We start from the raw sequence: 55,286 nt of genomic DNA, 5'->3' as shown, positions 1-55,286 counted from the left end.
GCGGCCGCCCTGCCGGAGGCGGACGCCGGAACGCGGAAACGGAGCGCGGCGTTTCCGGCCGCGGAGGGCCTGTGGAGCGTCCGCCACCGTTCGCGAAACGGCGGCGCGTGGCTGCGCGCGTGGTTTCACGGCGGCCGCCTCGACAGCCGTCCGGGAATGCCGGACATCACGCTGCGCGGTTCCGGCCTTGCAGCCGGATTCGACCGGCGCCTCGGGCGAGGTACGGACGCCGGGATCGCTCTTGCCGCCGGGCGCATGAAGATGCGCGGCCGCGGCGCGCTGAACGGCACCGACAGCGACAGTTCCAGCCTGGGCGCGTCGCTGTACGCCGTGCGCCATGCCGGGACCTTTACGATCGTCGCCGACGCCGGGCTCGACTGGCAGAACGCCGGCGTGACGGCCGCGGCGGCGGGATCGGTCGGCATCAGCGCAGTCTGAGCGGCTCGTTCGCCCTGCGCTGGGATATGTAATTTCGGCTCAGCGTATTGAACCGGTCTAGCAGCTGTATCGAGGTTGAAATGTTCCACGTGGAACATCGCTTTTTTTTTCAAAAAACGGGCCCGCGCCGAGGACTCCGCTCCGTGTGTCGGACCGGCCTGTCAAGGCGACGCTCAGCGGTCTGCGCCGAGCTCCGACAGCAGCCATTCTTTGAGCACGACCGCTTGGTTGCGGTTGGTGTCCTTGGCGCCGAACAACAGCGTCACGTCCCCTTCCTTCAGGCGCTCGCGGCAGAGTTCCGCGAATGCCGCCGCGGCAGAATTGCCCGCCAGCTCGGTCAGATAGTCGGCGCGGAACTTGGCGAAGCGCGCCGGATCGTGGGCGAACCACGTCCGCAGCGCCGCGCTGGGGGCCACCTCCTTGTTCCACAGATCGAGGGCGGCCTTTTCTTTGGAAAGACCGCGCGGCCACAGCCGGTCCACAAGCGCGCGGAAGCCGTCGTCCGCTTCCGCCGGAAGATACACTCGCTTTGTTTTCAGCGCATGAAGCATCGTACATCCCCTCCTCATCGATCGCCGATGCTTCATTATGAATCTCTTGAGGCTTTTATTCAAGAGACCATCCCGTTACGCACAAGGAGTTAGGCTCATGAAGATCACCACGCTCTGCTACATGGAACGCGGCGGCCGCTGGCTGATGCTGCACCGGACCGTCAAGGAGAACGACGAAAACCGCGACAAGTGGATCGGCGTCGGCGGCAAGCTGGAGGAGGGGGAGAGCCCGGAAGACTGCCTGCGCCGCGAGGTGCGCGAAGAGACCGGCTACGAGCCGACGGAATTCCGCTTCCGCGGTCTGGTCACGTTTGTGTCCGACCGCTGGGGCACGGAGTACATGTGCCTCTACACGGTATCCGGCTTTACGGGAAAACCGCACGACTGCGACGAAGGCGCGCTCGAGTGGGTGCCGAAAGAGCGGGTCGAATCGCTTAACCTCTGGGAAGGCGACAGAATATTTTTGCGCCTGCTCGCAGAGGACGCGCCGTTTTTCTCGCTCAAGCTGCGATACGAGGGCGAACGCCTGGCCGAATGGGCGCTGGACGGCGTTCCGCAACCGCTTGCGTAGGGAGAAAGATCATGGATAAAAAGTTCGCCATCTTCGACATGGACGGCACGCTCGTCGATTCCATGGGCTATTGGCAGCGCATGGAGCGCGAGTACCTGGCCGGGCGCGGCGCGCCGTCCGGGCCGGAGCTCGAAGCCCTGATCGCCCGCCTCAAGCCGATGACGCTGTACGACGCGGCGCGGGCCTTTATCGCCGAGCTGGGATTTTCCGGCACGCCCGAGCATGTCGTCGCCGAGATGAACGGCGTGATGCGCCGCCATTACGAGCGCGACGTTTCGCTCAAGCCGGGCGCGGCGGAGTACCTGCGGCGGCTCAACCGCCGCGGCGCGGCGCTTTGCACCGCTTCGGCCACCAGCGTGCCGCTCGTGAAATTATGCCTGCGCCGCCTCGGCGTCGACCGCGAATTCCGCTTCATGCTCAGCTGCGAAGAAGTCGGCGCCAGCAAAAACCGCCCCGACGTGTACTTCGAGGCGGCCCGCCGCCTCGGTTCCGCTCCGGCGGAAACGGCCGTGTTCGAGGATTCGCTTTCCGCGCTGACGACGGCGAAAAACGCCGGCTTTTACGCCGTCGCCGTCTACGATGCCGCCAGCGCGTCCGACTGGCCGGCGCTGCGGGCTTTGGCCGACGAGTGCGTCGTCGACTGGAGCAAAGCGGCCGCTGGACAGCGCGGCTCCGATCCCATATGAAATGCTGAGGCGAGGCGAACGTTGGCGGTTCGCCTCGCCTCAACCTTTGCGACTGTGGTTCCGCAGAGCGTAAAAGATCTGCCTCCGCAGCCCCCTTCCCCGCCGGGTCGACTTATACTGCAGTATTGAATGGCAAGGGCGTTCTTCACCATGATTTCCTTTCTTGTGCTCTCTGCCCCTGAAAGGAATAAAAAACGTAAAAGATAATGATTCCTGTTATTGACAAATGAAAAATTCGCCGCTATAGTACGACCAGATTCAAAAAAGAGACGTTTTCGTCTCGAACCATAAAAATCCAGGGAGGAATTTTTCATGAACAAGAATCTCGTCAGCAAGATCAACGGCTACATCGCGAACATCGGCGTGTCTTTCGTCAAGATGCACAATCTGCATTGGAACATCGTCGGCTCCCAGTTCAAAGCCGTCCACGAGTATCTCGAATCCGTCTACGACGACTACGCGGACATTCTCGACGAAGCGGCGGAACTGCTGCGCATGAACGGCGAGCTGCCCGCGGCGAGCCTGAAGCAGTATCTCGAACTGGCCAGCGTCAAGGAGATCGAGTCCAAGGAGATCTCGACCGGCGACGCGCTCGGCATTCTCCTCGCCGACATGAAGCTGCTCAGGGACCAGGCCGCGGACATCCGCAAGGCCGCCGAGGCCGAGGACGCGTTCGACGCCGCGAACATGATGGAAGACCACATCAAAGAGTTCGGCAAAAAGATCTGGTTTGTCGAATCGATGACAAAGTAACAAGAAGGGGACAGGATGCCCGAGGAGAAAAAAACACGCCATTCGCAGCAACGGGACATGATTTACGATTATCTGCGCTCTACTCGCGAGCATCCTTCGGCGGAGACCATCTACACGGCGCTCAAGGCGAAAATGCCCAATCTCAGCCTCGGCACCGTCTACCGCAATCTCAAGTTGCTCGAAGAAAACGGGAGAATCCGACGGGTCCCCGCGCTGCAGAACGCGGAACGTTACGACTGCATCTGCTGCGATCACGCCCATTTCGTCTGCACCAAATGCGGCAAAGTCAGGGACCTTGAACCGATCGACGCCCGCGAGGCCGCCGGCGCGTTCACGCTGGAAAAAGGCGACGTGCCCATGAGCGTCTCGCTGACGATCAGCGGCATCTGCGCCGAATGCAGAAAAAACACTTTGGCTCAAACAGGCAAGGGATGAAACGCTTCGACCCCAAAACGAACGAATTAAAAAATCAGCCCGCAGTTCCCCAAGAGGGACTGCGGGCTGATTTTTACACATGCTGCGGCGTTTTGAGCCCGACTGACCGGGATTCTCACGCCTCTCTCATCGCTGCATCGCTCGTTATCGTTATTTACTCTTTTACCCATTCCCTTTTATCGACGTTCCTTCTGCCGCCGGGCCGTATATACAGCAAGTAAAGGACGCTCAAAGGTGAGTGGATGAACTCCCTCGGGGCACTGAACAAACCTTGTCAACGATCCTATTGGAAATCGGTATTGTCCGTTTGTCGCTGGGACGGCTCTGTCTATGGGGACGGCGTAATCTCCTATGCCGGCTTTCGACGTGCTGTACTTTTTTCATCAGAGAATATATGCTTGACATATTAGTATGCTTATTGTATATTAACATAGATTAAATTTAAATATTTAATATTAATTTAACTGCTGAGTCGATATTAATTGAATTGGATAATATTGTTAAATCTTATATCGCGAACAGCAGGGGGCGATGCCACATCAAATTTTAGCGCGATGCCGGAAGCGTCATTTTCATAAAGAGATATTCCGATTTTTCTAGAAAGGTTTGGTGATTCTCATGACATCTTTAATCCAGCCTACTGATACGATTTATATCTGGGCAGTGCTGTTGTGCGTAGTTCTCGGAGTTAATTGGCTTGATCAACGTTTCAAGAGCATCAACAAACTGGGGACCATATTTCTTTATGTGATAGCGGGAGTTATTTTAGCGAACATGCATATTCTTCCCTTCTCTTCTCCCGTTTACAAATCATTCTCGGGAATCCTGGTGCCTCTTGCTATACCTATGCTGCTTTTTAAATCCAATCTTCGCAAAATCTATGAGGAAAGCGGAAAAGTTTTCATTGCTTTCAATCTCACCGCCATCTCTTCCATCGCCGCAGCTTTTATCTACGGCCCCGTGCTCCGCAGCTGGGGGATGCAGGAGATCCCCGGCTTTACGGCCATGTATGCTGCGGGAGCCATCGGCGGCACAGTCAACATTATCGCCATGGGAGGGACGTTCGGAGTCAGCGAGGAGTTGATCAGCGCGACGACGATGCTCGCCAACTTCACTCTCGGCATCGTTCTGTTCGTATTATCTTTCACGGCCGGCACCCGCACCTATAGACGCTGGTTTAAACATCCTCACATCGATGAACGCGAGGCAGCAATCCTCGCCGATCCGGAGGCGGCGACGAAACCGTTCTCCGCCGTGTTCTGGAAAGACAAAGGCATCTCTTTACTCGACGTCCTCAAAACCTTTACGACGGCGTTTGTCATTCTCGCCGTGAGCCGCCTGATCGCCAACGCGGTTGTTGCCATGAAACCGCCTTTTGTCATCAAGCAGCTTTTCGGCAGCATCTGGCTTGTCATGACCACGCTGTCTGTTCTGGGAGCCACTTTTATGCCGAAGTGGTTTTCCTCGCTGAAATTCGGCGAAGAATTCGGATTGATTCTCATGTCTTTGTGGTTCGTCACGGTAGGAACGGCAGCCAACGTCTACAAGCTGGGGCAGTACGGCCTCTTCGTGCTGTTTGCCTTTGCGGTCACTCTGGCATGCCACCTGGTGCTATCTTTCCTTCTCGGGAAGATATTCAACATCAATTTGGAAGACATCTGCTGCTCTATCGCGGCGAATATCGGCGGGCCATCGACGACCGCGTCGCTCGCGATCAGCCAGGGCTGGAGCAATATTATCGCGCCAGCCATTCTATGCGCCCTTTACGGGTATGTTATCGGTAACTATCTGGGCGTGTTTATCGGCAATTGCTTCATGTAAATTGAGCGTCCAGGATTGTTAAAAAAGCAGATCGGGCCGCGCAGACCGCTTTGTGGATTCCCTTCGCCGCGCTCGTGCGCTCTGTCTTTTAATTAAAGAACAGCATACGCTTGGACGTCGTATGTCTGTCCTACGGCGTTCTTTGCGGGAGGGTCTTTTCACGTCGGACGCCAAAACTTTATAAGCAGAAACGGAAAGACGGGAAGCGGTCGGTGGAGCTAAGCCACCGACCGCTTCCCGTCTGCCAGAGACAGCGACGCGATTCTTCAACGACCGAAAAGGGAAATAACGGAAGCGCTCAGACCAGCGTTCTTCACAGCCTGACAGCCCTGCTCGGTAGTCAGAACCGTAGCGCCCTGCCCGACGACAAGTCCCCTGTACATCACGATTTTTCCAGCGACAATCGTCATCAACACGTCATGGCAGAGCTCGTCGATTACAGTAATATCCGCGTCAGCTCCCTCGCCAAGGTGTCCTTTGCCGCTCAAGCCGAGCATTTTAGCGGTGTTGAAAGATGTCTTCGCGACAAATTCCTTGAGAGAAAGCTCTCCCCATTTTACCAGCGCGAGCCCCTGCGGCACGATTTCGTTGCGAGGGATGCCGCCGCCGTCGCTACTGAAGGCGTTTACTACGAAACTTCCATCTCTTTTTCGTCCGGCGGCGATCAAATAGCGGCTTGAACCGGGATTCACCCTGAAACTGACCGTTCCCGCCTTGTCGGCCGCCAGCCAGTTTTCCACGCCGTCCTGGCCGGATACGAGGACGTTGATCCCCGATCTCTCGAGAACAAAATTGGCCCAGCCGTCTTGAATCGCTTTGCGCAGCCCGTCTTCCGTAGGGGCGTAGCTCGCGAGTTCCAGACACCGCCGCGTTACCAGGCTCTCGGGAACTCCGTCCGTACACTTCGCGCTCGTGCCGTTGTAGGGGGACAGATAGGACTCGGCAAAAACGTTCGGGTATTCCTGCAGGCGCCGAAGCGCGGCGACGGCCTCGTTTTCCGGAATGTCGAACTGACCGCGGCAGTAACTGTTGATATGGGCCAGATGCATTCGATTTTTGCCGGCCAGCGCCAAAGCTTCTTCCATGCCCTTCAGGTTGGAGCCGTTCTCGAGAGTACCCGCGTGGAAGGCGACGTATGCGCCGCTGTCGTTGGCTGTTTCGATCGCTCGCCGGGTCGCTTCTGGAGAAAGCGGATAGTGTCCCCCCAGGAGCTTGTAACCGATAGCTCCGCTTGTCAGGGAGTCCTGTAAAAAACGCTGTAGTTCGGACGCAGACGGGTCGCTGTCCTCAACGGTGTATCCGGGGCGGATAGAATTCAAGCAGCAAATATTGAGCCCCGCGCCGTATTTTCTCGCAAGCGCCAGAGTCGTATCCACCGGGCCGGCAAGATCGAACGCCGTCGTTACTCCGGCGAGAGCCAGCATCTTATGCGCCGCCCGGCCGCCCAGCCACGCGGAAGCGTGCATGTGGGGATCGATAACGCCGGGCACGACCAAAGCCCCCTGTAGATCGAACAGTTCCGATGCGAGGTCGGAACGAATCTCCGTTTTCACCTCTTCAACTTTTCCCCCGAGGATCCCTATGTCCATCACTGCTTCGATGTCGTTCTTGAAATCGACCAGATGACAGTTTTTTAAAAGAACGTCGAATTTCATTTTTTATTTTCTCCTGCAATGAGAGTTGAGGCTGCGTTGAGGATCTGTTGGGATACGGCCCCTCGATTTATCGCGATACGAAAACATGAGCAATATTTTCTACTTACTTTTTCAGATTTCGCCAGAAAAAACGTTACACTTGAGGCTCCGCCTTGTGACCGGCGCGGAGGATGCTGCGCTGCATCCAGTTTCCTTTCCAGTGGTAGAGCAGAAAGAAGACGGACGTCAGCGCCCAGCTGACCGGGTAGCCGATGAAAACGGTACGGACGCTGCGGCTGAACGGCACCGCGAACCAGATCCAGAGCAGACGGAAGCCGCAGATCCCCAGCGCCGTCATCGCCATGGGCACGAAGGAATCTCCGGTGCCGCGCATGCCGCTGGCCAGCGCGCCGATAGGGACAAAGGTAAAGTACCAGGGGGCGATGAGCCAGATGATCTCCATGCCGATGGAGATCACGGCGGGATCGTCGGTGAAAATCCCGTAAAGCGACGCGCCCCAAGTCACGAAAGCCGCGCCGAAAAACAGCGAGAGCGCCGTCCCCAGCGCCGCGCTCACGCCGATGCTGCGCAGGACGCGGTCATATTTGCGGGCGCCGAAATTCTGTCCGGAAAACGTCGACACGGCCACGCCGAGCGCGTTGATGATCAGCCAGTAGACGCGGTCGACCTTGCCGCAGACCGTCCACGCCGCCACGGTATCGACGCCGAAGCTGTTGACCGTAGACTGGATGACGATATTGGAAAGCGAATACATCGTCGATTGGAGCCCTGAAGGCAAGCCGATGCGGACCACGCTGCCGAGGATCACGCGGTCGGGGCGGAAGAGCCCGCGCAGGCGAAGCCGGAAAGCTCCCGATTCATGCGCCAGAAAGATCCACACGCCCGCGGCGCTGGCCAGCTGCGACAGGACCGTGGCGCAGGCCGCGCCCGCCACGCCCCAGCCCCAAAAGACGACGAAGACGACGTCGCCCGCGATGTTGACGGCCGTCGCCAGCACGAGCAGGTAGAAGGGACGCTTGGAATCGCCCTTGGCGCGCAGTACGGCGGCTCCCATGTTGTAGACGAACGTGAACAGGATCCCGCCGAAGTAGATCCGCAGATAATTCACGGCGTGGGGCAGCACTTCCGGCGGCGTGTCCATCGCCGTCAGCGCCGGCCCCGCCAGAAAAACGCCGAACAGCGACATCGCCGTCCCCGCCGCGATCGACAGCGCCATGGACGTGTGCACGGCCCGCGAAGCGCCGACGGGATCGTTGGCGCCGAAAAACTGCGCGATCACCACCGTGGCCCCCGAGCAGAGACCGATGAAGAACCCCAGCAGCAAATTGACCAGATAGCCGGAAGGGCCGCCGACGGCCGCCAGCGCCTCCTTGCCGAGGAAGCGGCCGACGATGATGGCGTCGACGGTGTTGTAGAGCTGCTGAAAGAACGTTCCCAGCAGGATCGGGAAGAAAAAAATCAGCAGCTGCTTCCAGATCACGCCCTCGATGATTTGTCTGTTTTCCCCGTCCATTTCGTCTCACCGCTCCGCTCAAAGCCGCGCCGCCGAATTGATAGTACTCATCTCTGACTCAAGCGACGAATGTTCTCCAAGCCCCCGAGAGAGATCCGCATCGCACGCTGCGCGGACGGCGCCGCTCGCTTTGTGAATCTCCCTCGCAGCGCCCTTATTCGGCTTTTAATTTAAGAAATAGTATCAGCCGTGCGACGTAGCCCCCCATCAACGTTCGTTGCGGAAGTTCAGGCTTTCGTCCCCTCCGCTTGGGCGGCCAGCCAGCCGGCGCGGAAGCTTTTGTAGTCGGCCAGGTTGTCCGCCAGCAGCTGGGGCGTGTCGAGCCCGTAAGGGCAGCGGCTCTTGCAGGCGTCGCAGTGCAGGCACTCTTCGATGCGCATCATCATGGCGTTAGTCTTTTCGGACATCAGCGGCGGCACCGGCGCCCGACGCAGGAGCAGGCTCATGCGCGCAGCCGTCTGGATTTCGATGCCGGCGGCGCAGGGCTGACAATAGCCGCAGCCGTGGCAGAAATTGCCGGACAGCTCGCGACGCTCTTTTTCGATTTCCGCCGCCCAGTCCTCGGAGCGCGGCGGATTTTTTTCCAGTTCCAGAAACTGATCGAGCTCGCTCTCGCGCTGTACGCCCCAGATGGGCACCACGAACGGATATTTCTTCATGAACACGAAAGCCGCTTCGGCGTGCGCGATCAGGCCGCCGGCCATCCCTTTCATGGCGATGAAGCCCATGCCGCGTTCGTGCGCCAGACAGGCCAGGTCGACGTCTTCCTGCGGCGCGATGCAGGTGAGCGGGAACTGGAGCGTGTCGTACCGTCCCGACAGCACGGCGGTGCGGCCCCGCTCGCGGCCGTGGTTGGTGATGCCGATGAAGCGCACGTAGCCGCGTTTTTTCGCCTCCACGCAGGCGGCGTAGGTGCCGTTCGGATCGTCGGGATCGGGCAGCGTCGCCGGATTGTGCAGCTGAATAAGGTCGATGTAATCGGTCTTCATGCGCTTCAGGCTGAGCTGGATATGTTCCAGCACGGTCTTATAATCTTTGCCGCCGCTCTTGGTGGAGATGACGATTTTACCGCGCACGTCCGCCAGGGCGGCGCCGATCTTCTCTTCGCTGTCGCTGTAAGCGTTGGCGGTGTCGAAATAGTTGATGCCGTGATCGTATGCCTTGCGCAGCAGATAAGCTGCGTCCTTCAGCGGGATGCGTTGAATCGGCAGCGCCCCGAATCCGCAGGCGCTGACCATCAGCCCGGTTCTCCCCAGTCTGATCTTGTCCATGGCATGACCCCCCCTCCTCATGTTGAACGGATGACCGTGAGCCTACTATATCACGCTGCGCTGCAAAATCAAAACAGGTGCCGCAGTTTTCGCAAGGGAACGAAGATCCCCAAAAAGCGGTCTCCGGCGCCGGCATTTCTTGTCCTGAATGTTGGTCAAAAGGCGCGCAGAAGCCGAAGATTCGTCGTTTTTTCTGGTATAATAAATTGGTTCTGGTTTCGTAAATCTGCCCGCGCGGCGTTGGAAGGGGGCGCGGCATGTTCATTCCCATCGAAGGCGAGGACTGTATTTTTCTCGAGAACGTGGTTGCGCTGGTCCACGACGAAGGGCGCACCACGGTTTATTATGGCGACGGACATACCAGCGTGACGGGCTTCCGCCCGGAGACGCTGAGGCGGCGCTATCGGGAATTGATGAGGGGGGCGCGGCATGCGGAGCTTCCCCGTTCACAGGAGGTCAATGATTGATGAGCACTCAGTACACAGCCGAAGACATACAAATTCTGGAAGGGCTCGATCCCGTCCGCAAACGGCCGGGCATGTACATCGGCGATACGACGACGAGGGGACTCCACCACTGTGTGTACGAGGTGGTCGACAATTCGGTCGACGAGGCGCTGGCCGGCTTCTGCTCGGAAATCACGGTGACGCTTCACGCCGACCAGAGCGTCAGCGTGTCCGACGACGGCCGCGGCATTCCCGTGGATCCGCATCCCTCCAACGGACGTCCCGCCCTCGAAGTGGTGCTGACGGTGCTGCACGCGGGCGGCAAGTTCGACAATCACAACTACAAGATCTCCGGCGGCCTGCACGGCGTCGGCGTCTCGGTCGTGAACGCGCTTTCGGAATGGCTGGAGGTCACAGTCTACCGCGACGGCAGGGAATGGCACGAGCGCTTCGAGCGCGGCGTTCCCGTTTCCGGTCTGACCGGCGGCACGCCGACGACGAAGCGCGGCACGACGGTGACGTTCAAGCCCGACGCGGAAATTTTCGACGAGGTCGCCTTTTCGTCCGAGACGCTGGGCAATCGCTTCCGCGAGATGGCCTTCCTGATCCCCGGGCTCAAGTTCGTCTTCGTCGACGAAGCCGGAGGCAAGACCTGGACATATCATTACGAAGGCGGCGTCTCGGAGTTCGTCGCCTACATCAACAAGGGCAAACAGACGCTGACGCCCAAGCCGATCGTCATCCGCGGCGAAAGGGACGGCGTGGCGGTAGAAGTCGGTTTTCAGTATACCGACGAGTACATCGAGCGGCTTTACTCTTTTGCCAACCTGATCAACACCATCGAAGGCGGCACTCACGTGGCAGGCCTGCGCAGCGCTCTGACCCGCGGCATCAACGAAGGGGCCCGCCGCGCCGGCGTGCTCAAGGAGAAGGACGAGAACCTCTCCGGCGATGACCTGCGCGAAGGACTGACCTGCGTGCTCTCCGTCAAACTGGGCAATCCCCAGTTCGAAGGGCAGACCAAGACCAAGCTGGGCAACGGCAACGTCAAGGGCATCGTCGACTCGCTCCTGTACGACGGCATCTTGCAGGCGCTTGAAGAAGAGCCGTCGGTGATCAAGCCGATCGTCGAGAAGGCCATCAAGGCCCGCCAGGCCCGCGAAGCCGCCAAGAAAGCCCGCGAGCTCGTGCGCAAATCGGCGCTGAGCGGCCTTTCGCTGCCGGGCAAGCTGGCCGACTGTTCCAGCCGCACCGCCGAGAACTGCGAAGTCTACATCGTCGAGGGCGACTCGGCCGGCGGCAGCGCCAAACAGGGACGCGACCGCAAGTTCCAGGCCATCCTGCCCCTGCGCGGCAAGATCCTCAACGTCGAGAAGGCGCGCATGGACAAGATGCTCGGCAGCAAGGAAATCCGCGTCATCATCCAGGCGCTGGGCTGCGGCATCGGCGAGGACTTCGACATCGGCAAGCTGCGCTACAACAAGATCATCATCATGACCGACGCCGACGTCGACGGCGCCCACATCAGCACGCTGCTGCTGACGTTCTTCTTCCGCCACATGCGCGAGCTGATCGAAAAAGGCCATATCTATCTGGCCGTGCCGCCGCTCTACCGCGTGCAGGTCGGCAAGAAAGTGGACTATCTTTACAGCGACAAAGAGCTGCGCAAAGTCATGGACGGCCTTGCGGCCGACGGCAAAAAAGCCGCCGTGCAGCGCTACAAGGGCCTGGGCGAGATGAATCCCGGCCAGCTCTGGGAGACGACGATGGATCCGGCCACGCGCCTGCTCAAGCAGATCGAGCTGGACGACCTGGCCGGCGCCGACGAGTACTTCGACATTCTCATGGGCGATCGCGTCGAACCTCGCCGCCAGTTTATCGAACAGCACGCCCATGAAGTGCGCAATCTGGACGTGTGATTTCCGCCGGCAAAAAAGCTTCAGCCGAACGCAAACGTTCGGCTGAAGCTTTTTTGTTTTTTCGATTCATGTTTTCTTTTTTGCGAAGCAGCCCCACATCAGCGCGCCGAACAGCACGCCGCCGACGACGTTGCCCAACGTCACGGGCAGAAGGTTGTCGGCGAGGAAATTTTTCCACGTCAATCCGCTCAGATCAAGGCCGGCATCCGCCGCTTTCTGCGCGTACAGCGGCACGTTCTTTGCGAACAGAGCGGCGGGGACGTAGAACATATTCGCCACGCTGTGTTCGAAGCCGCACATGACGAAAAACGCCACGGGAAAGTATGCGCCTGCGGCGCGCCCGCACAGGTCTTTGCCGGAAAAAGCCGACAGCACGGCCGCACAGACAAGGACATTGCACAGCGCTCCCAACAGCACGGCCGGGGCAAAAGCCAGCGCGCACTTCGCGGCCGCGAGCTTCATCGTGAAGAGGGCCAGCCCGCCGTCGGAGAAGTGCAGCTGCCCTGCATAAACGCACGCGGCCGCGGTCAGCGCCGCGCCGGCGAAATTCCCGACGTAGGCGCAGCCCCAGTTGCGCAGCATGCCGCCGACTGTCGCCGTGCCGTCGAGCACGGCGATGGAGATGAGGCAGTTGCCTGTGAACAGCTCTGTGCCCAGCAGGATCACCATGATCAAGCCAAAAGGGAAGACCAGTCCCGACAGCAGGCGAACCGATGCGGCGGCGCCGGCGTTGTGCGAAATCACGTTCGTCGCCGCCGCCGCTGTGGCGATGCAGAATCCCGCCAGCATGCTCAGCAGCAAGATTTTCCATGCGGGCAGACGCGTTTTCGCGGCTCCCGCCGCGGCATAATTGGCGACGACTTCCGCCGGGGAAAACAGGTTCATCGTTCCGCCTCGGGCACCGCCGCGCGGCCTTCGAGGATATGTCTCATATCACAGCACGCTCCGTTTCTCTTCCTAGATACTCGTTATCGATTAGAAATCTTCCGTGACGATTGTCATACTTGTCGCGCCCTGAAGCGAGCTTCACACTGCGACGAGCCCTTCCGGACGGCGCGGTGAAAATCCGGACGCGCCCTTTGCGAACGCCTCTGTTTTTCAGTCCCCTCCGCACCGCCGGCGGACGGTCATTTAACTCTCGACGAAGCCGACGACTTCGCCGATGTAGATCGTGTGGGGCGCTTCTTCGGCGTAATAGGCTTTGGCCGCGTCGGCGGGGATGTTTGCCAGCTCCATGTCGTGACGGTAGATTTTTTTGCAGATCAGCGTCAGTTCGGCCTGGGCGAAGGTGACGCCGTGTTCGACCGCCTGCGGCGTCAGACGGGTCAGCGCCACCTTGTCGCCGTCGCGCCCCGATTTGGAGCCGAGGATCATCAGGTCGCGGCGGTATTCTTTGGGATAGAAGCCGACGGTGAAATGATCGTTTTCGTCCATGAAGCCGTGGGTGTAGCGGACGGGCTTGACGAAAACCGTGACGACGTTTTTGTTCCACAGCGTGCCCAGCTGCCCCCAGCCGATGGTCATGACGTTGTAATTGCCGATCGAGCCGGCCGCCAGCAGCGCCCAGTCCTTGTTGAAAAGTTCGAAAACGTTCGCGTTCAATTCGTCGATGTTTTTCACGATCATGACCTCCCATGAATGACGCCGGGCAAAATTGCCCCGGCGCGGAATCCGCTTTTTCGAGCGCGGCGCGCAGAGCGATTGAATCGTGTTTTCGCAACGATTTACGCTATGCTCGATGAAAAATGTTCCACGTGGAACATTTTCGAAGGCGTCCGTTTTGCCGGCGCGCTACGCCTCGCGGGCGACGACACGGCGGATCAGTTGCATGTCGAGATGCTCGCGCAGGGTCTGCGCCAGCGCGTCGTACTGCCGTTCCTTGTGAGCCTTCCAGTCGAACGGTCGCGCCTCAAGCGTCACGCCCTTGCGCTGCGCCAGCGCGCCGAGTACGGCGCGGCGGCAGGCTTCGCTGTCGAAAAATCCGTGCAGGTAGCAGCCGTACACGCTGCCGCTCTGGCAGCCGTCGAGCGCGCCGTCTTCGATCCGGATCAGCGGCTCCGCGCCGTCGCCGCGGGTCGTCGCGCCGCAGTGGATCTCGTAGCCTTCCAGTTCGGCCCCGCTCAGCGCGGCGAAAACGCCTTTTACGGAGCCCGCGCGGGCCGTCGTGCGGGTGCGGCGCTTTTCGGGCCGAAAACGGGTGACGACCGGCAGCAGCCCCATGCCGGCGATCGAGCCGCCGCCTTCCACGCCCTCTTCGTCGACGATCTCGCGCCCCAGCATCTGGTAGCCGCCGCAGATGCCGATCACGGGAGTGCCGGAGGCGGCCAGCTTCTTCACGGCCGCTTCCAGCCCGCAGGCGCGCAGCCATTTCATGTCGCCGATGGTGTTCTTTGTGCCGGGGATAATGACGAGGTCGGGCGCGCCGAGGGCGCGAACGTTCTCCACGTAGCGCACGCCCACGCCGTCGGCCGCGTCAAGCGCCGAAAAGTCGGAAAAATTGGAGAGGCGCGGCAGGCGGATCACGGCGACGTCGAGCGGAGATACGGCGCGGCGCTGGCCGAGCCGGTCGCTGAGGCTGTCTTCGTCGTCGATGTCGAGCGGCGTCCACGGCACCACGCCCGCCACGGGCCGCCCCGTCAGCTCTTCCAACTGCTTCAGACCGGGCAGAAGCAGCTTCAGGTCGCCGCGGAACTTGTTGACGACGGTGGCCCGGACGAGGGCGCGCTCGTCCGGCTCCAGCAGCGCCAGCGTGCCCACCAGCTGGGCGAAGACGCCGCCGCGGTCGATGTCGCCCACCAGCAGTACGGGGATGCCGAGCCGCTTCGCCAGACCCATGTTGACGAAGTCGTCGGCTTTCAGGTTGATCTCCGCGGGGCTGCCGGCCCCCTCCACGACGATCAGATCGTACCCGGCGTCCAGCTTTCGGTAAGCGTCGAGCACGTCGGGCCAAAGCCTGTGCTTCATGGCGTAATAGCCTTCGGCCGTGTAGTTGCCGTAGACCTCGCCGTTGACGATCACCTGCGAGCCCTCGTCGCTGGTCGGTTTGAGCAGCACCGGATTCATCGCGTAACTGGGTTCGAGCCCGCAGGCCTCGGCCTGCACGGCCTGGGCGCGGCCGATCTCCAGCCCCTCGCGGGTGATGAACGAGTTGAGCGCCATATTCTGCGACTTGAACGGCGCGACGCGCAGCCCGTCCTGACGAAAAACGCGGCACAGCCCGGCGACGAGCAGACTCTTGCCCGCGCCCGACATGGTCCCCTGGATCATGAGCGACTTGGCCATTTGAGAAAATCCCCTCTTTAAAATAAAACGCACGCTGCGGATAAAAATTCCGGCAACTCGCCGCTCCTGCGTACGGCTGTCGTTGAAATTATAGCAGATTGGCGCGGGCAGGGTTGGCGCTGCGTTTTCGGAGAGTCCCGGCAAAAGGCCGGAGCCCCTACGGAAGGATGGTCGCGGAGGCAGCTGCAATATGAAGAAACAACGTTCAGCGGCCGCGTTTTTTGTGGCGGCGGCCGCGGGGGCAAAAAAAACGAGCGCCCCGCAAGCGACAAAACGCTTTTCGCCGCGCTCAGCGCGGCGGCAGAACTGGAGAGCGCCGCGCGTTCTCCGGGGAAGGGGCGGCGAATGACCTGCCGACTTTGCCCGAAGAGCCGCCGGACGGCGAAAATTCGTCGGGCGACCTTGACGGCGGGGAACGATGAGCGAAGAATCCGCTTGCGACGCCATTCTGACAGGTACTGGCCAGTCTCCGTGCGGTCAGCTCGCCGTCAAGACGTCGCGATACGCGCTCTCGTGAATCACGCGTTTTTGCACGAATCGTTGAATGGCAAAAACGCGAGATTTCGTGAGCTTTCCTGTTTGTGTACAGTGTCTCTCTTTTTCTGCAAGCGCTTACTACGGCTCTCCTCGTGCCTTTTCGGACCGGCAAGGAGCAAACGGCAAATTTGCTTTCCACCCCGATTTTTGCGATTGAATCGTCCCTATCCTTTCCTATTCAAGGCTATCGCGTCCTATCGCATTTGGATCTATTCGATTTTCATATATAATGTAATCATGCGCATGAGGAATTCCATGAGGGATTTCCACACTCCACTCGAGAAGGAAAAAGTGAATGTAGACAAAAATTTTGTCCCGCGTTCGTGTCTGAATTCGAAATGAGGTTGATTTATCATGACTCAGACTTCCACGTTGACCAGTATGAGTCAGGGCTCCATCGCCCGTCTGCTCTTCCGGTTTTCTGTACCTGCTACGCTTGGCCTCGTGGCCAACGCTTTTTACAACATCGTCGACCGTCTCTTCATCGGCCGTTTTGCCGGCGCCGACGGTCTTGGCGCCGTCGGACTGACGTTTCCGCTGACGGTTTTTGTGATCGCCGTCGGCTCGCTCGTCGGCGTCGGCGCGGCATCGCAGATGTCACGCCTGCTTGGCGAAGGACGGCGCCGGGATGCCGAAACGGTCCTCGGCAATGCCGCGGCGATCATGACGCTGTTCGCCGCGCTTTTCACGACCGCGGGGCTGTTTGGGCTCGACGGGCTGGTGAAAGCTTTCGGCGCCTCGCCCCATCTGGCGCCGCAGACTCGCATTTACACGGAAATTTTGTTCTGGGGAATGCCCTTCAACCTGTTGGGGTTCTCTCTGAATTACCTGATCCGCGCCGAGGGGCACCCCCGTTACGCCATGTGGACGCTGTGCGTCGGCGCGGGCATGAACGTGTTCCTGGACTGGCTCTTCATTGCGCGCATGCGCATGGGCATTGCCGGCGCGGCGCTGGGGACGTCGCTGGCCCAGATTGCCTCGTTCGTCTGGGTGGCGCTGTTTTATCTCAAGGGCGCGGGATCGCTGCGGATCAGCGCCGCGTCGCTGAAACCCAATGGGGACATCGTCAGGGAGATGCTCCTTGTGGGCGCCTCTCCCTTTTTAATGGAGCTCTTTTACACGGTCAGCATGATGCTCTTCAACAACGTCGTCAACGATCTCGGCGGCGATCTGGCCATTTCGGCCGTGGGCATTTTCTTTTGCTTGGACAACCTGATCTATCTGCCCGTGTTCGGCGTCGGCGAAGGGCTTCAGCCCATTGTCGGCTACAACTACGGCGCCCAGCGGTCGGACCGCGTCAAACGCACGATTTTATGCGCGCTTGCCGTCAGCTCCGTCTATTTCGCGATTTCGTTCATCGGCGCCGAGTCTCTTACGCGCGCCATGGTCACGCTCTTCGCGGCCGACGACGAGGCTTTGATCCGCCTCACGGTGCGGGCCATGCGCATCGGCTATCTTGGCATGCCTTTTGCGGCGGCAGGTATCGTCGCCTCGAACGCGTTTCTCGCCGTGGGACGTTCGGGCGTGAGTCTGTTCCTCAACTTCTGCCGCCAGGGGTTCCTTTTCCTGCCGGCGCTGTTGGTTCTGCCGCAGCTGATAGGACTTGACGGCGCGTGGAGCTGTTTCATCGTCGTCGATGTCGGAGGCGGGCTGATCGGCGCCATTCTGCTGTGGTATTTCTGGGAGAGCTTCAACGGCGGCGATCGCGACCTTCTCGGCACTCAGCTCGAAATCGCGTTCAATAAGTAGCGCGGAGGGGAGCTGCGGCTCTCGCATGTAGAAAACGCAGTTCATACAAACAAAGGGCGTGACGTTCGTTCGAGCGTCACGCCTTTTTTCGTCGGGAGTGCCTGCGCGGACCGGGAATCGTTTCTGCCGATTCCCGCGCCTTGATCCCGCTTTTCAATGATGCCTTTTTATTGGAAATCAGTACGATATTCTGCGCAGGAAACGCTGCAACGGCATCGGGACGCCGCCGCGCATACAAAAAAGCCGCCTCCCTCAGCGGGAAACGGCTTTTCTTTGGGACGGAACAAAAGAACTATTCGGTCTCGGGCTCGATCGCCTTCCAGACGATCGCGGCGACGACCGCGCCGGCCAGAGGCGCGGCGATGAAGACCCAGAGGTCTGCCATGGCGGCTCCCTTGGCGAAGAAGGCGGGGCCGAAGCTGCGGGCGGGATTGACGCTGGTGCCCGTGAAGTGGATGCCGAAAATGTGGATCAGAATCAGCGTCAGGCCGATGGCGAGGCCGGCGAACTTGTTGTGGCCGGACTTGGAGGTGACGCCGAGAATCGTCAGCACGAACGTGGCGGTGAGCACGCCCTCGACGGCGAAGCTCTTCACCACGTCGCCGCCATACAGCGCGTTGGCGCCGAAGCCGCTGTCCCAGCCGCAGAGGTAGCCGAGCAGAGCCGCGCCGGCCGTGGCGCCGGCGAACTGGGCGATCACGTAGCCGATAAAGTCGCCGAAGCTCATGCCGCCGGTCAGCAGCACGCCCAGCGAGACGGCGGGATTGACGTGGCAGCCGGAAACGTTGCCGATGGAATAGGCCATGGCGACGATCGCCAGGCCGAACGCCAGCGCCGTGCCCAGATAGGCGGCGTTGACCTGCGCGCCGTTGCAGCCCAGCACGACGGCCGTGCCGCAGCCGAAGAGCACGAGCACAAAGGTGCCGACAAATTCAGCGAGATACTTCTTCATTCTTTTTGACTTCCTTTCAACATAGAAGAAATTTACAGCGCCCGTATTATATCCGAGTTTTTCGGTCTCGGCAAATCCGCATAAGTTTTTCTATTTATGTAATCGGGAAACGCGAAGGGTTTTTCAAAGCGCCGTCCGGCGCCGGACGGGCTTGTCCAAAACGTCTCCGCCGAGCTTGGCCGCGGCGGCCGTCAGGCAGGCGAAGAGCCGTTCGCGGTCGCGGGGCAGCCGTCCGCGCCTCGCGGGCAGCGCGGTTGGATCTCCGCAAGGTCTTTGCGCGCCTGCGCCGGAGCGCGCCGTGAAACGGCGTGCGGAATGTTCCACGTGGAACATTGACGACGGGCATATACCGCGCGCTCTTCTTCGCGTCGGAAAGGAACCGGAGTTACTTGACGTTCTTCTTCCAGTCGTCGAGGCCCCATTTGTCGCGCAGAGCCTGGAACTCGCCGTTCTGCTTCATCTCTTCCAGCGCCTTGTCCACGGCGGCCAGCAGTTCCGGATCGTCCTTGGCGGCGCCGAAGGCCGAGCCTTTCGATTCCGTGGCCACGTTGGTCACGGCACAGACGGCGATCTTGCCGGCGAAATCTTTGGCCTGACAGTACTTGTAGCCCACGGGGCCGTCCAGCAGCGCGGCGTCGGCGCGGCCGAAAAGCACCTCGCGCAGACAGTCGTCGCTTTTCTGGTAGTTCTTGACGACGGCGTTCGGGATCGTGTGCGCGTAAGCGTCCTGGATCGTGCCCAGCTGCGTGGCGATGGTCATGCCGGCAAAGTCCGCCGCCGCGGCCTTTTCGTGCCCGGGCAGGACGAAAAACGCCGAGTCGGAATGATTGGTCACGCCGGTGAAGGCGATCTTCTTCCGGCGCGCGGGCGTGGCCGACATACAGGCGGCGATCAGGTCGATCTTGTGCGTCATCACCGCGGGCAGCAGGCCGTCGAAAGCCATGTCCACCCATTCGATCTTCTTGCCCAGCTTTGTGCCGATGCTTTCGATCAGGTCGATGTCGTAGCCCTGCAGCGAACCGTCGGGCGCGCGGAACTCGAACGGCGGAAACGTGCTCTCCGTGCCCACCGTCAGCGTTTCCTTCGTCATCGCGCCGGGCGTCGACCAGGCCGCCGCGGCAAAAAACAAAGAGGCCGCCAGTCCGATCGCGCCGATGTGCCGTTTTTTCATGATAAACCCCTCCTGAATAAACTTATTTGTTGTTAAATGAGATGACAATAAACTTATGTTCGATACCGTGAATGATACTTCGGTTCATTATATTTGTCAAGAATGCAATTAAATGAATAACAGTTTCGTTTCTTGCTCCACTTTTGTCCTGAAACTGCTAAAATAAAGACGCACGCAATTTCGATTCCCGAAGGAGGAATGCCGAATGACACTTTCCGAGCTTTATGTGGGCTGCCGCACGTACCGCCGCTTCGAACAGCGGCCGCTGCCGGACGGGCTGCTTCGCGCCATGCTGGAAAACGCCCGCATCGCCAGCACGGGGGCCAACGCCCAAACGCTGCGCTTCGTCGCGGTGCAGAGCGCCGCGCTGGTGGCCAAAATGCAGCCGCTCGTCAAATGGGCGGCCTATCTGCCCAAAGAGATCGGTACGCCGGCCGAGGGCGAACAGCCTGTGGCTTTTGTCGTCATCGTCAAAAAGGCTGGTTCGGGCGCGTTCGCCGACGTGGATGTGGGCATCGCCGCCAACACGATCGCCACGACGGCGTGGGAGGCGGGCGTCGGCAGCTGTCTGATGGGCTCCATTAACCGCGCCGAAATCGCCGCGCTGCTCGGCGTGCCCGCGGAGGATACCGTATTTCTCGTCGTCGCGCTGGGCTATCCGGCGCACAAAAGCACGCTTGTTCCCGTCGGCGCCGACGGCAGCGTCAAATACTTCGTGGACGAAAAACGCGACTACTTCGTGCCCAAACGCGCCTTTGACGACGTAGCGAAAATCGTTTAAGGCTATTTCTTGATAGAAAGCACTGATATAGTTTGCGGGGCGCTGCGGGGGAAGTTCAGTCGCTTAGGACTACCTCGACCGCAGCGCCCTTGCGTTCGTCTCTTTAATTAAGAAATAGTATAAGGCCGGCGTGCCTGTTTTCGGTTGGCGGCGCCGGAAATGTCTCCCGAAGAACACGAAAGAGCCTCGTAAAGCCCGGAGCACGGCTTTACAAGGCTCTTTTTGCGCGCTTTCCGTCGGGGGCGCTTATCGCACCGGAATGACCCGGTTCACGGCAAGGCGGCTCATCTCGCGTCCCTGCGCGTCGAGTTCGACGTAATGGAGCGCGTCGTACTTGAAGCCCCACTCGTCGGCATAGTAGCCGTCGGCGTGGCGGACGAGCAGGCGGTCCTCCTCGCCGACGAACGTGCAGATGTTTCCGCCTCGGTCGCTCATCACGGAGACGATGGGGCGGGACAAACGGTTGAACTGGTCGAGCGTGAAGGACACGCCGTGTTCGGACATGATCACGATCATGAAAATCGCTCCTTTCGGCCGGCGGGGTTCGTCAGGGAGCTTTCGCGCCGCCCCGTGCGGTTTCGACGGTATCGGCGCAGTCTTCCAGGATTTGGCGGTCGGCGGCGGAGGGGCGCCCTTCGGCGACGCGGCGGAGGAATTCCGAGGCCAGATCGTGCGGCAGGGACCAGAGGTCTTCCGGCGTTTTCAGGCGCATCCCTTCTCGCTCGTTCCACAGCACGGTGACGTGCGAACCGTCGGAAAAAGTTTTGCAGAAAGCCATCTCGTTGCTCACGGGACATCGCTCCTTTAGAATACTGATTTTCGATGAGAAAGCATCATTGGAAATGTCGCCCTGGCGCGGCCGAAAAGCATGCGGCACGCGATTTCATGCGGTTTTCGGCGCGCCTTCGGCGCTCTAAAGGGCGAAGAACCCGCGCTTTTTTGACGAAAACAAGTCCGAGATAACGGGCCACGGCGGCGGGGTGATCGCAGGGAGACGGTTTCCGCGCCGGCGGACGGGAGCCTTTTGCCTGCGCAAAGAAAGTTATTTTTTCATTCTCATTATAGGGATGCCGTCTTATAATTGTCAATCATTTTACGGTGAAACGGGGGGTTTTTATGAACGAGAAGGCGGTCATCTGCCGCGCTTTGCGAGCGGCTTTCCCTTTTACGATCCCGATTTTTGCGGGGTTCTGGTTCCTCGGCCTGACCTACGGCGTTTACATGAACGTGTCGGGGTTCAGCTTCTGGTATCCGCTGCTGATGGCGATGACGATCTTCGGCGGCTCGCTGGAATTCGTCGCCGTTTCCATGCTGACGGCACCTTTCGCGCCGTTGCAGGCGCTGGCGATGGCGCTGATCATCCAGGCGCGGCATCTTTTCTACGGTCTGGCCATGCTGGAGAAGTTCAAAGGCCTAAGCTGGAAGAAGCCGCTGCTGATCTTCCTCATGTGCGACGAGTCCTTCTCCATCAACTGCGCCGCTGCGGTTCCGGCGGGCGTCGATCGCGGCTGGTTCATGCTCTTTGTATCGCTGCTGAATTACGCCTACTGGGTGAGCGGCTCGGCGCTCGGCGGCGCGCTCGGCTCGTTGGTACGCTTCAACAGCGAAGGGCTGGAATTCGTGATGACGGCCATGTTTATCGTCATCTTCGTAGAGCAATGGCTCAAGGAAAAAAGCCACCTGACGGCGCTGATCGGCTTGGGCGCGTCGATTGTGTGCCTGTTCTGCTGCGGCCCGGATTCCTTTATGATTCCATCGATGCTCGTCATTTTTGCCCTGCTGGCGCTCTGGCGTCGTCCCATCGTCCGCCGAGGAGGCTATGAAGAATGACTCTGTCGCAGCAAATCATCACCGTCGCTATGTGCGCTCTCGGCACGATGATTACGCGTTTTCTGCCGTTCGTGAGCTTCTCTGCGTCGCGTCCAACGCCGCCGTTTGTGCGTTATCTGGGCAAGGCTCTGCCCGGCGCCGTGTTCGGTCTGCTCGTTGTCTACTGCCTGAAGAACGTCAGTCTGCTCGGCGGCACTCACGGCCTGCCGGAGCTGATCTCGATCGCCGTCACCGTGCGGCTGCACTTGTGGAAGCGGCAGATGCTCCTCTCCATCGCCGCCGGCACGATCTGCTACATGCTGCTCGTGCAGCTGGCGTTCTAGCGGGGCGAAAACGGGGCTGGGAGCGGAATTTTTTACTGCCGTTGCCGATCTGCAGCGGCACATTCCTGAAATATATCCTGTTTTATGCTAAAATGTTCTGGTAAAATCTCTGCACGGCGGAGCGCGGTTTTCCGAAGAAAGCCGCGTCGAATTTTTTTCGCGAACAGCGCGAAGCGATCAGGGGGAAGACATCATGGGCGGCTTTTTTGCGGCGGCGCTGAGGGAAGACTGCGTTTTCGATCTGTTTTTCGGCACGGACTACCATTCCCATCTGGGAACGCGGCGCGCCGGTCTGGCGGTTTACGGCAAAAAGGGGTTCGACCGCGCCATCCACAACATCGAAAACTCCCCCTTCCGCACCAAGTTCGAGAAAGAGGCCAACGCCATGCAGGGCACCATGGGCATCGGCTGCATCTCCGACTACGATCCTCAGCCGCTGGTGGTGCGTTCGCATCACGGCACCTACGCGATCACGACCGTCGGCAGGGTCAACAACAAAGACCATCTGCTCGACGTGATCATGAAGAACACCGGCATTCATTTCTTCGAAATGACCTCCGGCGACATCAACTCCACCGAGCTCGTCGCCGCCCTCATCAACCAGAAGGACAGCCTCGTCGAGGGCATCCGCTCCGCGCAGGAGATGATCGACGGCTCCATGACCCTGCTCGTGCTGACCGCCGACGGCGTTTACTGCGCCCGCGACCGCTTCGGCCGCACGCCGCTGACCATCGGCCTGAAGGACGAGGGTTTCTGCGCCTCCTTCGAGCCCTTCGCTTATCTCAACCTCGGCTATCGCGACTACAAGGAGCTCGGCCCCGGCGAGATCGACCTGATGACTCCCGAAGGCGTGACCACCCTCGTGCCGCCGGGAGAAAAAATGCGCATCTGCACCTTCCTGTGGGTCTACTACGGTTATCCGTCCTCGCACTACGAGGGCGTCTCCGTCGAGCAGATGCGCTACAACTGCGGCCGCATGCTGGCCCGGCGCGACGGCATGAGCCGCGAGCGGATCGACACGGTGGCCGGCGTGCCCGACTCCGGCATCGCTCACGCCATCGGCTACGCCAACGAATCCGGCGTGCCCTTCTCGCGCCCGCTGATCAAGTACACGCCGACCTGGCCGCGCAGCTTCATGCCCACCGTTCAGTCCAAGCGCGACATGATCGCCAAGATGAAGCTGATCCCCGTTCATGAACTGATCGAAAAGCAGCGCATGCTCCTCATCGACGACTCCATTGTGCGCGGCACGCAGCTGCGCAAGACCACCGAGTTCCTGTTCCGCACCGGCGCGCGCGAAGTTCACGCCCGCCCCGCCTGCCCGCCGATCATGTTCGGCTGCAAGTACATCAACTTCTCGCGCTCCAATTCCGACATGGAGCTGATCGCCCGCCGCATCGTCAGCAAACTCGAAGGGCACGAACCCGAGCGCGCCGTCCTCGAAGAGTACTGCGATCCCGAGTCGGAGCGCTACGCCGCCATGCTGGAAGGCATCCGCCGCCAGATGGGATTTTCCTCGCTCAAGTTCAACCGCCTCGACGACATGCTCGCCGCCGTCGGCGTCGAAGCCTGCAAACTCTGCACGTACTGCTGGAACGGAAGAGAATGAAAGACAAAACGGAGCCGGCCCGCTTTCCATTGAGGGAAAGCGGGCCGGCTCCGTTTTGCCATACCGAATGGACGCGGATAGCGGAAACATGACGTCCGTTTGCGGGCATGTCCGTTCGGGAAAAAAGACGCGCTTGCAGAAAGATCGTCCCATCGTGCCGGCGTCGGAAGGAAAGCGAACATTTTCTTGATTGTCAAGAGATCGTCTCGTTTTTTCGCGCTCGACTTATTGTACAGGATACTGTACAATATTTTGTACGGAAACCAGTGTGCAAATAAATATGAAAGGGGCGTTTGACATGCTAGCCGCAAATTATTCGACCATGCGGACAAAATTCAAAGAATACTGCGACGCCGCGGTCAACAACGACGAAGTCGTCGTGATTACCCGCAAAAACGAAGAAAACGTCGTACTGCTGAGCCTCGACAGCTATAACCGGCTCATGAAGAGTCTCCGCAACGCCGAATACGTCGCCAAGCTCGACCGCGCGTTCAAACAGCTGGAAGCCGGCGGCGGCCAGGAACATGAACTCACCGAAACGGACTAGCCGGCATGAATAAGCGCTGGTCGGACATAGCATGGGACGAATATCTTGAATGGCAATCCGTAGACAAGAAAGCCGTCAAGAAAATCAACGCGCTGATCAAGGACATCGAACGGAACGGAGTATCCAAGGGCATCGGCAAGCCTGAACTGCTGCGCTACATCAACGGCTGGAGCCGCGAGATCGACAAAAAGAACCGCCTCGTGTACCGAATCGACGAACACGAATTTTTGTTTATCGCCTCGTGCAAGGGGCATTACGAAGAGTAATACTAATTCTTGATAGTAAAGTATTAACATAGTTTTCTGGGCGCTGCGGGGGAGTTCAGTCGCTCAGGACTCCCTCGACCGCTGCCTCGACGACATGCCCGCCGCCGTCGGCGTCGAAGCCTGCAAGCTCTGCACGTACTGCTGGAACGGCAAAGAATGAACGCGCGCCCACGCGGCGAAATTCTTTCGCGAAAAAGGGCCTGCCTCCCGACTCGTGCCCAACGAGACGGGAGGCAGGCTCTTATCGACAGAGGCGCCGTGCGATCGAGAAACGGCATTACGAACCGCTCTCGACGCTGATGGCGACCTTTTCTTTTTCTTCCGCGCGGCGGCGCTGCCATAAACCGTCCGCCACGGGCGCCCAGAGGCGGGCGTATTCGTCGCACTTGGCGCACAGGTGTTCCGCCGATTCGGGCGACTGCAGATCCGTGGAACGGGCTCCCGTCGCCGAGACCATGGCGCGGAGTTTCTGCGGATTTTCCAGCATCGGACAGGGCAGCAGCATGTTCTCGTTGAACGGCTGTCCTTTGTGGTAGGCCATCAGCAGCGGCGACTGCAGCGCTTCCAGCAGCGTCTTCTCGCGGATGTTGGAGTCGGAATAATGAACGAACACGCACGGGTCGATGTCGCCGTTGGCGTTGATGTGCAGGTAGCGGCGTCCGCCGGCGATGCAGCCGCCCACGTACTCGGCGTCGTTCTGGAAGTCGATCGGGAACAGCGGCTTGGTGCGGCGGTAGCGGCGGATGCGCTCGTAGATCCCCCGGCGCTGCTCGGCCGTCGGCAGCAGCTCCGGCACGGCGTCGTTGCCGACCGGCATGTAATGGAAATACCAGACGAAGAAGGCGCCCATGGCGATCAGGCTGTCGTAAAACGCTTCCGAGGTGACCGATTCGTAGTTGGCGCGCGTGTAACAGGTGGAGATCCCGTAGAACAGCTTCTTGCGGCGCAGAAGATCGACCGCCCGCATCGCCTTTTGGTAGACGCCACGGCCGCGCCGGCCGTCGGTCGCTTCTTCGCCGCCTTCCAGCGAGATGGCGGGGACGAAATTCTTCACGCGCCGCATCTCGTCGGCGAAAGCCTCGTCGATCAGCGTGGCGTTGGTGAAGCAGAGGAACACGCAGTCCGGGTGCCGTTCGCAGAGGCGGACGAGGTCGTCCCTGCGCACCAGCGGTTCGCCGCCCGTGTAGATATACATGTAAACGCCCAGTTCCTTGCCCTGCCGGATGACGCTATCGATCTCGTCGAGGCTCAAGTTCAGGCTGTTGCCGTATTCTGCCGCCCAACAGCCCGTGCAGTGAAGGTTGCAGGCCGACGTCGGATCCATCAGGATCGCCCAGGGAATATTGCAGCCGTACTTTCGGCGGCATCGTTCCTGAACAGGCCATCCGCTCAGGTTGGCGTTGACGAAGAAATTCACCGCCAGCGTCTTCAGAACGTCGGCATCCACGTCCGTCAGGAGCCGGCGGACGAGCGGATAATAAGGATCCCGCGGATTGGCGATCGCCTCTCTGACCGCCTGACGCTGCGGCGCGAACTCGCCGCGGTCGAACCGGTCGGCCCAGTCGATCAGCTTTCTGAGATTTTTCTCGGGCTCCCTGAACACGTACTTGAGAGCCTGTTCGATGCCCAACTTCTTGATCGTCGTCGAAAAATCCATCAAAAACGCCCCTTTCGTTCCTTTTCGAAATGCCGTGAATCTTGCGGGAATGCCGCTGTCCCCTCGGCCGGGAACGGGCGCGGCGCCTTCCGGAAAAGAGAAAAGCACCCGTTCCCGCGAAGCGTGACGAACTTCGCCGGTGCGGATGCTCCCGATCATGCAGACAAAACCGTTTTCTTGAAGAGGCCTCGACCGGCGCCCTCGAACGAGCCCCTCGGGCCGACGCTTCGATTGTGCCCGAACGGGAGCGTTTGAGCGTTCCCAAACACGCGGAGTCATTTTCTATAAAATAATTATATCATAAGTGAGTATATTCGTGGCCGGGAAACGGCGAGCCGAATAATAAAAGTATAAAATCGCAGCGAAGGTATCGCATGACGACAGACGAACGCACAAGAAATTGAAGAATCTTATTGCTTATAAAAAAATATCTGTTAGAATGGTCACACAATAAACATCTTTTTATAAAAACTTTATGTGCATAAACGAAGGAGAGTGACGTCAATGAGAGAAACACGAGAATTTATGGACATCGCAGCCCCGAGCATCGGACGCGAGGGGGGCGATTTATGCAATGAAAAGCATCCGTCGTCCGCTCTGAAAAACGCCGCGCTGGCGGCCGTGGCGCTGGGATTGATGCTGATGCGCCCCGTACCGGTGATGGCGGCACCGCCGTCTTCCGAGACCCGAACGGCCTACGTGGACAAGGCGTCGTGGGAGCGGGTGGTCCTGGCGAACGGCAGGTGGTACAAAGCCAACGCCGACGGTACGCCCGATACGGCGCAGGAGATAGACGCCGGGAATATCACCATCGGCATGGTTGACGTCCCCATCCAAAGCGGGCTGCCCGTCGGGATGCTGCCCGATCTGCACTATTTTTCGGTCAACGCGGACGACAGCGCGTCGCCGCCGGGCACCAACTGGAACAACGACGGTGCCAAAGGCGAGAAAGCTCTGGCGATCGGCCCCAACGCCCTTGCCAGAGCTAAAAGATCCATCGCCCTCGGATTGGGCGCGGAGACGGGAAGCGCCACACTCTCTTTACCCCAGCAGTATGCTGATGATTCCATCGCCATCGGGACTGAGGCAAAAGCAAAAGGATTCGAATCAATCGCCATCGGGAAAAATACGCTTAGCGAAGGTTACGCCATAGTGATCGGAAGCGAAGCGAAAACTGACACCACAGATCCCAAAGATTCGGTCATCATTGGACATCAAGCTGTTGCGAAGTCAGGAAACACCGTGGTTATTGGTGGGCAAGCCCACTCAGAGGGCAACAACGGTATTGCTATCGGTACTCAAAGCTCTGTTGAAAAACATGCAGGCGTTGCTATCGGCGGCGTAGGTTCTTTATTGCAACCCGTTGCTGTTCCCTCAGGAACTCCCTTGATGGGAGCCGTGACGTTAGAACAAAATAGCGTAGCGCTTGGCTCGCAGGCAAGGGCCGCCGGCGACAGCGCGATTGCCATCGGTCTAGTCAGCCACGCGGCGAAAGAAAAAGCTCTAGCAATCGGGGAACTCAGCTATGCGGGAAGTCATGCCAACGCCACTGGAGCCAGCTCAAGGGCGTTGGGAACTTCAAGTATCGCTGTAGGTACTCGCACATTGGCAACCGGCCCGGCCGGAATCGCTCTGGGAGCTAACGCTGTCAGCCTGGTGACACCCTATTTGAAGAACGGGGCGATTGAAAGTTATGACGGAGGTGTTTCGGTAGGACGAATTTCTTTCAGTGCGGGGAATGGCGCGGCGCTGGGACGCAGCGCTACTGCGAACGGCTATGGCAGCACCGCTTTGGGTGCGTATTCGAAGATCGCCGATCCGGAGATCACCGACGCATTTGTGCAGAACAAGCTTGACACGGACGCCGACTTCAAGAACAAGATCGAGACCACATACGCGTCAGAACTGGGAAAATTCGTAGACGGCGTTGGAGACGAGCAGGATCGGAAAAAAGCAATGCTTCTGGGCTTGGCCCGCGAGTATCTTTATCAGGAAAAAGCGCAGATGGAAGGCACCGCGGTAGGCTTCTATACAAACGTATCCGCTCAGCGCGGCGTAGCCCTCGGAGCGCGAAGCGTCGCCGACCGTGCCGGCTTCACGGAGTCTAAGATCGCTCCCTTCAGCGGAGTCGATTTAAAAGGGAAAACCTATGGCGCCGTCTCGGTGGGCGGCAATGGTAAGCTGCGGCAGATCATCAACGTCGGCGACGGCACGGAAGCCACTGACGCGGTGAACCTGCGTCAGCTGCAGGCGGTCGCTGACATGGCTGCCGGCGCGGCCAACGCTGACATGTACTTTCACGTCAACCCCGGCGCGGGAGTCGCTCCCGTCGGCACCAACAAAGGCCCCATGACGGCCACGGCGGGCGCCGGAGGCGCCAACTCGCTGGCAGCCGGTATCAACGCCAAGACGGGCAAGGATGCTGAAAAATCCGTGGCGATCGGCTATGGTTCCTATGCGAAGGAAACCGGCGCCGTTTCGATCGGCAGCGGCGCGGGCGGCGAATATGGAGCTGGTATTTCCATCGGCGACGGCAGCGTTTCCCAGCGTTCCACCTCGCTTGCCATCGGAACCGGCGCGAAAACGGGGCACGGCAACGGGCCTACCGCCGGTGGCGGCGACATCGCCGTCGGCGATCAGTCTTTTGTTGAAAATTACGTCAACCAGAGCGGCGGCATCGCGATCGGGCAGAAGAGCCACGTCGAAAATATGTACGGTTCGCGGGAAAGCCTCTTTGCCTTCGGACAGACCGACTACAGCGGCGGAACGCCGGCCGATCCGTCGAAAGTCGCCACGGGCATCGCGATAGGCCAGAACTCCTACGCCCGCACCGGCAGCCTGATGGTCGGTACCCACAATTATCGGGGGCTGCTGGGAGACGTGACAGTCGACAGCGCAGATACCAAAACCTTTAATCTGGACATCAACTCGACTACCCTCGGCACGAACAGCTATAACGAGGGAGCTTTCTCCACCGTGACCGGCGCGTATTCGATCGCGTCCGGAAGCTACAGCACGGGCAGGGCGAAGAATTTCGGCGCCAACATCTACGGCGCTTTGAACAGCATTGAATCGGAGACGGCTGCCAGTCCTCTTTCCGGCGTCGCCAACAGCGTCGTCGGCACGGCGAACCGGACGTTCAACTCCAACGGCTCGCTGATTTTCGGCGCCGGCAACGAGATCAAAAACTCCGTCGCGGTTATCACAGGTATGCCGGCCAGCGGCGGAGATTCCGCCAAGGCGCTGGCCGACAGCCTGCGCGCTGCGGTAAAATCTTCGGAAGGCGGCGGCGCGGTCCTTGCCGTCGGAGGCGGCAATACGGCGGATTACGCGCAGGCCTCCCAGCTGATGGGCGTGAACAACACGCTGACCGGCACGAGCAACGCTATCAGCAGGTACAACCTGCTCGACGGCTACAAGAACACCGGCGAAAACGTCAGCCACATTACCGTGATCGGTTCGGGGAACACCGTCAAAAACGGCGAGTTCAACATCGTGCTGGGCGACAGGCGCGGCATGTACGGCAAGAGCCACAACGTCGTCATCGGCTCCGCGGACGGCGCGACGGAGACGACCGCGTCGGACGCCGTCATCATTGGGTATAACGCCAACGCTTCCGTCGACGGCGGCGTGGCCCTCGGCAGCGGCTCAGAGGCCTCTGTCGACAAAGGCGTCGTCGGCTACGATCCCACCCCTGGGGCAGACCACGCCAACGATACGACCGGCGTCTGGAAATCCACCGCCGCAGCCGTTTCCGTCGGCGCGGTGACAATCACGGGAGGAACGCCGGTCACCCGCCAGATCACCGGCGTCGCGGCCGGCGTCAACGACACCGACGCCGTCAACGTCGCCCAGCTCAAAGCCCTGCTCGGCGCCGGCGGCGGCTCCTGGAATCTCGATACCAAGCCCGGCACGCAGCCGGCAGTCGCCGTCAATCCCAACGACACGGTAACGTTCACCAGCGGCGACAACATCACCATCACCCGCACCGACAAAAACGTCACGATCGCCACGAAAGCCGACGTGAACTTCAACAGCGTCACGGCAAACACCTTTACGGCCGGCGACACCTCGATCACCGACAACGGCCTCGTCATTGAAAACGGCCCCTCGGTCACCAAGGCCGGCATCGACGCCGGAAACAAAAAGATCGCCAACGTCGCCAAGGGCGAAGTCAGCCAGACCAGCGCCGACGCCGTCAACGGCTCCCAGCTCTGGGGCGCCTCGTCGAGCGTATCCAACCACTTCGGCGGCGGCTCCACGGTCAACGTCGACGGCACGGTCTCCGCACCCACCTACATCATCCGCGGCGGCACCTACCACAACGTCGGCGACGCCCTCAGCGCCGTAGACACACAGTTCAACAACATCTACAACAGATTCGGCGACGTCTACAACCAGATGGGCGAACTGAGAGGCGAAATCAAGACCACCGGAGCGCTCGGCTCCGCGCTTGCCGGCCTGAAACCCATGCAGTACGACCCCGTCGAACCCAGCCAGATCATGGCCGGCTTCGGAGCGTACAGAGGCGAGTACGCGCTGGCCCTCGGCTTCGCGCACTACCTGAAAGAAGACTTCATGGTCCACGCCGGAGTGTCCGTCACCCACCACGGCGATTCGATGGCCAACGCCGGACTGACCTGGAAGATCGGCAGGAAAGAAGACAAGGATCAGATCCCCGAACGCTACCGCAAGGGCCCGATCAGCAGCGTCTACGTGATGCAGAAGGAGAACGCCGAGCTGCAGGCCCAGGTGGCCTCGCTCAAGCACAAGCTCGCCGAGAGCCAGGCCGACCAGGCGCGCGAGATCGCCGAACTGAAGTCGGATATGGAAAACATGAGACGCCTGCTGCGCGCCTCCGGCAAGCTCAAGTAACGCCGGTTTTCGACGGGACGGAAAACGGCGAAGAAACGCGAAGGGCCCCCGATCGCACGATCTACGATCGGGGGCTCTTCGCGTTTCTTCGCCGCGCTTTCGGGGAAAACGCAGCGTTACTTTTTGCTCTCTTTCTCCGTTTCGTCCTGCATGGACTCGTCGGAGATGTCCAGATCGATCACTTCTTCGTCGATATCCACGCCGTGGCCACTGTCCACGGAATCTTCGTCGTCGCTTTTTTCCGGCGCCGCGTAGAAGCCCAGGCCTTCGGCGGCCTGATCGAGCACGGTCTTGCGGATCTCGGCCAGCATCTCGGGGTTCTTGTCGAGGAACTCGGCCAGACGGTCCTTGCCCTGGGCGAGCGTCTCGCCCTTGTAGGTGAGCCACGAGCCCTTGCGCTTGACCACGTTGGCGTCGATGGCCATGTCGACGATGGACATGGTCAGGGGGATGCCCTTGCCGTAGATCAGCGAGCAGTGGGCGCTGCGGAACGGCGGCGCCTGCTTGTTCTTGACCACCTTGATGTAGAGCTCGTGGCCGATCACGTCGTCGCCCTTGGAGATCTGCTTGCCACGGCGCACTTCGACGCGCACCGAGGTGTAGAACTTGAGAGCGCGGCCGCCCGTCGTCGTTTCCGTGGGGCCCTTGGAGTAGCCCGTGGGGATCGTGGCGCGCAGCTGGTTGATGAACACGACGACGCAGTTGCTGCGGGCGATCGAGGCGGTGAGGCGGCGCAGTCCGTAGGACATCAGGCGCGCTTGCAGCCCCACCTGGCTCTCGCCGATCGTGCCGTCGATCTCCGCCTGCGGCGTCAGCGCCGCCACCGAGTCGACGACGACGATGTCCACAGCGCCGCTGCGCACCAGCGTCTCGAGGATGAAAAGCGCCTGCTCGCCGCTGTCCGGCTGCGACAGGTAGAGCGATTCGATCTGCACGCCCAACGCCGCCGCGAGACGCGGATCGAGCGCGTGTTCGGCGTCGATGAAGGCCGCCACGCCGCCGGCCTTCTGCGCTTCGGCGATGGCGTGCAGCGCCAGCGTGGTCTTGCCGCTGCCCTCCGGTCCGAAAATCTCGACGATGCGGCCGCGGGGAAGGCCGCCGATGCCGAGCGCCACGTCCAGCGGCAGGATGCCCGTGGGGATCACTTCCACGTTCGCCGTGTTGCGCTCGCCGAGGCGCATGATCGAACCGTCGCCGAACTTGCTGCGGATGTCGTCGAGCGCCTGCTCGAGAATGTCCTCGCGCGTCAGTTTTTTGCCCTTTTTTGTTTCAGCCAAGGGAAACTCCTCCAGTCTCTGTGGTTTTATCGGAATCTACGCTCCGTCCACCGCCGTTCCCAAGCGGCAGACCGTCAACGGTTCGTAGCGCGGCCCTGCGGGCGTCAGGCGGCTGCGCATGAAGATCGCGCGGTCGGCCGTCCAGCCGCGCCCGGTGAGCTTCCACGGGCGCAGGGCGTCCAGCGCCGCCGGGTCGAACCCGCGCGAGGCGTCCATACGGGCCAGTGTCAAGTGAGGCGAGAACTTCCGGCCGTCGGGCGGCAGCCCCTCGTCGCGGCAGGCGCCTTCGATCAGGGCGTTCAGCCGTTCGAGCGCCGCCGTGTCGCCGCCCAAACCTGCCCAAAGCACCCGCGGCGGCCGGCCGAACGTGCCTGTTTTCCGCAAAGTCAGCGTCGGCGGAGCGGCCCGACGTTCCGACAGCAGATCTTTCACGCGCTCGCCAAGAGCCTGCGCCGCGGCTTGCGGAATCTCGCCGCAGAAACGCAGCGTCACGTGCAGATCGCCCTCCGCCACCCAGCGGACGCCCGAAACCGCGGCGCGGTTTGCGGCGATCTCTTTTTTCAGCTCGGGCGCAAGCGGCAGGCAAAAGAAACAGCGCACGCGCTCCATCACTCCGCCTCCGCCAGCGCCTCGACCAGCATCGAGAGGGCGTGAGCCGCCGTCTGCGCTCGCACTGCGGCGCGGCCGCCGGCGAAACGGCGCACGTGGGCTTCGACTCCGCGAGGGCCGCATAAGCCGAACCATACCGTGCCGACGGGTTTTTCCGCGCTGCCGCCGTCGGGGCCGGCCACGCCGGTCACCGACACGGCCCAGTCGGCGCCGAGCGCTTTCGCCGCGCCCTGCGCCATGAAACGCGCGCATTCGCCGCTGACGGCGCCGACCGTGTTCAGAATTTCCTTCGGCACGCCCAGCAGCTTCGTTTTCACCGCGTTGGCGTAGCTGACGACGCCGCCGAGAAAGTACTCGCTGCTGCCCGGGACCGCCGTGATCGCGCCGGCGATCAGACCGCCCGTGCAGGATTCCGCCGTGCCGACGGTGACGCGCCGCGCCAGCGCCAGTTCTTTGAGTTTCAGCGCCAGCGCCGTGATGTTTTCTTCCTGCGTCATCACTCACGGACCTCCTTCGAAAATCGCCGCGTTCCCTAAAAAGGCCACCAGCCCTCGATGAAGACCTTTCTCAGGCCCCAGAGCGCCAGATTGGCCAGAACGCCGCCGGCCGCGTCGTCGAGCATGATGCCCACCCCGCCGGGAACCTTTTCGCAGGCGTTGACGGGCCACGGCTTGAGGATGTCGAAGAAACGGAACAGCAGGAAGCTGGGGATGAGGAAATTCGCCGCGCCGCTGCCCTGCCCGACCACGGCCACGTGACCGATCGTGGCGATCAGCTGGCCGACCACCTCGTCGATGATCACTTCGCCGGGATCAGCGCGGCCGCAGGCTTTTTCGTACGCCCCCGCCGCCCAGACGCCGACCGCCGCCAGCGCGACGATCGCCGCCAGGCGGGCCGGCTCGGGCAGAAAAACCGCCAGCACGCAGGCCGCGGCGCTGCCGGCCGTGCCCGGCGCTTTCCTAACGATTTTCCCCAATCCGCCGACGGTGGCGATCAGCCCCGCCGGCGTCATCACAGGATCGTTATTCATGAATCGCCACTCCCGACAAGTCATATTCCGATGAAGCGGTGATCTTCACCGCGATCACATCGCCCGGACGGGCGTCTTCGGCTCCCGTCGCCGTGACGACGCCGTCGATCTCGGGCGCGTCGCGGAACGAACGTCCGGCGCATTCGCCCGTTTCGCCGTCGATCTCGTCGATCAGCACGTTCAGCGTCTTGCCGACGAAACGCGCCTGCCGCGTCAGCGAGACCTGCTGCTGCAGTTCCATCAGTTCGTTGTAGCGCGCCGTCTTTTCCGCCTCGGGGATCTGATCGGGAAACGCCGCCGCCGGCGTGCCGTCCTCGGGCGAATAGGCGAACGCGCCAAGGCGGTCGAAGCCGATCTCCTCGACGAAGTCGAGCAGCTTGTCGAACTGCGCCCGCGTCTCGCCGGGGAATCCCACCATCAGCGTGGTGCGGAAGGCGAAATCGGGATCGATCTCGCGCCCCCTTTTGAACAGCTCGCGGATATGGCGCTCCACCGGCGGGCGGTTCATGCGCCGCAGCACGTCGTCGTCGACGTGCTGGATAGGGACGTCGAGCCACGGCAAAATCACGGGGCTGGCGGCGACGCGCTCGAGAAAGGCCGCGTCGACCAGCGAAGGATGCAGATAAAACAGCCGCAGCCAGACGCCGCGAGGCAGTTCCTTCTCCAGCTCGTCGAGCAGGCGCGGCAGCGAAGGCCGGCCGAACAGGTCGGAACCGTAAATGCTCAGTTCCTGGCCGACCAGGCACAGTTCCTTCGCGCCTTCATCGACGAGACGGCGCGCCTCGCCGACGACCCTTTCCACGGGCACGCTGCGCAAACGGCCGCGGATGCCGGGAATGGCGCAGTAGGAACAATGGCTGTTGCAGCCTTCGCTGATTTTCAGATAGCGCGTCCAGGGAGTGCCCGACAGATCGGCGCGCAGGCAGCCCGATTCCGCCGCGGCCGGCACGTCGCGCCCCATCTCGCGGAGCAGGGCGCCCCAGTCTTCCGATCTGGCCCAGAAGTCCACTGTCGGGAACTCGGCTTTCAGTTCGTCGCCGTAGCGGTTCAGCATACAGCCGACGACGGCGATCCGGCTGATAACGCCTTCTTTTTTCAGACGTTCCAGATCGAGGATGACCTGAATGCCCTCTTCCACGGCCGCCTGCAGAAAGCCGCAGGTGTTGACCAGCGCAACGTCGGCGTCTTCGGCGCGGCCGACGAGATGGAATCCCGCCGCCTCGAGGATGCCGCCGAGGTGTTCGCTGTCGACGGCGTTTTTCGGGCAGCCGAGGCTGACGATGTAAAGGTTCTTCACAGGGTTATTTTCTCACTTTCAGGCTGGAGCCGTCGGGGCGGTATTCGAGGCGCTGCACGCCGGCACCGGGAGAACTGAAATCCGTCCCGTTCGTGGAGACCTGCACGTTCTGCCCGGCGCCGAAACGGACGGACAGCGTCCTGTCCAGCGGAAAGGTCTGCTCAAAGCCTTCGCGCACCGTGGTCACAAGCAGATCTTTGTCTCCCTCTCTGACGCGCAGCCAGCAGTCGCCGCTGGCGCGGATCGTCAGCGCCGGTTTGACGGCGGCTTCGCCCGTTTCCTCCGGCATGACGGCCGGTCTCTCCGCAGAGGCGAGGGCTTTTTCGGCGTCCGACTCCGCGCCGGCATTCTCTGTCTGTCGGCGAGCCTGCATTTCGCGCTGCACCGCCGCTTCCTCGGCCTTTTGCATTTCGTCGTGACGCGCCTGTTCTGCTTCGCGGCTCTTCATCTCGTCATAGGCCTGTTCCCGCTGCAGCTTGGAGACTTCGCCGCGGAGGCGGTCCCAATTGAACCACAGCCCACCGAGAGCCCCAACGGTAAGCAGAACCAACAGGAGCACGCCGTTGCGGCGCGCCGAGCTGTGCCGGAAACCGCGGGCCGGCAGCCCCATGTTCGCGGCGCCGGCCCGCGCCGACGAAGGCGGCATCATGGAATGCCGCCTCCCCGCGCTCTCTGATCGGGCGGTGAATTCCGACGCGCCCTGGGGCGGCCCGAAAGTGTCGATCGTCAACTGCTGGCGGTATTCGTTCCACAGTTCGGGAGCGCCAAGCAGCGTCGTGCAGGTGCGCACGAAACCGCGGGCGTACACCAGCGCTTTGAAGCGGACGAAATTCCCCGCCTCGATGTCCTCGAGAAAGTTTTTTCTGATGCAGGTCGCCGCCGAGATGTCGTCAAGCGTCAGGTTTTTGCTTTCGCGCAGGCGCTGCAGCTCGGCTCCCAGTTCCTGAAGCGAACGGGGCTCATCCTTCTTGCGGTCGCTCGTAGGGATGTTCGCGTCTTTCATCGTGGTTCCTCCTTAAAAAATACATGCAACGCCGCTCGCGCATGCTGGCGCTTCCGCTACTCTCCATCCACCAGCAAACGCATTTTGGCGACGGTCGCCGCCGGGTCGGGCGTGCCGAAAACGGCGCTTCCCATCACGGCTACGTCAACGCCGCAGCGGCGCACCTGCGCCATGTTGGCGGCATTGATGCCGCCGTCCATCTCGATCAGGAACTTCAGCCCGCGGGCTTCGCGCAGCTGACACAGCGTCACGGCCTTCTCCGTCACTTCCGGAATGAAAGACTGGCCGCCGAAACCGGGATCGACCGACATCAGCAGCACCACATCGGCGATGTTCAGCACGGGCTTGATCAGTTCCACGGGCGTGGCGGGATTGAGCGCCACGCCGGAACGGACGCCGGCGGCGCGGATCTTCGACAGGGCCCGATGCAGGTGACGGCACGCCTCCTGATGAACGGTAAGGCAATCGGGACGGGATTCGAGGAACATATCGAGGAAGTCCTCGCCGGGCTCGACCATCAGGTGAACGTCGATGACGGCGTCGGGATAGCGGCGGCGCAGCGCCTTGGCGACAGCGGGACCGTAGGAGAGATTGGGGACGAAATGACCGTCCATGACGTCCACGTGCAGCCAGTCGAAATCGCCTTTCAGCACGTCGACGGAGGCGCCGACCGCCAGAGGATCGGCGGAAAGGATCGAGGGAGCGATCAGAAACGGCTTTAATTGTAGCGATCCTGCCATACGAAATTGCCTCCCAGGTAAATGGTGACGACGGCCTCGCCCACGTAGGGGGCGTTGATCTTGATGTACTCGCCGGCCTTGGCTTTGCGGTTTACGAGCGTGTGCTCGCCTTCTTTGTCGATCAGCTCGATGACCAGTGTCTGATTGCTCACGGGCGGCGCCTGATAACGGATCGAAGCGACTTTTTTCTTCGTTTCGGCCGGCGGCTGCTTCTTGTCGTCCGACGCCGTCTGCGCGGCGCCGTCGCCCTTCCGATTCTGGGCGGCTGCCGTGTCCGGATCGATGCCGGGCTCTGCAACGGTCACTTTTGCGCCGCCGCTCTTTTCACTGCCGTCCTGCTGCGGCGCCAGTTTGCGGTCCCAGCTGGCGACGCGCAAATGAACGTCGGCGCCGCGGGGCACGCGCTGGCCGGCCGCGGGATTCATGGAGACGACCATGCCCTGCGGCGAGCTGTTGTCGTAAACGCGTTCCAGGCGAGGACGCAGCGAGCTTTCGCGCGCCAGAGCCTCGGCCGTCTTCTCGTCACGCTGGACGAGATCGGGGACGATCACCGTGCCGGAAGCGGCCACCGGTCCGAGGCTGATCAACAGGCCGACTTCGCGGCTCTGGGAAATGGACACGGGCGCCGCGGGATTCTGAGCGATGACGACGCCGGCGGGACGCTCGTGATTGATCTTCTGCACTTCGCCGAGGACGAATCCGGCCTCCTCGAGGCGCGCGATGGCCTGTTTCTCCGTCATGCCGCGCAGATCGGGCAGAGGAAGTTTTTCGGAACCGCGGCTGACTTTGAGGATCGCCACTTTGTCGGCGCGAAGCTTGACGCCCGTCTCCGGCCACTGGCCGATGACGGTACCGCGGGGAAGCGCCGAATCCTCTTCCTCGACGCGGGCTTTGATGCCCATGCGCTCCAGCGTCTGCACGGCTTCGATGATCGAGCTGCCTTTCAGCAGCGGGATCGAACGGGCGGGATTGGAGAAGAAGACTTTATAACTGATAAAGGCCGCGCTGCCGATGATGCACAGCAGCACCAGCAACAATGCCGCTCGAAAGGTTCTGCCCATGATGTTTGCCTCCGATAGAAAAAATTATTTCGAGAACGCGGCGAGATAAAAGCCGTCAGTCCAAGGATTTTCCGGCGTCAACATGCGGCCTTTCCCGCACGCGATTCCGCCGAAGTCCGCGGAAAGAAGCCGCTCGGAGATGTCCGGAAAGGCGCGCAGCGCTTTTTTCACCACTTCTTCATTTTCCGCAGCGAGAAGGCTACACGTGGAATATACCACTTTACCGCCCTTTTTGACCAGCGAAAAGGCACGGCACAGCAAATGATATTGGAGTTCCGTCAGTTCCTCCAGATTCTCCGGCGAAAGCCGCCATTTGCCTTCGGGATGGCGGCGCCACGTGCCGCTGCCCGAACAGGGCGCGTCGACGAGGATCGCGTCGGGGGCGGCCAGCGGCTCCAGCTCGAGGGCGCTGCCTACGCGCATGACGACTCGATCGCTCAGTTTCAGGCGTTCCATCTCGCGGACGCCGGCGGCGACGCGGCCTTTGGAGAGATCCCAGCCTTCGACGGTAATGTCGGGGCGGAGCTGGGCGATCTGGCCAGTCTTGACGCCGCGGCCGGCGCACATGTCGAGCAGGCGCGTTCCCTCGAAATCGGCTGCTTCCGTGCCGACGAGGATCGAGGACTCGCTCTGAGGGGTGAACCAGCCTTCTCCGTACCCCGGCAGCGCGCTGGGCAGCGCGGTGTCCGCCAGACGCAGCCCCTCCGGCAGCGACGATTCCGCTACGATCTGCCCCGCTTCTTCAAGCCGTTGGGGCAGATCCCGCGGAGCGTCCGGCGACAGACGCAACGACAGCGAGCAGCCGCCGGCGTTCTGTTCGACGAACCGGCGGGCGACAGCCGGGCCGCAATCGCGGCGCCAGCGTTCGCCTACCCAAGACGGCACGCCGCTGAGCAGGCACAGAGACTCCAGACGGTCGTCGTTCCGCAGGCGCTGCAGTTCCGCCGGGCCTTCTTCCAGCACGCGGCGCAGCACGGCGTTCACCACGCGGGCGCCGTGCCGATCGCGTTCTTTCGTCCACTCGATCAGCGACGAGATCAGCGCGGCGGGCGCGAACTTCTCCAGTTCCGTCAGCCCGGCTGCGCCCATCAAAACCGCCGCCTGCACCGACTTGGAAAATTTTTCGGGGCGCGGCAGCAGGAATTTTTCGCGCAGATGCTCCCACAGCGAAAGCCGGCGCACGAGCGCGTAAGCCAGCGACGCCGCCAGCGTACGGTCCGGCGGCGAAACGCGGTCGCCCAGCGCCCGCAGCGACTCGCTGACGATGCCGCCCTTGCTCACCTGACGCCAAAGGTACATGGCCGCTTCAACCCCGCGCATGGGCGCCGACGTGCTTTTGGCTATGGGGCGCTTAATCTTCGACAATTTCGGCCTCGATGACATTTTTCGCCGCCGTGGACACCTCCACGCCGCGCTCGACGCTGCTGAAGCGGCCTCCCCATGCCGTCACCGTCAGTATGCGGAACGTGGCTCCCTGCACCTGCAATGCCGTCACGTCGTCGCTGCCCAACGCGATCCCCTGCAAAGAAGGAGAGACATAAGGGGCAACGAACCACGACAGGACGACGGCCGCAACCACGCTGACCGCGTTCGCGCTCTTCGCGGCCGCCAGCAAAACGACCAGGAACAGGGCCAACAAACACATGGCGACGACGCGGAACAGCGGGCTTGCGGCGGCGATCCGCAGCGATTTTTCGCCGTTTTTCAAACGTGCCAGAGCCTGTACCGACGCCTCGTAGACGGCGTTTTCGTCGTCAATGCCGTCGATGAAAAATCCCGTCGCCGAGGCGCTGCCGGTCAGTTCCGGCCAGCCGTTTCGACGGAGCACGTTACAGGCCGCATGGCAGAGGGTCAGATTGGCGCGCACGCGGGCGTTGAACAGCACATCCCAGATCTGCCGCGGGGCTTTTGTCAGTCCGCGCGTCGACGCTCCGGCCAAAAAGATCCCGCCGCAGAGCAAAATCATCACCAAAAACAGCGGCATCAGCAGAATCCAGCCTCCGGAAAACAGAAACAGGAATAACAACATCAGCCACAAGGGGTTAAATCTCATCGTCATCCTCCCGAAGGCAGACAGTCAAAAAACGGGTGGCCTCCCCTTTCTCGGGGACCACCCGATTTTCTAGCCGTTGTCAGTCGCGGCTGCGCGAGTTGCGAAGCGCCAGCAGGCGTACGAGCTGGAGCGCTGCCATCAGCGTTGCCGACACATACGTCATGGCCGCCGCGTTGAGGACTTTGCGCGCACCGCCGACTTCGTCCTGAGTCATCATGCCGTTCGTGGCAAGCACCTTGAGCGCTCGATTGGAAGCGTCGAACTCCACGGGCAGCGTGATCAGATGAAACGCCAGCACGCCGACGAACAGCAGGATGCCGATGTTCATCAGCGTGTTCGAGGCGCTCAGCAGACCGATGAAGAACAGCGGCATGGCCGCGCTCGACGACAGCGACAGCAGAGGCACCACGGCGTTGCGAATCTGCAGCGGTGCATAGCCCGTGGCGTGCTGCACGGCATGCCCCACCTCGTGAGCGGCGACGCCGATCGCGGCGATGGAGGTGCTGTCGTAAACGGGTTCCGAAAGGGAAAGACTGCGGTCGCGCGGATCGTAGTGATCGGTGAGCTGTCCGGGCACTTGCCGGATGGGCACACCGGACAACCCGTAACTGTCGAGGATCCGCCGCGCCGCTTCGCGGGCCGTCAGGCCGCTGCGCGAATGGACCCGCGAGTAGGTGGCAAAAGCGTTCTTTACGCGCGCCTGCGCCCACATCGCCAGCAGGATCGCGGGAAACAGAATGATCATGGTCCAGTCAAGACCCAGCATAGGCATCATTATTCAAAGACCTCCCAATTTTGAGCTTGGTTCTATTGAATCATGAACAGGCAATTTGGTCAATATTGGTAAAATGTACGATTTTATCGGCCGTCTTTATAGAACTTCGCGATCGTATCGGCCACCCACTGCTGTTCCGCCATGGTCAAGCCGGGGAAAATCGGCAACGCCAAGCACTGTTCGGCCAGTTTTTCGCTTTCGGGATAATCGCCCCGTTTGCCGCCGAGGAACGCGAAGCACTTTTGCAAATGCAGCGGCAGCGGATAGTAAATCCGCGAAATGATTCCCTCCGCGCCGAGAAAGTTCATGAGCTCGTCGCGTCTTTGGGCGCGGACCACGTACTGATGATAGGTGTGATAGTTGCCGGGGATCTCGTAAGGCGCCGTCATGAACTCGCTCAGCTCGCGCTCGGCGAACAGCATCCGGTAGCGGTCGGCGATGCGGCGGCGCTCCTCGATACACTCGTCGAGGTGGCGCAGGTGCACGCGCAGAATCGCGGCCTGCAGCGCGTCGAGACGGCTGTTGAGCCCCACTTCGTCGTGGAAATAGGTGATTCCGGCGCCGTGCACGCGCAGACGAGCCAAACGCTCCGCCTGGGCGTCGTCGTTCGTGGTTACCATGCCGCCGTCGCCGTAAGCGCCGAGGTTCTTGGTGGGGAAAAACGAAAAGGCGCCCAGCTCCCCCCAGCCGCCGCAACGGACGATTCTGCCGTCCGCCTTGCGCCATGTGCCAAAAGCCTGGGCGCAGTCTTCGACGATATGGATGCCGCGGCTTTCCAGCTCGGGCACGATCTTCTCCATCTCCACCATCTGGCCGAACAGGTGCACGGGCATGAAGGCTTTCGTGCGCGGCGTGATCTTTTCCAGCACCTTGGCGGGACCGAGGTTGTAGCTTTTCGGATCGATGTCGGCGAAGACCGGCGTCGCGCCGAGGCGCGTGATCGCGCTTACCGTCGCGAAGAACGTGAACGGCGTGGTGATCACCTCGTCGCCGGGGCCCACGTCGAGCGCCATCAGATCGAGCAGCAGCGCGTCGGAACCGGAAGCGCAGCCGACGGCGTGTTTGACCTCAAGGTAATTGGCCGCCTCGGTCTCGAAACTTTTCACTTCGGGGCCGAGCACGAAATATTGGCTTTCCACCACGCCGCGAATCGCTTCGTCGATTTCTTCCCTGATCTGCGCGTAATGCCTCTTCAGATCGAGCGTCGGAAGGGTTTTCTTTTCCATGGATGCATCTCCTCTGAACTGGGACGGCGGCATGAAAAGAGGCCGCCTGGATTATTCGTTTAAAAACGAGCTTTAGCGATAAAATATTATCCCTCAACGGCTCCGTTTTCTCTCAGGCCAGCTTATTTTATCACGAGCCGCGGCATCGTGACACAGAGAATGAAGAAACTGGTACAATACGTGACGAGAAGTTTTTTCTATAAGAGTTCGGACAAAGGAGCCTTTTTATGAGACTGATCGTCACGTTTCTTTCCATCGGCACGCTGATCGCCTACGGTTACGCGCTGGCCGGCTTGGGCGGCTATCTGATCGGCAAAGGCCGTCTGAGCTACATCGTCTGGGGGCTGCTGCTGGGCACGCTCAGCGCCGCCGCCGCGCTCTTCCTCTGGCGCAAATACGCCCACGAATTCTACGCCGACGACTGACAAGGAGCCAGCGTCGCGGAAACGGCGCGATTTTTTTCAAAAAATCCTGCGTGCGGAGCTCTCGACGCGAAAAAAAGCCGGCGATCGGATGATCGCCGGCTTTTCTATTTTCTGACGGTTTTGCGTTCCGCAGACGGATTACTCGACTGCGATCTCGGCGCTGGACTCCCAGAGGCCGTGCAGGTTGCAGTAAGACACGGCGATGAGCGTGCCGCTTTCCTTGAGCTTGACGTGCAGGCAGCCCTTGGGCGCCGTGGCGTTGTCGCCGTGGACGTCGAAGGTCAGCTCGCCGAGTTCGACGGCGAACTTGCTGGACGCGCCCTTGAAGTAAAGCTTGATCCAGGCGATGTAGTGCTCCAACGTGTTGGGATGGGCGATCTCCTTGCCCACCGAAAGCATCACGTGGGCCGTCTCCCCCGCCTTGACGGACGCCGGCGCTTCGATCACGGGAACGTGTTTCTCGCCCTTCCAGTCACCGCTTTGAATCAGTTCGCCAATTTTCATCGTATTACCCCCCATGGATAGATTTGGTTCTTGTACTCCGACTAATTATATCATGTATCTCTCGGAAGGGCAAAATTCGCCGCCTCTTCCGCAAAAAGAACATATAAAAAACATTCCGCCGGCAAACGCCGGCCGTTCGTCTTTTCCGCGCCGTACGGAACCGAGCTTTTACGCGTGCAGCGCCCTGATCTGTTCCCACAGTTCCCGCTCGCGGGAAGAGACGTTCTGCGGCACGCTGATCTCGATCGTGGCGTACAGATCTCCGCGCAGGTTGCCGCCGCGCATGGGCAGCCCTTTGCCGTGCAGGCGCAGGCGGGTTCCCGACTGGGAGCCGGCGGGGACTTTCACCTTCAGCGCGCCTTCGGGGGACGGAACGCTGACGGCGCCGCCGAGCACGGCATCCCACGGCGTCACGGTCACGGAGGTAGTGAGGTCGTAGCCGCTGATCTCGAAGCGGCTGTCCGCTTCGATGTGAACGACGACGTACAGGTCGCCGCTTTCGCCGCCGCCCCGGCCGGGCGCCCCCTGGCCGCGCAGTTTCAGGCGCGAGCCTTCGCGGATGCCGCGGGGCAGATTCACTTCGATGGTACGGGCTCCCGCCGTGCCGCGGAGCGTCATGCTCCGTTTCAGAGGCGCGGCCATCACGTCGGCAAGCGAAAGCGTGATCTGCACTTCGCTGTCTTCGCCGCGGGCCGTACGGGCGCGCCCGCCGAAAAGATCGCTGGCGCTGAAGCCTCGCGCGGAGCCGCCCATGTTGCCGAAAATGGTCTGGAAGAACTCGCTGAAGCCGCCGCCGTCGCCGAACTCCATGTGCACGCCGCCGCCGGGAAATCCGCCGAAGCCCTGAAAACCTCCGCCTTGTCTGCCGAACTGCTGGGCGGCTTCCCAATTGGGGCCGAGGGCGTCGTACTTCTGGCGCTTTTCCGGATCGTGCAGGACTTCGTACGCTTCGTTCACGTCTTTGTACTTCTGCTCCGCGCCGGGGGTTTTGTTCACGTCGGGATGATACTTCTTCGCCAGCTTGCGGTACGCGCTCTTTATCTCCTGTTCCGTGGCGGTCTTGGAGACGCCGAGAATTTCGTAATAATCTTTGTAGGCTATGCTCATAGCCGGACACCTCCACCGGTCAGACCGATTTTCGCAATCGTCTAACCAAAGCTGACCATATTATATATTACTGGATTTCCTTTGTCCAGAGGACGAAATTGAAACGGCGCGGAACAGAACGGAAAGTTTTGGACAGAGCGCGTCGCTTGAGGTAAAATGAGAATGGAAAAATAAAGCGCCTCGCGGAGGAATGACGATGGAATTTTGGAAGATCAACGGCAACGGCAACGATTTTATCACGCTCGACATGCTGGCCGCGCAGAAACCGGCGCACGAACTGGCGGAGCTGGCGCGCCGCCTCTGCCGCCGCCGCGCGTCCGTCGGCGCCGACGGGCTGCTGATCGTGGAACCGTCCGCGAGCGCGCATTTCCGCATGAGACTGTTCAACGCCGACGGATCGGAAGCCGAAATGTGCGGCAACGGCGCGCGCTGCATTGCGCGCTTCGCTTACGAACGCGGCGCCGCCCCCGCGGAAATGACGTTCGAGACGCTGGCGGGCGCGATGCGCGCGCGCGTCGACGGCAATTTCGTCGAGATCGACCTCGGCGAGCAGTCGTTCGCGCCGGACTGGATCGACCGGCCGCTGACGATGGACGGCGCGGCCTTCCGCAGCTGCTTCTTGTGGGTGGGCGTGCCCCATCTCGTGCTGTTCGCGCCGGAGGATCTGAGCCGCGACGACTGCCGGCGCATCGGCCGCGCCTTCCGTCATGACGCGTCGTTGTTCCCGCAGGGCTGCAACGTGAACTTCGCGCGCCCCGTCGGGCGCGGCGAGCTGACGGCCGTGACCTACGAGCGCGGCGTCGAAGATCTTACCGATTCCTGCGGTACGGGCGGCGTGGCGGCGGCGCTGTCGGCTAGCCTGCTGTTCGGCATGGACGGCCCGATCGAAGTGCACAATCCCGGCGGCACGAACCGAGTCGCTTTCGAACGGCTCGACGGGAGGCGCTTCCGCGCGGCTCTGGGCGGAAACACCGCGGTTGTCGCAAAGGGGGAGCTTGGCCCCGATGCGTGATCATACCAGTGAAGGGGGAGAAGAGTTCATGAAGGACAAACGAGAGCTTTCCAAGGACGAGCTGGAGCTGCTCCGCGACGAAGCGCTGCCTCCGGCGGAAGATGAAGAAGTCATCGAAGACGACGATTGGGCGGAGTTCCGCAAGATGAGCCCCGAAGAGCAGAAATGGGCTCTGATTCAACTTCAGCTCGATCAGGAACAGAAATACATCGAAAGCACTTTCACTCCCGAATAGGGAATAAAAAAACGCGGAGCGGCGTTCCGCTCTGCGGCAGAATCTTTCAGGACGTGGTGTGATGAGACATCTTTTCAAGGCGCTGGCGTACTCCTGGGGCGGCTTTCTCGTGCTGCTCAAAGAGGCGGCGTTCCGTCAGGAACTGGTCATGCTGCTTGCCGCGCTGTCGGCTGTGTGCTGGCGGCGCGGTTTTTCCGCCCTCGGCGCCGCGCTGCCCTGGGGGCTGCTGGTGCTGATCACGGAAGCGCTCAACACCGGCATCGAAAAGACGGTGGATCTCTGCACGCGGGAACGGCATCCACTGGCCAAAGCCGCCAAAGACGCGGCCAGTTTCGCCTGCGGCACGGCGATCCTGGCGTTTGCGCTGGTCTGCGCACGGGAATTTTTCTTTTAGATTTTCTCGGTCGGGAGGCCGTTGTCTTCCGGCTGCAAAATGCCGGAAGTCCGAGAGCTTCCGGCATTTTTTTGAAAGGCGGGATGTGATGCGTTTTCTTCGCGTTTTGCTGCTGCTGGCCGTATGGTCGGCGAGCGCCGCGCCGCTTCAGGCGCGCCGCCCTCTGCCGATCGGGGTCGTTTTTTCCTGCGGTCCCGAGGATTCGATGTTCCGTTCGTCGGAGGGCGGCCTCAAGCGCGCCCAATCGGAACTGGACGTCAAGATCACCAGCTATCTCTGCAACTACAACAGCGCCGAATACGAGTCGACTGTCGCGGAGGCCGCCCGACGGAACCAGCTGGTGCTCGCCGTGGGCAGTCCTCTCGCCGAAGCGGTCGACACAACGGCCCGCGCGCACGAGAGCACCGATTTTGTGTTGTTCGACGCGAAATCCGTCAATCCCGGGGTCTCGTCGGTGCTGTTCCACCAAAGCGAGGCCAGTTATCTGGCCGGCGTGCTGGCCGTCCGTCTGGCGGCGCGCCGAAACTCCCGGAAAATCGGCGTCATCCTCGGCGAGCGCGGCGAAAAAACGCCGGTGATGCTGGATTTTCTGCTCGGCTTCGAGCAGGGGGCCAAAGACGCCGACGAACGGGCGACGTTGCTGAAACGGAGCGTCCAGTCCTGGAACGATCCTCAAAAAGCGAAAGCCATCGCCTGTGCCATGCATGACGAGGGCGCGCAGGTGATCTTCCAGGCAGCGGGGCTGTCCGGAAACGGCGTCATCGAAGCCGCCGTCGAAGAGGGGTTTTACGTGATCGGCGTGGACGAGCCGCAGGAGCGCCTTGCTCCCGGCGTCGTGCTCACGGCGGTGCTGAAGCGCTTCGACCTGGCCCTCTTCGACGTGATCAGCGCCCGCGTGGGAGGTCATCTCCGGCGCGGCGCCACGCTTCACTACCGACTGTGGAACCGCGGCGTCGAACTTTCGTGGACATCCAACGCGCTGGTTCCCGACGAGCTGCACCGCGAGCTTGAAGGACTTTCCTATCGCATCGTTGACCGCACGATCCGCGTCGCCAGCTGTTACAACGACGATGGCACCTTCAAGACGACGCTGAAACCGCTGCCGCCGGAGCTTCCCGCGGCGGAACCGGGGAAACGGTGACGTTTCTGTCATTGGCTTCTTGTCGGCACCCTGAAGCAAAGAAGCGTAGTTTTCATGAAGGATACGCTTTTTAATGAAGAACGGGGGGAACGAATGAACTTGAGCACTTTGTTCCAGATCATGGGCGGCGTCGGGCTGTTCCTGTACGGTATCAAACTGATGGGTGACGCCCTGCAGGACTTGGCGGGCGACCGTATGCGCACGCTGATCGCGTCGCTGACGAGCACGCCGCTCAAGGGCGCGCTGGTCGGCACGCTGGTGACGATGGTGATTCAGTCCAGCGCCGCCACGACGATCATGTCGGTCAGCTTCGTGCAGGCGGGGATGATGACGCTGAAGCAGGCGCTCGGCGTGATCATGGGAGCCAACATCGGCACCACCGTCACGGCGCAGCTGGTCGCCTTCAACATGAAAGAACTGGCGCTGCCGCTGCTGGGCGTCGGCATGCTGCTGGCCGTCTTCGGTCACTCGAAAAAACGCCGCTACATCGGCAACGGCATCTTCGGCTTCGGCCTGCTCTTCATCGGCATGAGCACGATGGAGCACGCGCTTGGCTTCCTTGCCGCCAACAAACAGTTTTTTCTCACTTTCGCCGCCCATCCGCTGCTGGGCGTCGCCGCCGGTACGCTGCTGACCATGGCCGTGCAGTCCAGTTCGGCCACCGTCGGCCTCACTATCGCCATGGCCGTGCAGGGGCTGCTGCCGCTTCAGTCGGCCATCGCCATTCTGCTGGGCGACAACCTGGGCACGACGATCACCGCCGTCATCGCTGCGCTGGGTTCGAGCCGCTCGGCTAAGCAGGCCGCCGCAGGGCATGTGCTGTTCAATCTGCTTGGCGTGATGATCTTCCTGCCGCTGCTTGGTCCCTATACGGCGCTGATCTCGCACACGTCCGGAAATATCGCCCGCCAGCTGGCCAACGCCCATACACTCTTCAACGTCGTCAACACCATGCTCCAGCTGCCCTTTGTGAGCGTGCTCGCCCGGCTGATTCAGAAGCTGCTCCCGAGCAGGGATGAAAAAGTTTACGCCGGCGCCCGCTATCTGAACGAGAGTCTGCTGAACACGTCGCCGGCCGCCGCGCTCACGGCGGTGCGCAACGAACTGCTGAACATGGGCGGCATGGCGCTGGAAATGCTCGACTTGGTGAGGCAAGCTTTCGCCGCCAAAGATCCGGCGGCCGTGTCCAAGCTGAATCAGGTGGAAGACGGCCTCAACGATCTGACGCGCCGCGTCGCCTCTTTCGCCGCCAGGCTTTGGCAGCGCCACATCTCCGATCATCTTTCCTCGCTGCTCGAATCTCTCGTGAACGGCTCCAGCGACATCGAGCGCATCGGCGACCATGCCCAGAACATGATGGAGCTTTACGAGTACCTTCAGGACCACCGTCTCGAGTTTTCGCCGTCCGCCGTTCAGGAGTTTTCCGCGATGCTTGCGCTGGTCCGTGAGATGGTGCAGAAGGCTCTCGAAGCCCTGCGCACGGAGAACGTCGAACTGGCCCGCGAGGTGTCAGTGACGATGGAAGACGAGGTCGACGCCATGGAGAGACAACTGCGGCACATGCACATGCAGCGCCTCAACGACGGGACCTGTACGCCCTCATCCGGCGTGATCTTCATCGACCTGATCAGCAACATGGAGCGCATCGGCGACCACGCTACCAACGTGGCGGAAATCGTTCTGGAAACATCCGGTCTTCAGGCACGCCGGGAAACGGGCAAAAAGTTCGAACTGTGATGAAAAACGGAGAGACGTATCCATCGCCGCCAGGACGCTGAAAAAAACGACCGGAGAAGATCATCGCGTCGCCCTATGATGCCGATTCTTGACTCAAACGACGAACGAGCTGCCTTGTCCGCCAACTCGTTTGTCGTTTTTTTATCGGGAGTTATCCTCGTTTTCGTTAAAAGGGGCACAGGTTCTTCGCCCTTTTCAGAGCGCCGAAGAGGCGTCGAGAATTGTATGAAATCGCGTGCCGCACGCTTTTTGCGGCACGATCGCGCGCCAGCCCGGCATTTCCACGGCGTTGATCAGCGTACGAGACGACATGCGGTCGCAAGCCCGCTCTCCGCAAATTTCCCCTTTCTTTGCCCAGTTCGGGTGCGAGCGCCGGGACAATCCGGTAAAACAAAGCCACGGCAATAAAATGTAAGAATTGCATTTTTTGCAAAAACTGGGCGAAGATTGATCTCGGAAAATCCGCAAAAAGGCGGCTTGCGGCGATGTGGTGTATAATTATGAAAATCATTCCGACGTCGACCGGAGTCAACGGCCGACCGCCGTTCAGCCCAGCTCGCAGGAGGCTTTGAAAATGAAAGAACCGGAAGCTTACGCCCCGACTGCCGCGGATTTCGTCTACCGACATCTGCGCGGCCAGATCTTCGCCAAAAAGCGCCAGCCCGGCGACCGGCTCACCGAAGAGGCGATCGCTCAGGAACTTGACGTCAGCCGCACGCCCGTGCGCGAGGCGATCCGCCGCCTTACCGCCGAGGGGCTGGCGACGCTGATCCCCAACGCCGGCGCCCGTTTGGCCAAGCCGACCAAGAAAGAAATCATGGATACTTACGAACTGCGCGAATATCTGGAGTGCCTGGCGGCGCGCAAGGCGGCCCTCAACATCACGGGCGCGCAGGCGAACACACTTCAGCAGACGATCGACGAGGAAGAGCAGATTTTCGCCGCGCGCAATTTCGAGGCCTACCTCGACGTAAACAACCGCTTTCACCGCACGCTGGCGGAGTGCTCCGGCAACGCCGTGCTGGCGGAATTCGTCAACAATCTGCTGGCGCGTACATGCGTGTACATGATCTTTTACGATTCGTTCTTCGACATGAACACCAATCCCAGCCTCGACGAGCACCGCGCCCTGCTCAAGGCGCTGTTGGCGCATGACCCCGACAAGGCGGAGCAGCTCATGAAAGTCCATTTGATGCTGTCGGCTACGTCGCTGAAAAGCAACGAAGGCCTGCGCGTCGGCGGAGAATGAGCGTCAAACGTCGTGAACCGGCGGCCATGCGCATGGCCTTTCTGTACCTCGACGGCCTCCGCTGCTGCGGCGAAATCTCCGGCCAGCCCAAGGGGGCGAGCGTGTTCTGCCCCGCTCCGATGTCGACGCGACCAACGTCTTCACGATCGAACGCCTCGAAGACAAAACGGAACGTCCCGCCTTCCGCGCAAGCGCTGAATAAGCGGATGAGGCTCCGCCTCCGGCTTCGCGAAAGATTATGCGAGAAAGTGAACTGGCGATGCTCCCTGCCAAACAGACGGGAAAGAAAACGAAAGGCGTTCTCTTTTCCGTCTGTTTCGGCAGGGAGCGTTTTTGTAAACCGGCAGGGCGCGATTTCATGCGGTTTTTGACGTGCCTTCGACGTTCTGAAAAGGGCGAAGAACCTGTGCTCTTTTTAACGAAAACCAGTATGAACTCCCTTGCAGCGCCCAGCAAACGATGTCAACGCTTTCTATCAAGAAGTAGTATCAGTTATGAACAGAACGAAAAGAAAAGGGGACGCTCATGTGGATTTTCGACAGATTCAGTACATTCTGGCGGTGGCGGAACATCGCAACATTACAAAAGCCGCCGCGGCGCTCCATATCTCCCAGCCGTCACTCAGTCATTTCATTGCCCGTACGGAAGAAGAACTGGGCGTGAAGTTGTTTGACCGCACGATGATGCCGTTGAAACTGACCTATGCCGGCGAGCAGTACTTGAAGAACGCGGTCGAGATCATGCGCGTACACGATCGCATGATGCGGGAATTCCGAGATATTGCCGGCAGCCTGAAAGGGCGTCTGGTGGTGGGAATCCTGCATGAGCGCGCAGCTTACATGTTGCCGTTGATTTTACCGGATTTCAGACGCCGCCATCCCGGCATCGAAGTAGACCTTGCGATTAGCAACACGGCGAAAATCATTGATGCGCTCGCGCGCGGACGCATCAATTTCGGCATCGGCATCTTTCCGCAGCTGAATGAGTTCCAATCCATGGAGATCTATCGCGAACGACTCTTATTGGTTGTTGCTCCCGGTATGGTCCGTTCCCGGCATTTGCTGAAAAAAGGCAATCGCGCTCTGAATCCAGCGAAGCTCGAGGACCTGCCGTTCATCATTTCACGGCACGGGCATGCTTTGTTCCGTCGCGTCAGCGAACTCTGGAGCACGTACAATCTTTCTCCGCAGGTTGTCTTTGAGTCGTCAAGCAACATCACATCGTTACGGCTGGCAGCGGCCGGACTTGGCGTGACCATCGTACCGGCTATGACACTGAAGCTGGCGCAGACAACGGCGCCGCCGGAAGTGCACGAGATCGGCGTGCCAGCACTGACTTGGACCGTCGCCCTTTACTCCCGAAAAGATGCCTATGTCGGTGCGGTCGAACGGGCGTTTTTCGAGACCGCCCGTCAGGCTTTTGCCGGAGTTTCCGTACGGAACGTGAAATTCGAATAAATGGAGAACTAACTCCGATCACAAAAATTAGGTATGCAGTTCCTTTCATGGAAATCATATAAATATGCGTATTTTACAAATAGTTCGTTCGTTTTTAAAATAAAGATGCCTCGAAAAAAGATCAAGATCTCAAACAGCATGTACCTTAATTCTTATCATCGGAGGTGTTGATAATGTCTGAAAGCGAAAGGAACTGCGGATTTCTCGGCGCGAAGATTTACGGCATGCCCTTATGGATGGTCAGCGTTCTCATCGCGATCATTTATGTCGTAACATTTACGGGCAGGATGCCCAGCGATGACATGCTGTCGATCATCGCGATCATGTTCTCCATCGGTCTTGTGCTTTTCGAGATCGGCGAACGTCTTCCTCTATGGAAGGACTACGTCGGTGGCGGCGCGGTCATGGCCTTCTTCGGTTCGGCAGTTTTGGTCTATTTTAAGATCCTTCCCGAGAAGTATGCCAAAGGCATCGCTTTTTTCTATGATGAATACGGCTTTCAGACGGTATTCATCTCCCTGCTGATCGTCTCGGCCGTACTGACAGTCAATAGAAAGCAGCTGATCAAGGCCTTTGCCGGCTATAATTCCGGCGATCTTCGGCGGCATTGCCATGGCGGCGATTTTCGGTGTCTGCGGTGCATTGCTGTGCGGTATCGACATGAAGGATGTCATGAACTATTACGTGTTGCCGATTATGGGTGGCGGCAACGGCGCGGGAGCCATTCCCCTAAGTCAGATGTGGGAAACGACCACGGGTGGCAGCAAAGGGGCCTATTATTCAGTGGCCTTTGCGATTCTCAACATCGCCAATAACTTCGCCATCCTCGGCGCGGTGGCGTTAAACTCTCTCGGAGAGCGTTTCCCTTCCTTGTCGGGCAACGGCGAGCTCCTGCGCAACGCAAGTAAATACGAATTACCCAAAGATAAAGCCGCAAAACCTGAGATCTCCCAATACCACATGGGCGGCGGACTGCTGTTGACCTGCTGTATCTTCGCTGCGGGGCGTATTTTCTCCAAGAGCATTTTGCCTTCCATCGGCAAGGTCTCGATCCATATGTATGCCTACATGGTCGTCTTCTCGGCGGTGCTGAATATTGCCAACGTGATTCCTCAGGAAGTCAAGCTGGGCGCCAAGCGCCCAGTTTGTCGTAGTATCCGTAGCCGTATTTGTCCTTCAGCGCCGAGATGGCGACGAGCGCCGTGCCCGACGTGAGCGGGTTCGACATGGAACCGACGCCCTTCATGGATTCGCCGGCGAAATCGGCGAACGTGCGGGGCACGTCTTCTTTCCCGTACTTCTCGGGGTTGTAGGCCAGGATCATGTTGCTGACGCGCACGGGATACCAGCAGCCTTCCGCGTCGTATTCGAAGGCCAGATGCGCCGCTTCCTTGGAGGCGTAGGGATGGAGGATGCCTTTGGCCTTGAGTTCGAGCGCGTAGGACGGATCGGCCACCATGAGGATGTCGCAGCCCAGCTTTTTCGTGTCCATCTCCGCCGCGATCTTGGCCTGCAGCGTGCCGGTGCCGCCGTAGAAGAACTCGACGTCGTAGTCGGGGAACTTCTCCGCGAGTACGTCGGTCATCGCCTCGATGATGTCCTCGTACATCGAGGTGTAGATCGTCACTTTGGGTTTTTCCGCCGCGCCCGCCGCGCCCGCTGTCATCCACGCCGCCAGAACCAGAGCCGCAAACTTTTTCATGTGCATCCTCCCGAATCGTTGATTTTTTGTGGTACGGCCCAAGTCTAACACAAAGAAAGGAAAAATGCAGACGCGCTTTTCGGCTCGCCGAAGCGTAAGGCGCGCGCCGGGAGCTTGCCATTGGAGCCGGCTTCAATGTTATACTGACGCCGGGCGGCGGAGTTCCGTCCCGATTCGAAGAGTTTTCACACAGAAGGAGTGGTTCCACATGGAAAAGTTCATTCTCGCGCTGACCGTCCTGACGCTGGCCGCCGGCTGCGCCCTGGCCGCGCCGCGGGACACAGCGCTCGTCGCCGTGTTCTCCAAGACCGGCGAGCAGTACAATGTCGGCGTCATTCAAGAAGGCAACACCATGATCGTCGCCAAGATGATCGCCGCCGCCATCGGCGCCGACCTGTTCGAGATCAGGCCCGCCAAAGCGTATCCCGAAAGCTATGACGAGACCACCGACGTCGCCAAAAAGGAACTGCGCGCGGGCGCGCGCCCCGAACTGGCGGAGGACAAAGACATCGGCGCTTACGACACCGTCTTTCTCGGCTATCCGATCTGGTGGGGCGAAATGCCCATGGCGGTGTTCACCTTTCTCGAATCCCACGACTGGAAGGGCAAAACCGTGATCCCGTTCGCTACCCACGAGGGCAGCGGCATGGGGCGCACGCAGGAGTCGCTGCGAAAAACTCTGCCCGACGCCACAATCCTCAGCGGTCTCGCCGTGCGCGGCGCCGTCGCCCAGAACGAACGCGCGCAGGCCCAGCAGGCCGTGACCGAGTGGCTTGCGAAGCTGGGACTGTGAAGGGGCATTCCTTGTTGTGACTCAGAGGCTGATGCTTATTCTTAAATAGAATGGCTTAACAGCGAACCGATAGCCCCGAAGGAACCCAGTCGTTCGCAGCCTCCAACAAACTATGGCAATGCTTTTTGTCAAAAATCAGTGTGACATGTATCGTGTTTCCGAAGGCGGCAGGAACTCCCTGATGCAGAAATATGGCGCGCGGTAAGCGTTGCGGAATGTTACGACGAAGAGACAGAGGCCGTCTCAAAAGGGGTTTTGTCCTTCTGCCATGCCGTAATGGCTCGAAACGGCTGAAACGCTTTGGGACAAAAATATAAATTATAATTTGAGTTATGTATTTATAGAAAACCTTATCGGCAGCGGCACGCAGAACTATAATTCGTTCGAAAAGCTCTGCGCTTTTCCAACCTGTCCGAAGAGGTCTTCGTAAATGATTGGAACTCAGCAAATTCTTGTGCCGGAATATTTTCCCAAGTTCCAGTGCAAGTGCGGCACGTGCCGGTCGTGCTGCTGCAAAGGCTGGGGCGTCAGCGTGTCGCGGACGGATTACTTCCGTCTCGTGGGGATGAACTGCACGGCCTCGCTGCGCAAGCGTCTGGACCGGGCTTTTTCCGTGCTGTCCGACGCGACGCCCGAGCGTTATGCGGGGCTGAACCACGACTGGCGGGGGCGCTGCTACCTGCAGCGCGAAGACGGGTACTGCGCGCTGCAGCGGGAATGCGGCGAAGCGGCGATCCCCGACGTATGCCGGCTTTATCCGCGCGGCATGCGCGTCGTCTCCGGGGGAGAATGCGCCTGCGCCAACAGCTGCGAGCGCACGT

General features: G+C 60.5%; 55 protein-coding genes and 1 pseudogene (2 of these 56 cut by a window edge). 28 read left to right on the top strand and 28 right to left on the bottom strand.

Features of this window, described 5'->3' with window-relative positions:
* A protein-coding gene (locus FYJ74_RS07525; RefSeq protein ID WP_154528962.1) for an autotransporter domain-containing protein crosses the window boundary here: on the top strand, window positions 1-438 show its 3' portion. The gene continues 84 nt to the left of window position 1, outside the view; 438 of the gene's 522 nt are visible here — the last part of the coding sequence; the start codon falls outside the window, past its left edge; its stop codon occupies window positions 436-438.
* A 173-nt stretch (window positions 439-611) separates the two neighbouring features.
* Here FYJ74_RS07525 and FYJ74_RS07520 read toward each other — a convergent pair whose 3' ends face one another.
* Entirely contained in the window at window positions 612-989 is a 378-nt protein-coding gene (locus FYJ74_RS07520) for a DUF488 domain-containing protein (protein ID WP_154528961.1), read from the bottom strand.
* 97 nt (window positions 990-1,086) lie between these two features.
* Here FYJ74_RS07520 and FYJ74_RS07515 point away from each other — a divergent pair, with 97 nt between their 5' ends.
* From FYJ74_RS07515 to FYJ74_RS07495, 5 genes are all read left to right on the top strand, one after another.
* Window positions 1,087-1,560: an NUDIX hydrolase gene (locus tag FYJ74_RS07515; protein ID WP_154528960.1), complete on the top strand. Its 474-nt coding sequence runs from the start codon at window positions 1,087-1,089 to the stop codon at window positions 1,558-1,560.
* A gap of 11 nt (window positions 1,561-1,571) precedes the next feature.
* On the top strand, window positions 1,572-2,246 hold the full coding sequence (locus tag FYJ74_RS07510; protein ID WP_154528959.1) for an HAD family hydrolase: 675 nt from the start codon (window positions 1,572-1,574) through the stop codon (window positions 2,244-2,246).
* A gap of 312 nt (window positions 2,247-2,558) precedes the next feature.
* Window positions 2,559-2,999, top strand: coding sequence for a Dps family protein (locus FYJ74_RS07505; RefSeq protein WP_154528958.1), 441 nt, complete (start codon window positions 2,559-2,561; stop codon window positions 2,997-2,999).
* Window positions 3,000-3,014: 15 nt separating this feature from the next.
* Entirely contained in the window at window positions 3,015-3,434 is a 420-nt protein-coding gene (locus FYJ74_RS07500; protein ID WP_154528957.1) for a Fur family transcriptional regulator, read from the top strand.
* Between the two features lie 618 nt (window positions 3,435-4,052).
* Complete coding sequence (locus tag FYJ74_RS07495) at window positions 4,053-5,255, top strand: DUF819 family protein (RefSeq protein WP_154528956.1); 1,203 nt, start codon at window positions 4,053-4,055, stop codon at window positions 5,253-5,255.
* A 266-nt stretch (window positions 5,256-5,521) separates the two neighbouring features.
* Here the strand turns inward: FYJ74_RS07495 and FYJ74_RS07490 are convergent, their stop codons facing one another.
* The 3 genes from FYJ74_RS07490 to FYJ74_RS07480 form a co-directional block, all read right to left on the bottom strand.
* Window positions 5,522-6,910, bottom strand: a complete 1,389-nt coding sequence (locus FYJ74_RS07490; protein ID WP_154528955.1) for a dihydroorotase — start codon at window positions 6,908-6,910, stop codon at window positions 5,522-5,524.
* A gap of 133 nt (window positions 6,911-7,043) precedes the next feature.
* Complete coding sequence (locus FYJ74_RS07485; protein ID WP_154528954.1) at window positions 7,044-8,423, bottom strand: MATE family efflux transporter; 1,380 nt, start codon at window positions 8,421-8,423, stop codon at window positions 7,044-7,046.
* 227 nt (window positions 8,424-8,650) lie between these two features.
* Window positions 8,651-9,694 carry an aldo/keto reductase gene (locus FYJ74_RS07480; protein WP_154528953.1) on the bottom strand — a complete coding sequence of 348 codons (1,044 nt, stop codon included), beginning with the start codon at window positions 9,692-9,694 and terminating at the stop codon, window positions 8,651-8,653.
* A 257-nt stretch (window positions 9,695-9,951) separates the two neighbouring features.
* Here FYJ74_RS07480 and FYJ74_RS07475 point away from each other — a divergent pair, with 257 nt between their 5' ends.
* Both FYJ74_RS07475 and gyrB read left to right on the top strand, forming a co-directional pair.
* On the top strand, window positions 9,952-10,161 hold the full coding sequence (locus tag FYJ74_RS07475) for a hypothetical protein (RefSeq protein WP_154528952.1): 210 nt from the start codon (window positions 9,952-9,954) through the stop codon (window positions 10,159-10,161).
* The gene (gyrB, locus tag FYJ74_RS07470; protein ID WP_154528951.1) at window positions 10,161-12,059 is read left to right on the top strand and encodes a DNA topoisomerase (ATP-hydrolyzing) subunit B; all 1,899 of its coding nucleotides are present in this window, start codon (window positions 10,161-10,163) and stop codon (window positions 12,057-12,059) included. The genes FYJ74_RS07475 and gyrB overlap by 1 nt, the downstream gene beginning before the upstream one ends.
* A gap of 66 nt (window positions 12,060-12,125) precedes the next feature.
* Here the strand turns inward: gyrB and FYJ74_RS07465 are convergent, their stop codons facing one another.
* The 3 genes from FYJ74_RS07465 to FYJ74_RS07455 form a co-directional block, all read right to left on the bottom strand.
* A complete protein-coding gene (locus FYJ74_RS07465; protein WP_154528950.1) occupies window positions 12,126-12,944 on the bottom strand; it encodes a formate/nitrite transporter family protein in 819 nt (272 codons plus the stop codon).
* Window positions 12,945-13,190: 246 nt separating this feature from the next.
* The gene (locus FYJ74_RS07460) at window positions 13,191-13,685 is read right to left on the bottom strand and encodes a flavin reductase (protein ID WP_154528949.1); all 495 of its coding nucleotides are present in this window, start codon (window positions 13,683-13,685) and stop codon (window positions 13,191-13,193) included.
* Between the two features lie 165 nt (window positions 13,686-13,850).
* Window positions 13,851-15,341 (bottom strand): cobyric acid synthase, encoded by a 1,491-nt coding sequence (locus tag FYJ74_RS07455; protein WP_154528948.1) that lies wholly within the window; start codon window positions 15,339-15,341, stop codon window positions 13,851-13,853.
* An 891-nt stretch (window positions 15,342-16,232) separates the two neighbouring features.
* Between FYJ74_RS07455 and FYJ74_RS07450 the strand changes: the two genes are divergently transcribed.
* Window positions 16,233-17,627, top strand: coding sequence for an MATE family efflux transporter (locus FYJ74_RS07450; RefSeq protein ID WP_154528947.1), 1,395 nt, complete (start codon window positions 16,233-16,235; stop codon window positions 17,625-17,627).
* A gap of 292 nt (window positions 17,628-17,919) precedes the next feature.
* On the opposite strand, the gene FYJ74_RS07445 is transcribed toward FYJ74_RS07450, so the two are convergent.
* Complete coding sequence (locus FYJ74_RS07445; RefSeq protein ID WP_078015256.1) at window positions 17,920-18,579, bottom strand: MIP/aquaporin family protein; 660 nt, start codon at window positions 18,577-18,579, stop codon at window positions 17,920-17,922.
* Window positions 18,580-18,964: 385 nt separating this feature from the next.
* Complete coding sequence (locus tag FYJ74_RS07440) at window positions 18,965-19,750, bottom strand: transporter substrate-binding domain-containing protein (protein WP_154528946.1); 786 nt, start codon at window positions 19,748-19,750, stop codon at window positions 18,965-18,967.
* Window positions 19,751-19,955: 205 nt separating this feature from the next.
* Here FYJ74_RS07440 and FYJ74_RS07435 point away from each other — a divergent pair, with 205 nt between their 5' ends.
* Window positions 19,956-20,531 carry a nitroreductase family protein gene (locus FYJ74_RS07435; protein WP_078015259.1) on the top strand — a complete coding sequence of 192 codons (576 nt, stop codon included), beginning with the start codon at window positions 19,956-19,958 and terminating at the stop codon, window positions 20,529-20,531.
* Between the two features lie 246 nt (window positions 20,532-20,777).
* Here the strand turns inward: FYJ74_RS07435 and FYJ74_RS07430 are convergent, their stop codons facing one another.
* Window positions 20,778-21,047 (bottom strand): hypothetical protein, encoded by a 270-nt coding sequence (locus tag FYJ74_RS07430; RefSeq protein ID WP_078015260.1) that lies wholly within the window; start codon window positions 21,045-21,047, stop codon window positions 20,778-20,780.
* A gap of 31 nt (window positions 21,048-21,078) precedes the next feature.
* Window positions 21,079-21,321 (bottom strand): hypothetical protein, encoded by a 243-nt coding sequence (locus tag FYJ74_RS07425; RefSeq protein WP_078015261.1) that lies wholly within the window; start codon window positions 21,319-21,321, stop codon window positions 21,079-21,081.
* 326 nt (window positions 21,322-21,647) lie between these two features.
* Between FYJ74_RS07425 and FYJ74_RS07420 the strand changes: the two genes are divergently transcribed.
* The 5 genes from FYJ74_RS07420 to FYJ74_RS07400 all read left to right on the top strand — a co-directional run bounded on the left by FYJ74_RS07420 (window position 21,648) and on the right by FYJ74_RS07400 (window position 25,106).
* Complete coding sequence (locus FYJ74_RS07420; protein ID WP_154528945.1) at window positions 21,648-22,361, top strand: AzlC family ABC transporter permease; 714 nt, start codon at window positions 21,648-21,650, stop codon at window positions 22,359-22,361.
* Complete coding sequence (locus tag FYJ74_RS07415) at window positions 22,358-22,684, top strand: branched-chain amino acid transporter permease (RefSeq protein WP_154528944.1); 327 nt, start codon at window positions 22,358-22,360, stop codon at window positions 22,682-22,684. Before FYJ74_RS07420 ends, FYJ74_RS07415 begins: the two co-directional genes overlap by 4 nt.
* Before the next feature lie 193 nt (window positions 22,685-22,877).
* Complete coding sequence (locus tag FYJ74_RS07410; protein WP_154528943.1) at window positions 22,878-24,293, top strand: amidophosphoribosyltransferase; 1,416 nt, start codon at window positions 22,878-22,880, stop codon at window positions 24,291-24,293.
* A gap of 298 nt (window positions 24,294-24,591) precedes the next feature.
* The gene (locus FYJ74_RS07405; RefSeq protein WP_154528942.1) at window positions 24,592-24,840 is read left to right on the top strand and encodes a type II toxin-antitoxin system Phd/YefM family antitoxin; all 249 of its coding nucleotides are present in this window, start codon (window positions 24,592-24,594) and stop codon (window positions 24,838-24,840) included.
* A gap of 5 nt (window positions 24,841-24,845) precedes the next feature.
* Window positions 24,846-25,106, top strand: a complete 261-nt coding sequence (locus FYJ74_RS07400) for a Txe/YoeB family addiction module toxin (RefSeq protein WP_120372626.1) — start codon at window positions 24,846-24,848, stop codon at window positions 25,104-25,106.
* Between the two features lie 277 nt (window positions 25,107-25,383).
* Here FYJ74_RS07400 and FYJ74_RS07395 read toward each other — a convergent pair whose 3' ends face one another.
* On the bottom strand, window positions 25,384-26,763 hold the full coding sequence (locus tag FYJ74_RS07395) for a radical SAM protein (protein WP_154528941.1): 1,380 nt from the start codon (window positions 26,761-26,763) through the stop codon (window positions 25,384-25,386).
* 504 nt (window positions 26,764-27,267) lie between these two features.
* Here FYJ74_RS07395 and FYJ74_RS07390 point away from each other — a divergent pair.
* Window positions 27,268-31,638 (top strand): YadA-like family protein, encoded by a 4,371-nt coding sequence (locus tag FYJ74_RS07390; RefSeq protein ID WP_154528940.1) that lies wholly within the window; start codon window positions 27,268-27,270, stop codon window positions 31,636-31,638.
* 116 nt (window positions 31,639-31,754) lie between these two features.
* Here FYJ74_RS07390 and recA read toward each other — a convergent pair whose 3' ends face one another.
* From recA to FYJ74_RS07330, 12 genes are all read right to left on the bottom strand, one after another.
* Window positions 31,755-32,915, bottom strand: a complete 1,161-nt coding sequence (gene recA / locus FYJ74_RS07385; RefSeq protein ID WP_120372822.1) for a recombinase RecA — start codon at window positions 32,913-32,915, stop codon at window positions 31,755-31,757.
* Window positions 32,916-32,951: 36 nt separating this feature from the next.
* Window positions 32,952-33,524, bottom strand: coding sequence for an RNA 2',3'-cyclic phosphodiesterase (gene thpR / locus FYJ74_RS07380; protein ID WP_195838850.1), 573 nt, complete (start codon window positions 33,522-33,524; stop codon window positions 32,952-32,954).
* Complete coding sequence (locus FYJ74_RS07375) at window positions 33,524-34,021, bottom strand: CinA family protein (RefSeq protein ID WP_154528938.1); 498 nt, start codon at window positions 34,019-34,021, stop codon at window positions 33,524-33,526. Before FYJ74_RS07375 ends, thpR begins: the two co-directional genes overlap by 1 nt.
* Window positions 34,022-34,056: 35 nt before the next feature.
* Window positions 34,057-34,554, bottom strand: coding sequence for a phosphatidylglycerophosphatase A family protein (locus FYJ74_RS07370; RefSeq protein ID WP_195838849.1), 498 nt, complete (start codon window positions 34,552-34,554; stop codon window positions 34,057-34,059).
* A complete protein-coding gene (gene rimO, locus FYJ74_RS07365; RefSeq protein WP_326830905.1) occupies window positions 34,547-35,851 on the bottom strand; it encodes a 30S ribosomal protein S12 methylthiotransferase RimO in 1,305 nt (434 codons plus the stop codon). The genes FYJ74_RS07370 and rimO overlap by 8 nt, the downstream gene beginning before the upstream one ends.
* Window positions 35,852-35,855: 4 nt before the next feature.
* Window positions 35,856-36,854 (bottom strand): helix-turn-helix domain-containing protein, encoded by a 999-nt coding sequence (locus FYJ74_RS07360; RefSeq protein WP_154528936.1) that lies wholly within the window; start codon window positions 36,852-36,854, stop codon window positions 35,856-35,858.
* Between the two features lie 56 nt (window positions 36,855-36,910).
* Window positions 36,911-37,594, bottom strand: coding sequence for a ribulose-phosphate 3-epimerase (gene rpe, locus FYJ74_RS07355; RefSeq protein ID WP_154528935.1), 684 nt, complete (start codon window positions 37,592-37,594; stop codon window positions 36,911-36,913).
* The gene (locus FYJ74_RS07350) at window positions 37,573-38,655 is read right to left on the bottom strand and encodes a PASTA domain-containing protein (RefSeq protein ID WP_154528934.1); all 1,083 of its coding nucleotides are present in this window, start codon (window positions 38,653-38,655) and stop codon (window positions 37,573-37,575) included. The genes rpe and FYJ74_RS07350 overlap by 22 nt, the downstream gene beginning before the upstream one ends.
* A 24-nt stretch (window positions 38,656-38,679) precedes the next feature.
* Window positions 38,680-40,020 (bottom strand): RsmB/NOP family class I SAM-dependent RNA methyltransferase, encoded by a 1,341-nt coding sequence (locus FYJ74_RS07345; RefSeq protein WP_195838848.1) that lies wholly within the window; start codon window positions 40,018-40,020, stop codon window positions 38,680-38,682.
* The gene (locus tag FYJ74_RS07340) at window positions 40,007-40,708 is read right to left on the bottom strand and encodes a DUF6391 domain-containing protein (protein ID WP_154528932.1); all 702 of its coding nucleotides are present in this window, start codon (window positions 40,706-40,708) and stop codon (window positions 40,007-40,009) included. The genes FYJ74_RS07345 and FYJ74_RS07340 overlap by 14 nt, the downstream gene beginning before the upstream one ends.
* A gap of 79 nt (window positions 40,709-40,787) precedes the next feature.
* A complete protein-coding gene (locus FYJ74_RS07335) occupies window positions 40,788-41,483 on the bottom strand; it encodes a zinc metallopeptidase (RefSeq protein ID WP_154528931.1) in 696 nt (231 codons plus the stop codon).
* An 83-nt stretch (window positions 41,484-41,566) separates the two neighbouring features.
* On the bottom strand, window positions 41,567-42,709 hold the full coding sequence (locus FYJ74_RS07330; protein WP_154528930.1) for a DegT/DnrJ/EryC1/StrS family aminotransferase: 1,143 nt from the start codon (window positions 42,707-42,709) through the stop codon (window positions 41,567-41,569).
* 227 nt (window positions 42,710-42,936) lie between these two features.
* Here FYJ74_RS07330 and FYJ74_RS07325 point away from each other — a divergent pair, with 227 nt between their 5' ends.
* Window positions 42,937-43,134: a hypothetical protein gene (locus FYJ74_RS07325; RefSeq protein WP_154528929.1), complete on the top strand. Its 198-nt coding sequence runs from the start codon at window positions 42,937-42,939 to the stop codon at window positions 43,132-43,134.
* A gap of 138 nt (window positions 43,135-43,272) precedes the next feature.
* Here FYJ74_RS07325 and FYJ74_RS07320 read toward each other — a convergent pair whose 3' ends face one another.
* Window positions 43,273-43,638: a class II SORL domain-containing protein gene (locus tag FYJ74_RS07320; protein WP_154528928.1), complete on the bottom strand. Its 366-nt coding sequence runs from the start codon at window positions 43,636-43,638 to the stop codon at window positions 43,273-43,275.
* 168 nt (window positions 43,639-43,806) lie between these two features.
* Window positions 43,807-44,745, bottom strand: a complete 939-nt coding sequence (locus tag FYJ74_RS07315; protein WP_154528927.1) for a DnaJ C-terminal domain-containing protein — start codon at window positions 44,743-44,745, stop codon at window positions 43,807-43,809.
* 196 nt (window positions 44,746-44,941) lie between these two features.
* On the opposite strand from FYJ74_RS07315, the gene dapF reads away from it, so the two are divergent.
* The 5 genes from dapF (at window position 44,942) to FYJ74_RS07290 (ending at window position 49,264) form a co-directional block, all read left to right on the top strand.
* The gene (gene dapF, locus FYJ74_RS07310) at window positions 44,942-45,757 is read left to right on the top strand and encodes a diaminopimelate epimerase (protein ID WP_154528926.1); all 816 of its coding nucleotides are present in this window, start codon (window positions 44,942-44,944) and stop codon (window positions 45,755-45,757) included.
* Between the two features lie 28 nt (window positions 45,758-45,785).
* On the top strand, window positions 45,786-45,992 hold the full coding sequence (locus FYJ74_RS07305; protein WP_154528925.1) for a flagellar assembly protein FliH: 207 nt from the start codon (window positions 45,786-45,788) through the stop codon (window positions 45,990-45,992).
* A 61-nt stretch (window positions 45,993-46,053) separates the two neighbouring features.
* Window positions 46,054-46,386: a diacylglycerol kinase gene (locus FYJ74_RS07300; RefSeq protein WP_154528924.1), complete on the top strand. Its 333-nt coding sequence runs from the start codon at window positions 46,054-46,056 to the stop codon at window positions 46,384-46,386.
* Window positions 46,387-46,474: 88 nt separating this feature from the next.
* Window positions 46,475-47,527: a BMP family ABC transporter substrate-binding protein gene (locus tag FYJ74_RS07295; protein WP_154528923.1), complete on the top strand. Its 1,053-nt coding sequence runs from the start codon at window positions 46,475-46,477 to the stop codon at window positions 47,525-47,527.
* Window positions 47,528-47,620: 93 nt separating this feature from the next.
* Window positions 47,621-49,264 carry a Na/Pi cotransporter family protein gene (locus FYJ74_RS07290; protein WP_154528922.1) on the top strand — a complete coding sequence of 548 codons (1,644 nt, stop codon included), beginning with the start codon at window positions 47,621-47,623 and terminating at the stop codon, window positions 49,262-49,264.
* 166 nt (window positions 49,265-49,430) lie between these two features.
* Here FYJ74_RS07290 and FYJ74_RS07285 read toward each other — a convergent pair whose 3' ends face one another.
* Window positions 49,431-49,796, bottom strand: coding sequence for a hypothetical protein (locus FYJ74_RS07285; RefSeq protein WP_154528921.1), 366 nt, complete (start codon window positions 49,794-49,796; stop codon window positions 49,431-49,433).
* A gap of 42 nt (window positions 49,797-49,838) precedes the next feature.
* Between FYJ74_RS07285 and FYJ74_RS07280 the strand changes: the two genes are divergently transcribed.
* From FYJ74_RS07280 to FYJ74_RS07265, 4 genes and pseudogenes are all read left to right on the top strand, one after another.
* Window positions 49,839-50,513: a GntR family transcriptional regulator gene (locus FYJ74_RS07280; protein WP_154528920.1), complete on the top strand. Its 675-nt coding sequence runs from the start codon at window positions 49,839-49,841 to the stop codon at window positions 50,511-50,513.
* A gap of 494 nt (window positions 50,514-51,007) precedes the next feature.
* On the top strand, window positions 51,008-51,970 hold the full coding sequence (locus tag FYJ74_RS07275; RefSeq protein WP_154528919.1) for a LysR family transcriptional regulator: 963 nt from the start codon (window positions 51,008-51,010) through the stop codon (window positions 51,968-51,970).
* A gap of 173 nt (window positions 51,971-52,143) precedes the next feature.
* Window positions 52,144-52,542: pseudogene (locus tag FYJ74_RS11800) on the top strand (2-hydroxycarboxylate transporter family protein); the annotation flags it as partial.
* Window positions 52,543-52,582: 40 nt separating this feature from the next.
* Complete coding sequence (locus FYJ74_RS07265) at window positions 52,583-53,185, top strand: 2-hydroxycarboxylate transporter family protein (RefSeq protein ID WP_154528917.1); 603 nt, start codon at window positions 52,583-52,585, stop codon at window positions 53,183-53,185.
* On the opposite strand, the gene FYJ74_RS07260 is transcribed toward FYJ74_RS07265, so the two are convergent.
* Window positions 53,091-53,672: an extracellular solute-binding protein gene (locus FYJ74_RS07260; RefSeq protein WP_229769412.1), complete on the bottom strand. Its 582-nt coding sequence runs from the start codon at window positions 53,670-53,672 to the stop codon at window positions 53,091-53,093. The genes FYJ74_RS07265 and FYJ74_RS07260 overlap by 95 nt on opposite strands.
* 208 nt (window positions 53,673-53,880) lie before the next feature.
* Between FYJ74_RS07260 and FYJ74_RS07255 the strand changes: the two genes are divergently transcribed.
* Both FYJ74_RS07255 and fliB read left to right on the top strand, forming a co-directional pair.
* Window positions 53,881-54,465, top strand: a complete 585-nt coding sequence (locus FYJ74_RS07255; RefSeq protein WP_154528916.1) for a flavodoxin — start codon at window positions 53,881-53,883, stop codon at window positions 54,463-54,465.
* A 430-nt stretch (window positions 54,466-54,895) separates the two neighbouring features.
* Window positions 54,896-55,286 carry the 5' portion of a flagellin lysine-N-methylase gene (gene fliB, locus FYJ74_RS07250; protein ID WP_154528915.1) on the top strand. Its footprint extends 737 nt past the window's final position, so 391 of the gene's 1,128 nt are visible here — the first part of the coding sequence; its start codon is at window positions 54,896-54,898; the stop codon falls past the right edge of the window.

The organism is Pyramidobacter porci, assembly GCF_009695745.1.
Lineage (GTDB): Bacteria > Synergistota > Synergistia > Synergistales > Dethiosulfovibrionaceae > Pyramidobacter > Pyramidobacter porci.
The sequence above is the reverse complement of the archived record's forward strand: the minus strand, read 5'-3'. Positions and strand labels throughout refer to the sequence as shown.

What these genes read in the sequence shown, in the direction of transcription:
- FYJ74_RS07520 (WP_154528961.1), bottom strand. Translation starts at nt 989, where the DNA reads ATGCTTCATGCGCTGAAAACAAAGCGAGTGTATCTTCCGGCGGAAGCG.
- FYJ74_RS07515 (WP_154528960.1), top strand. Translation starts at nt 1,087, where the DNA reads ATGAAGATCACCACGCTCTGCTACATGGAACGCGGCGGCCGCTGGCTG.
- FYJ74_RS07510 (WP_154528959.1), top strand. Translation starts at nt 1,572, where the DNA reads ATGGATAAAAAGTTCGCCATCTTCGACATGGACGGCACGCTCGTCGAT.
- FYJ74_RS07505 (WP_154528958.1), top strand. Translation starts at nt 2,559, where the DNA reads ATGAACAAGAATCTCGTCAGCAAGATCAACGGCTACATCGCGAACATC.
- FYJ74_RS07500 (WP_154528957.1), top strand. Translation starts at nt 3,015, where the DNA reads ATGCCCGAGGAGAAAAAAACACGCCATTCGCAGCAACGGGACATGATT.
- FYJ74_RS07495 (WP_154528956.1), top strand. Translation starts at nt 4,053, where the DNA reads ATGACATCTTTAATCCAGCCTACTGATACGATTTATATCTGGGCAGTG.
- FYJ74_RS07490 (WP_154528955.1), bottom strand. Translation starts at nt 6,910, where the DNA reads ATGAAATTCGACGTTCTTTTAAAAAACTGTCATCTGGTCGATTTCAAG.
- FYJ74_RS07485 (WP_154528954.1), bottom strand. Translation starts at nt 8,423, where the DNA reads ATGGACGGGGAAAACAGACAAATCATCGAGGGCGTGATCTGGAAGCAG.
- FYJ74_RS07480 (WP_154528953.1), bottom strand. Translation starts at nt 9,694, where the DNA reads ATGGACAAGATCAGACTGGGGAGAACCGGGCTGATGGTCAGCGCCTGC.
- FYJ74_RS07475 (WP_154528952.1), top strand. Translation starts at nt 9,952, where the DNA reads ATGTTCATTCCCATCGAAGGCGAGGACTGTATTTTTCTCGAGAACGTG.
- gyrB (WP_154528951.1), top strand. Translation starts at nt 10,161, where the DNA reads ATGAGCACTCAGTACACAGCCGAAGACATACAAATTCTGGAAGGGCTC.
- FYJ74_RS07465 (WP_154528950.1), bottom strand. Translation starts at nt 12,944, where the DNA reads ATGAACCTGTTTTCCCCGGCGGAAGTCGTCGCCAATTATGCCGCGGCG.
- FYJ74_RS07460 (WP_154528949.1), bottom strand. Translation starts at nt 13,685, where the DNA reads ATGATCGTGAAAAACATCGACGAATTGAACGCGAACGTTTTCGAACTT.
- FYJ74_RS07455 (WP_154528948.1), bottom strand. Translation starts at nt 15,341, where the DNA reads ATGGCCAAGTCGCTCATGATCCAGGGGACCATGTCGGGCGCGGGCAAG.
- FYJ74_RS07450 (WP_154528947.1), top strand. Translation starts at nt 16,233, where the DNA reads ATGACTCAGACTTCCACGTTGACCAGTATGAGTCAGGGCTCCATCGCC.
- FYJ74_RS07445 (WP_078015256.1), bottom strand. Translation starts at nt 18,579, where the DNA reads ATGAAGAAGTATCTCGCTGAATTTGTCGGCACCTTTGTGCTCGTGCTC.
- FYJ74_RS07440 (WP_154528946.1), bottom strand. Translation starts at nt 19,750, where the DNA reads ATGAAAAAACGGCACATCGGCGCGATCGGACTGGCGGCCTCTTTGTTT.
- FYJ74_RS07435 (WP_078015259.1), top strand. Translation starts at nt 19,956, where the DNA reads ATGACACTTTCCGAGCTTTATGTGGGCTGCCGCACGTACCGCCGCTTC.
- FYJ74_RS07430 (WP_078015260.1), bottom strand. Translation starts at nt 21,047, where the DNA reads ATGATCGTGATCATGTCCGAACACGGCGTGTCCTTCACGCTCGACCAG.
- FYJ74_RS07420 (WP_154528945.1), top strand. Translation starts at nt 21,648, where the DNA reads ATGAACGAGAAGGCGGTCATCTGCCGCGCTTTGCGAGCGGCTTTCCCT.
- FYJ74_RS07415 (WP_154528944.1), top strand. Translation starts at nt 22,358, where the DNA reads ATGACTCTGTCGCAGCAAATCATCACCGTCGCTATGTGCGCTCTCGGC.
- FYJ74_RS07410 (WP_154528943.1), top strand. Translation starts at nt 22,878, where the DNA reads ATGGGCGGCTTTTTTGCGGCGGCGCTGAGGGAAGACTGCGTTTTCGAT.
- FYJ74_RS07405 (WP_154528942.1), top strand. Translation starts at nt 24,592, where the DNA reads ATGCTAGCCGCAAATTATTCGACCATGCGGACAAAATTCAAAGAATAC.
- FYJ74_RS07400 (WP_120372626.1), top strand. Translation starts at nt 24,846, where the DNA reads ATGAATAAGCGCTGGTCGGACATAGCATGGGACGAATATCTTGAATGG.
- FYJ74_RS07395 (WP_154528941.1), bottom strand. Translation starts at nt 26,763, where the DNA reads ATGGATTTTTCGACGACGATCAAGAAGTTGGGCATCGAACAGGCTCTC.
- FYJ74_RS07390 (WP_154528940.1), top strand. Translation starts at nt 27,268, where the DNA reads ATGAGAGAAACACGAGAATTTATGGACATCGCAGCCCCGAGCATCGGA.
- thpR (WP_195838850.1), bottom strand. Translation starts at nt 33,524, where the DNA reads ATGGAGCGCGTGCGCTGTTTCTTTTGCCTGCCGCTTGCGCCCGAGCTG.
- FYJ74_RS07375 (WP_154528938.1), bottom strand. Translation starts at nt 34,021, where the DNA reads ATGACGCAGGAAGAAAACATCACGGCGCTGGCGCTGAAACTCAAAGAA.
- FYJ74_RS07370 (WP_195838849.1), bottom strand. Translation starts at nt 34,554, where the DNA reads ATGAATAACGATCCTGTGATGACGCCGGCGGGGCTGATCGCCACCGTC.
- FYJ74_RS07360 (WP_154528936.1), bottom strand. Translation starts at nt 36,854, where the DNA reads ATGAAAGACGCGAACATCCCTACGAGCGACCGCAAGAAGGATGAGCCC.
- rpe (WP_154528935.1), bottom strand. Translation starts at nt 37,594, where the DNA reads ATGGCAGGATCGCTACAATTAAAGCCGTTTCTGATCGCTCCCTCGATC.
- FYJ74_RS07350 (WP_154528934.1), bottom strand. Translation starts at nt 38,655, where the DNA reads ATGGGCAGAACCTTTCGAGCGGCATTGTTGCTGGTGCTGCTGTGCATC.
- FYJ74_RS07340 (WP_154528932.1), bottom strand. Translation starts at nt 40,708, where the DNA reads ATGAGATTTAACCCCTTGTGGCTGATGTTGTTATTCCTGTTTCTGTTT.
- FYJ74_RS07335 (WP_154528931.1), bottom strand. Translation starts at nt 41,483, where the DNA reads ATGATGCCTATGCTGGGTCTTGACTGGACCATGATCATTCTGTTTCCC.
- FYJ74_RS07330 (WP_154528930.1), bottom strand. Translation starts at nt 42,709, where the DNA reads ATGGAAAAGAAAACCCTTCCGACGCTCGATCTGAAGAGGCATTACGCG.
- FYJ74_RS07325 (WP_154528929.1), top strand. Translation starts at nt 42,937, where the DNA reads ATGAGACTGATCGTCACGTTTCTTTCCATCGGCACGCTGATCGCCTAC.
- FYJ74_RS07320 (WP_154528928.1), bottom strand. Translation starts at nt 43,638, where the DNA reads ATGAAAATTGGCGAACTGATTCAAAGCGGTGACTGGAAGGGCGAGAAA.
- FYJ74_RS07315 (WP_154528927.1), bottom strand. Translation starts at nt 44,745, where the DNA reads ATGAGCATAGCCTACAAAGATTATTACGAAATTCTCGGCGTCTCCAAG.
- dapF (WP_154528926.1), top strand. Translation starts at nt 44,942, where the DNA reads ATGGAATTTTGGAAGATCAACGGCAACGGCAACGATTTTATCACGCTC.
- FYJ74_RS07305 (WP_154528925.1), top strand. Translation starts at nt 45,786, where the DNA reads ATGAAGGACAAACGAGAGCTTTCCAAGGACGAGCTGGAGCTGCTCCGC.
- FYJ74_RS07300 (WP_154528924.1), top strand. Translation starts at nt 46,054, where the DNA reads ATGAGACATCTTTTCAAGGCGCTGGCGTACTCCTGGGGCGGCTTTCTC.
- FYJ74_RS07295 (WP_154528923.1), top strand. Translation starts at nt 46,475, where the DNA reads ATGCGTTTTCTTCGCGTTTTGCTGCTGCTGGCCGTATGGTCGGCGAGC.
- FYJ74_RS07290 (WP_154528922.1), top strand. Translation starts at nt 47,621, where the DNA reads ATGAACTTGAGCACTTTGTTCCAGATCATGGGCGGCGTCGGGCTGTTC.
- FYJ74_RS07280 (WP_154528920.1), top strand. Translation starts at nt 49,839, where the DNA reads ATGAAAGAACCGGAAGCTTACGCCCCGACTGCCGCGGATTTCGTCTAC.
- FYJ74_RS07275 (WP_154528919.1), top strand. Translation starts at nt 51,008, where the DNA reads ATGAACAGAACGAAAAGAAAAGGGGACGCTCATGTGGATTTTCGACAG.
- FYJ74_RS07265 (WP_154528917.1), top strand. Translation starts at nt 52,583, where the DNA reads ATGGCGGCGATTTTCGGTGTCTGCGGTGCATTGCTGTGCGGTATCGAC.
- FYJ74_RS07260 (WP_229769412.1), bottom strand. Translation starts at nt 53,672, where the DNA reads ATGAAAAAGTTTGCGGCTCTGGTTCTGGCGGCGTGGATGACAGCGGGC.
- FYJ74_RS07255 (WP_154528916.1), top strand. Translation starts at nt 53,881, where the DNA reads ATGGAAAAGTTCATTCTCGCGCTGACCGTCCTGACGCTGGCCGCCGGC.